The 56,291-nt window shown below is 67.5% G+C and carries 54 protein-coding genes and 1 pseudogene (1 of these 55 cut by a window edge); 36 read left to right on the forward strand and 19 right to left on the reverse strand.

Annotation, left to right across the window (positions count from 1 at the left end; translation table 11 throughout):
- Nucleotides 1-61: 61 nt before the first annotated feature.
- The 4 genes from H3309_RS11790 to H3309_RS11805 form a co-directional block, all read right to left on the reverse strand.
- On the reverse strand, nt 62-691 hold the full coding sequence (locus H3309_RS11790) for a glutathione S-transferase family protein (RefSeq protein ID WP_182294891.1): 630 nt from the start codon (nt 689-691) through the stop codon (nt 62-64).
- A 63-nt stretch (nt 692-754) separates the two neighbouring features.
- The gene (locus H3309_RS11795) at nt 755-1,903 is read right to left on the reverse strand and encodes an RNA polymerase sigma factor (RefSeq protein ID WP_398398289.1); all 1,149 of its coding nucleotides are present in this window, start codon (nt 1,901-1,903) and stop codon (nt 755-757) included.
- Nucleotides 1,904-1,972: 69 nt separating this feature from the next.
- Nucleotides 1,973-2,308: a YciI family protein gene (locus H3309_RS11800; RefSeq protein WP_243453713.1), complete on the reverse strand. Its 336-nt coding sequence runs from the start codon at nt 2,306-2,308 to the stop codon at nt 1,973-1,975.
- A 140-nt stretch (nt 2,309-2,448) separates the two neighbouring features.
- Complete coding sequence (locus tag H3309_RS11805) at nt 2,449-3,333, reverse strand: substrate-binding domain-containing protein (protein ID WP_182294893.1); 885 nt, start codon at nt 3,331-3,333, stop codon at nt 2,449-2,451.
- Nucleotides 3,334-3,455: 122 nt separating this feature from the next.
- Here H3309_RS11805 and H3309_RS11810 point away from each other — a divergent pair, with 122 nt between their 5' ends.
- From H3309_RS11810 to H3309_RS11825, 4 genes are all read left to right on the forward strand, one after another.
- Nucleotides 3,456-4,661, forward strand: coding sequence for an ester cyclase (locus H3309_RS11810; RefSeq protein ID WP_182294894.1), 1,206 nt, complete (start codon nt 3,456-3,458; stop codon nt 4,659-4,661).
- A 42-nt stretch (nt 4,662-4,703) separates the two neighbouring features.
- Entirely contained in the window at nt 4,704-7,073 is a 2,370-nt protein-coding gene (locus H3309_RS11815; RefSeq protein WP_182294895.1) for a TonB-dependent receptor, read from the forward strand.
- Nucleotides 7,074-7,191: 118 nt separating this feature from the next.
- Complete coding sequence (locus H3309_RS11820) at nt 7,192-9,258, forward strand: beta-galactosidase (protein WP_182294896.1); 2,067 nt, start codon at nt 7,192-7,194, stop codon at nt 9,256-9,258.
- Entirely contained in the window at nt 9,255-10,514 is a 1,260-nt protein-coding gene (locus H3309_RS11825) for an MFS transporter (RefSeq protein WP_182294897.1), read from the forward strand. The genes H3309_RS11820 and H3309_RS11825 overlap by 4 nt, the downstream gene beginning before the upstream one ends.
- Nucleotides 10,515-10,548: 34 nt before the next feature.
- On the opposite strand, the gene fabI is transcribed toward H3309_RS11825, so the two are convergent.
- Genes fabI through H3309_RS11840 form a run of 3 tightly spaced genes read right to left on the reverse strand, consistent with a single transcriptional unit; the run spans nt 10,549 to nt 13,101 of the window.
- The gene (fabI, locus tag H3309_RS11830) at nt 10,549-11,352 is read right to left on the reverse strand and encodes an enoyl-ACP reductase FabI (RefSeq protein WP_182294898.1); all 804 of its coding nucleotides are present in this window, start codon (nt 11,350-11,352) and stop codon (nt 10,549-10,551) included.
- Nucleotides 11,300-12,196, reverse strand: a complete 897-nt coding sequence (locus tag H3309_RS11835; protein WP_182294899.1) for a YihY/virulence factor BrkB family protein — start codon at nt 12,194-12,196, stop codon at nt 11,300-11,302. The genes fabI and H3309_RS11835 overlap by 53 nt, the downstream gene beginning before the upstream one ends.
- Entirely contained in the window at nt 12,193-13,101 is a 909-nt protein-coding gene (locus H3309_RS11840) for a DnaJ C-terminal domain-containing protein (RefSeq protein ID WP_182294900.1), read from the reverse strand. The genes H3309_RS11835 and H3309_RS11840 overlap by 4 nt, the downstream gene beginning before the upstream one ends.
- Before the next feature lie 91 nt (nt 13,102-13,192).
- Here H3309_RS11840 and pdxH point away from each other — a divergent pair, with 91 nt between their 5' ends.
- Entirely contained in the window at nt 13,193-13,765 is a 573-nt protein-coding gene (pdxH, locus tag H3309_RS11845) for a pyridoxamine 5'-phosphate oxidase (protein WP_182294901.1), read from the forward strand.
- Here the strand turns inward: pdxH and H3309_RS11850 are convergent.
- The 3 genes from H3309_RS11850 to H3309_RS11860 form a co-directional block, all read right to left on the reverse strand.
- Nucleotides 13,756-16,074, reverse strand: coding sequence for a transketolase family protein (locus H3309_RS11850; RefSeq protein ID WP_182294902.1), 2,319 nt, complete (start codon nt 16,072-16,074; stop codon nt 13,756-13,758). The two genes, pdxH and H3309_RS11850, sit on opposite strands and share 10 nt — an antisense overlap.
- A gap of 120 nt (nt 16,075-16,194) precedes the next feature.
- Complete coding sequence (locus H3309_RS17345; RefSeq protein WP_243453714.1) at nt 16,195-16,953, reverse strand: PEPxxWA-CTERM sorting domain-containing protein; 759 nt, start codon at nt 16,951-16,953, stop codon at nt 16,195-16,197.
- Nucleotides 16,954-17,365: 412 nt separating this feature from the next.
- The gene (locus tag H3309_RS11860; protein ID WP_182294903.1) at nt 17,366-18,838 is read right to left on the reverse strand and encodes an undecaprenyl-phosphate glucose phosphotransferase; all 1,473 of its coding nucleotides are present in this window, start codon (nt 18,836-18,838) and stop codon (nt 17,366-17,368) included.
- Nucleotides 18,839-18,933: 95 nt separating this feature from the next.
- On the opposite strand from H3309_RS11860, the gene H3309_RS11865 reads away from it, so the two are divergent.
- Nucleotides 18,934-19,197 (forward strand): XrtV sorting system accessory protein, encoded by a 264-nt coding sequence (locus H3309_RS11865; protein WP_182294904.1) that lies wholly within the window; start codon nt 18,934-18,936, stop codon nt 19,195-19,197.
- 44 nt (nt 19,198-19,241) lie between these two features.
- Here the strand turns inward: H3309_RS11865 and epsI are convergent, their stop codons facing one another.
- From epsI to H3309_RS11895, 6 genes are read right to left on the reverse strand one after another with little or no spacing between them, the layout of a single operon-like run.
- The gene (epsI, locus tag H3309_RS11870) at nt 19,242-19,940 is read right to left on the reverse strand and encodes an exosortase-associated protein EpsI, V-type (protein ID WP_182294905.1); all 699 of its coding nucleotides are present in this window, start codon (nt 19,938-19,940) and stop codon (nt 19,242-19,244) included.
- Nucleotides 19,937-20,830: an exosortase V gene (gene xrtV / locus H3309_RS11875; RefSeq protein ID WP_182294906.1), complete on the reverse strand. Its 894-nt coding sequence runs from the start codon at nt 20,828-20,830 to the stop codon at nt 19,937-19,939. The genes epsI and xrtV overlap by 4 nt, the downstream gene beginning before the upstream one ends.
- The gene (locus H3309_RS11880; protein WP_182294907.1) at nt 20,830-21,726 is read right to left on the reverse strand and encodes a CpsD/CapB family tyrosine-protein kinase; all 897 of its coding nucleotides are present in this window, start codon (nt 21,724-21,726) and stop codon (nt 20,830-20,832) included. Before H3309_RS11880 ends, xrtV begins: the two co-directional genes overlap by 1 nt.
- Nucleotides 21,726-23,126 (reverse strand): GNVR domain-containing protein, encoded by a 1,401-nt coding sequence (locus H3309_RS11885; RefSeq protein ID WP_182294908.1) that lies wholly within the window; start codon nt 23,124-23,126, stop codon nt 21,726-21,728. Before H3309_RS11885 ends, H3309_RS11880 begins: the two co-directional genes overlap by 1 nt.
- Nucleotides 23,127-23,162: 36 nt before the next feature.
- Nucleotides 23,163-23,960 (reverse strand): SLBB domain-containing protein, encoded by a 798-nt coding sequence (locus H3309_RS11890; RefSeq protein WP_182294909.1) that lies wholly within the window; start codon nt 23,958-23,960, stop codon nt 23,163-23,165.
- Between the two features lie 49 nt (nt 23,961-24,009).
- Nucleotides 24,010-25,395, reverse strand: coding sequence for a porin family protein (locus H3309_RS11895; RefSeq protein WP_182294910.1), 1,386 nt, complete (start codon nt 25,393-25,395; stop codon nt 24,010-24,012).
- A 370-nt stretch (nt 25,396-25,765) separates the two neighbouring features.
- Here H3309_RS11895 and H3309_RS11900 point away from each other — a divergent pair, with 370 nt between their 5' ends.
- The 14 genes from H3309_RS11900 (at nt 25,766) to H3309_RS11965 (ending at nt 40,161) form a co-directional block, all read left to right on the forward strand.
- Nucleotides 25,766-27,079 (forward strand): ATP-binding protein, encoded by a 1,314-nt coding sequence (locus H3309_RS11900; RefSeq protein WP_182294911.1) that lies wholly within the window; start codon nt 25,766-25,768, stop codon nt 27,077-27,079.
- Nucleotides 27,076-28,224 carry a right-handed parallel beta-helix repeat-containing protein gene (locus H3309_RS11905; protein WP_182294912.1) on the forward strand — a complete coding sequence of 383 codons (1,149 nt, stop codon included), beginning with the start codon at nt 27,076-27,078 and terminating at the stop codon, nt 28,222-28,224. The genes H3309_RS11900 and H3309_RS11905 overlap by 4 nt, the downstream gene beginning before the upstream one ends.
- Entirely contained in the window at nt 28,221-28,838 is a 618-nt protein-coding gene (locus H3309_RS17730) for a CatB-related O-acetyltransferase (RefSeq protein ID WP_182294913.1), read from the forward strand. The genes H3309_RS11905 and H3309_RS17730 overlap by 4 nt, the downstream gene beginning before the upstream one ends.
- Nucleotides 28,835-29,758 carry a glycosyltransferase gene (locus tag H3309_RS11915; protein ID WP_182294914.1) on the forward strand — a complete coding sequence of 308 codons (924 nt, stop codon included), beginning with the start codon at nt 28,835-28,837 and terminating at the stop codon, nt 29,756-29,758. Before H3309_RS17730 ends, H3309_RS11915 begins: the two co-directional genes overlap by 4 nt.
- Nucleotides 29,759-29,784: 26 nt before the next feature.
- The gene (locus H3309_RS11920) at nt 29,785-30,780 is read left to right on the forward strand and encodes a glycosyltransferase family 2 protein (RefSeq protein WP_182294915.1); all 996 of its coding nucleotides are present in this window, start codon (nt 29,785-29,787) and stop codon (nt 30,778-30,780) included.
- 65 nt (nt 30,781-30,845) lie between these two features.
- Nucleotides 30,846-31,850 (forward strand): hypothetical protein, encoded by a 1,005-nt coding sequence (locus H3309_RS11925; RefSeq protein WP_182294916.1) that lies wholly within the window; start codon nt 30,846-30,848, stop codon nt 31,848-31,850.
- 11 nt (nt 31,851-31,861) lie between these two features.
- Nucleotides 31,862-33,184 carry a lipopolysaccharide biosynthesis protein gene (locus H3309_RS11930; RefSeq protein ID WP_182294917.1) on the forward strand — a complete coding sequence of 441 codons (1,323 nt, stop codon included), beginning with the start codon at nt 31,862-31,864 and terminating at the stop codon, nt 33,182-33,184.
- Nucleotides 33,181-34,350 (forward strand): polysaccharide pyruvyl transferase family protein, encoded by a 1,170-nt coding sequence (locus tag H3309_RS11935; RefSeq protein WP_182294918.1) that lies wholly within the window; start codon nt 33,181-33,183, stop codon nt 34,348-34,350. The genes H3309_RS11930 and H3309_RS11935 overlap by 4 nt, the downstream gene beginning before the upstream one ends.
- Nucleotides 34,347-35,564, forward strand: coding sequence for a Coenzyme F420 hydrogenase/dehydrogenase, beta subunit C-terminal domain (locus H3309_RS11940; RefSeq protein WP_182294919.1), 1,218 nt, complete (start codon nt 34,347-34,349; stop codon nt 35,562-35,564). The genes H3309_RS11935 and H3309_RS11940 overlap by 4 nt, the downstream gene beginning before the upstream one ends.
- Before the next feature lie 18 nt (nt 35,565-35,582).
- Entirely contained in the window at nt 35,583-36,464 is an 882-nt protein-coding gene (rfbA, locus tag H3309_RS11945) for a glucose-1-phosphate thymidylyltransferase RfbA (protein WP_182294920.1), read from the forward strand.
- Nucleotides 36,461-37,006, forward strand: coding sequence for a dTDP-4-dehydrorhamnose 3,5-epimerase (gene rfbC, locus H3309_RS11950; RefSeq protein ID WP_182294921.1), 546 nt, complete (start codon nt 36,461-36,463; stop codon nt 37,004-37,006). The genes rfbA and rfbC overlap by 4 nt, the downstream gene beginning before the upstream one ends.
- The gene (rfbD, locus tag H3309_RS11955) at nt 37,003-37,863 is read left to right on the forward strand and encodes a dTDP-4-dehydrorhamnose reductase (protein ID WP_182294922.1); all 861 of its coding nucleotides are present in this window, start codon (nt 37,003-37,005) and stop codon (nt 37,861-37,863) included. Before rfbC ends, rfbD begins: the two co-directional genes overlap by 4 nt.
- Nucleotides 37,864-37,962: 99 nt before the next feature.
- Complete coding sequence (gene rfbB / locus H3309_RS11960; RefSeq protein WP_182294923.1) at nt 37,963-39,048, forward strand: dTDP-glucose 4,6-dehydratase; 1,086 nt, start codon at nt 37,963-37,965, stop codon at nt 39,046-39,048.
- A gap of 84 nt (nt 39,049-39,132) precedes the next feature.
- Entirely contained in the window at nt 39,133-40,161 is a 1,029-nt protein-coding gene (locus H3309_RS11965) for a lysylphosphatidylglycerol synthase domain-containing protein (RefSeq protein WP_182294924.1), read from the forward strand.
- Nucleotides 40,162-40,764: 603 nt separating this feature from the next.
- On the opposite strand, the gene H3309_RS11970 is transcribed toward H3309_RS11965, so the two are convergent.
- Nucleotides 40,765-41,250 (reverse strand): Dps family protein, encoded by a 486-nt coding sequence (locus H3309_RS11970; RefSeq protein ID WP_182294925.1) that lies wholly within the window; start codon nt 41,248-41,250, stop codon nt 40,765-40,767.
- 38 nt (nt 41,251-41,288) lie between these two features.
- Nucleotides 41,289-42,503, reverse strand: a complete 1,215-nt coding sequence (locus H3309_RS11975) for a DUF3011 domain-containing protein (protein WP_182294926.1) — start codon at nt 42,501-42,503, stop codon at nt 41,289-41,291.
- Between the two features lie 41 nt (nt 42,504-42,544).
- Between H3309_RS11975 and H3309_RS11980 the strand changes: the two genes are divergently transcribed.
- The 12 genes and pseudogenes from H3309_RS11980 to H3309_RS17880 all read left to right on the forward strand — a co-directional run.
- Nucleotides 42,545-43,099, forward strand: a complete 555-nt coding sequence (locus H3309_RS11980) for a VOC family protein (protein WP_182294927.1) — start codon at nt 42,545-42,547, stop codon at nt 43,097-43,099.
- A 32-nt stretch (nt 43,100-43,131) separates the two neighbouring features.
- Nucleotides 43,132-44,457: a DNA recombination protein RmuC gene (locus H3309_RS11985; protein WP_182294928.1), complete on the forward strand. Its 1,326-nt coding sequence runs from the start codon at nt 43,132-43,134 to the stop codon at nt 44,455-44,457.
- Nucleotides 44,458-44,461: 4 nt separating this feature from the next.
- Complete coding sequence (locus tag H3309_RS11990) at nt 44,462-45,571, forward strand: glycosyltransferase (protein WP_182294929.1); 1,110 nt, start codon at nt 44,462-44,464, stop codon at nt 45,569-45,571.
- Nucleotides 45,572-45,596: 25 nt separating this feature from the next.
- Complete coding sequence (gene hisB, locus H3309_RS11995; RefSeq protein ID WP_182294930.1) at nt 45,597-46,193, forward strand: imidazoleglycerol-phosphate dehydratase HisB; 597 nt, start codon at nt 45,597-45,599, stop codon at nt 46,191-46,193.
- The gene (gene hisH, locus H3309_RS12000) at nt 46,183-46,800 is read left to right on the forward strand and encodes an imidazole glycerol phosphate synthase subunit HisH (RefSeq protein WP_243453715.1); all 618 of its coding nucleotides are present in this window, start codon (nt 46,183-46,185) and stop codon (nt 46,798-46,800) included. Before hisB ends, hisH begins: the two co-directional genes overlap by 11 nt.
- A complete protein-coding gene (hisA, locus tag H3309_RS12005) occupies nt 46,797-47,516 on the forward strand; it encodes a 1-(5-phosphoribosyl)-5-[(5-phosphoribosylamino)methylideneamino]imidazole-4-carboxamide isomerase (RefSeq protein ID WP_182294932.1) in 720 nt (239 codons plus the stop codon). Before hisH ends, hisA begins: the two co-directional genes overlap by 4 nt.
- 157 nt (nt 47,517-47,673) lie before the next feature.
- A complete protein-coding gene (gene hisF / locus H3309_RS12010; protein WP_182294933.1) occupies nt 47,674-48,444 on the forward strand; it encodes an imidazole glycerol phosphate synthase subunit HisF in 771 nt (256 codons plus the stop codon).
- Nucleotides 48,441-48,788 (forward strand): phosphoribosyl-ATP diphosphatase, encoded by a 348-nt coding sequence (locus H3309_RS12015; protein ID WP_182294934.1) that lies wholly within the window; start codon nt 48,441-48,443, stop codon nt 48,786-48,788. The genes hisF and H3309_RS12015 overlap by 4 nt, the downstream gene beginning before the upstream one ends.
- Nucleotides 48,789-48,838: 50 nt before the next feature.
- Nucleotides 48,839-49,069: a hypothetical protein gene (locus tag H3309_RS12020; RefSeq protein ID WP_182294935.1), complete on the forward strand. Its 231-nt coding sequence runs from the start codon at nt 48,839-48,841 to the stop codon at nt 49,067-49,069.
- Nucleotides 49,070-49,072: 3 nt separating this feature from the next.
- Nucleotides 49,073-49,351, forward strand: coding sequence for a hypothetical protein (locus H3309_RS12025; protein WP_182294936.1), 279 nt, complete (start codon nt 49,073-49,075; stop codon nt 49,349-49,351).
- Nucleotides 49,352-49,358: 7 nt separating this feature from the next.
- Nucleotides 49,359-49,739 (forward strand): HIT domain-containing protein, encoded by a 381-nt coding sequence (locus H3309_RS12030; RefSeq protein ID WP_182294937.1) that lies wholly within the window; start codon nt 49,359-49,361, stop codon nt 49,737-49,739.
- Nucleotides 49,740-50,336: 597 nt separating this feature from the next.
- Nucleotides 50,337-50,435: pseudogene (locus H3309_RS17880) on the forward strand (PEPxxWA-CTERM sorting domain-containing protein); the annotation flags it as partial.
- An 85-nt stretch (nt 50,436-50,520) separates the two neighbouring features.
- On the opposite strand, the gene H3309_RS12040 reads toward H3309_RS17880, so the two are convergent.
- Nucleotides 50,521-50,703: a hypothetical protein gene (locus H3309_RS12040; protein ID WP_182294938.1), complete on the reverse strand. Its 183-nt coding sequence runs from the start codon at nt 50,701-50,703 to the stop codon at nt 50,521-50,523.
- Between the two features lie 174 nt (nt 50,704-50,877).
- Here H3309_RS12040 and H3309_RS12045 point away from each other — a divergent pair, with 174 nt between their 5' ends.
- The 4 genes from H3309_RS12045 to H3309_RS12060 all read left to right on the forward strand — a co-directional run.
- A complete protein-coding gene (locus tag H3309_RS12045; RefSeq protein ID WP_182294939.1) occupies nt 50,878-52,338 on the forward strand; it encodes an amino acid permease in 1,461 nt (486 codons plus the stop codon).
- A complete protein-coding gene (locus H3309_RS12050; protein WP_182294940.1) occupies nt 52,304-53,569 on the forward strand; it encodes a S41 family peptidase in 1,266 nt (421 codons plus the stop codon). The genes H3309_RS12045 and H3309_RS12050 overlap by 35 nt, the downstream gene beginning before the upstream one ends.
- 226 nt (nt 53,570-53,795) lie before the next feature.
- A complete protein-coding gene (locus tag H3309_RS17365; protein ID WP_182294941.1) occupies nt 53,796-54,728 on the forward strand; it encodes an ice-binding family protein in 933 nt (310 codons plus the stop codon).
- A 274-nt stretch (nt 54,729-55,002) separates the two neighbouring features.
- On the forward strand, nt 55,003-56,291 hold the 5' portion of the coding sequence (locus tag H3309_RS12060; RefSeq protein ID WP_182294942.1) for a DEAD/DEAH box helicase. Its footprint extends 226 nt past the window's final position; only the first 1,289 of its 1,515 coding nucleotides appear in the window; its start codon is at nt 55,003-55,005; its stop codon lies beyond the right edge, outside the window.

Raw genomic sequence — 56,291 nt, forward strand, 5'->3', positions numbered from 1 at the left:
ATACCCGCCACAGTGCCAAATGCGGAGGTCAGCAACCGCTGTCAACGACCGTTTGGTTCAATCACTGGCCGGGTGGCGGTGGCATTGTCGCCAATATGCTGGACCTTGCAAGGCCGCGATCGACGTAGGAGCTGAGGCGCCGCCTCGCACTGATCATCGCTCCGCCTTCGGGTAAAGTGCGCGCATAAAAGAGGATTGGAAACAGATAAGTGTCGCTGCGCGTAAAGGCTTCACCGCCTAGCTTACCTGCTGCAAAGCTGTCGTCGAGAATGTCAAGCGCCGCCTCAACCTTAGGCAACAAGATGTCAATGGCGGTACGGTCAGGCGCGCCGCCAGCACCCTGCGGAAACATGTAGGCGAACAGATATTGACGGATCAGCAGCGGTTCGATCGTGGTCGCAATGATTGACGTCCATTGCGCATCGTTGAGTGCGGCTTCGCGTGTCGTAGGAACCAGAGGCGGCCCTTCGAATGTCTCATCAATATAATCGATAATGGTGCGGGATTCGCAGAGCGTCACATTGCCGTGGCGGAACACGGGCAATTTCCCGAACGGGTGAATGGCGTTAACCTCGGCACTGTGCGGTGGCGCGACCACCAATTCATGTGCGATGCCTTTTTCGGCGAGTGCGATGCGCACTGCCCAGACAAAATTGCTCTGTGGCAGACCGATGACTTGAACTTGCGACATCTGGCTTCTCCTTGGGTTTCGAAGCCATGACGTTGGAGTAGGCCAGATTGGGACAGGCCGTTTTCAGTTAGCCAGCGCCGCGCGCCGGGCGAGCAACCAACTGCGCACTTCAGGCTGTGAGGCGAGGCCCGCCGCCCGTTGATAGGCATCGGCAGCCTCCGACGCCTCCTCGAGCGCCGCAAGCACATGCGCGCGGGTGGCCCAATAGGGTTGATGAGCGGCAATCCTCTGGTCTTCGATGGCATCAAGAGCGGCAAGCGCAGCAGCGTGATCGCCGGTTTGTGTCAGCGCAGCAGCGCGGGCGACACGCGCGCCGACGGTCGGGGCGAGCGCCAGCAGGCTGTCGTATAGGTGGAGGATTGTGTCCCAGTCGGTTCGCCCGCTGCGGCGGCGATTGGCATGAACCGCCTGGATCGCCGCTTCGAGCTGAAAGCGGCCCGGCTGCGCCATTGCACCGGCGGTATGCAGCCATTGCTCGGCCCTGATCGTCGCTGCCTCATTCCATGTGGTCAAATCCTGTTCACCTAGTGGCACATAATGGCCTTGCGTTGCCATCGATGGCCGCGCCGATACGAACAGCATAAGCGCATAGAGCCCGAGTGCTTCGGGTTCCTCGGGCACAAGATAGACCACCAATTGCCCTAGCCACAGTGCCTCACCTTCCAGATCGGCCTGACGCGAGGCGTCGCGGGCAAGCGTGAAAGCGGCATAAATGGCATCAAGCAAGTGCGCGAGACGTGGCGCCAAGTCTTCGTGACCAGGCACGGCGAAGCCGATGCCGCTCGCCGCCAGCTTGACCTTTGCCCGGACGAGTCGCTTGGTCATCGCAGCGGGCGAAGTGAGAAAAACCGGTGCCATCCGTTCGGCGGTAAGGCCCAGTACGACTTGGAGCATCAACGGGGTCCGCGCCGCCTCTTCGATGGCCGGATGCGCGCAAGCGAGCATCAGTCCCAACCGCTCGTCGGGAAATAACAGATCGGCGTTCATCATCGCTTCCGCCTCTTCGTGCATTCGCATGAGTTCGGCTTGCGCGGCATCGTGCCGCATGCGTCGACGAGAGCGATCGATCGCGCGGCGCCGGGCGACCGTCAGCAGCCAGGCCTGCGGATTGGCGGGAACACCGTCCTGTGGCCACCGCTCAAGTGCTGCGACAAGCGCGTCCGCCAGCATGTCCTCGGCGGTCGCAAGGTCCCCGGAGCGAGCGGCAAGCAATGCAAGTACGCGACCATAGGCCTGCCGCGCTTCTGCCTCGACGCTTGCCCGGACGCTAATCGCCCAAACTCACATCTGCATAACGGGCCGCACCTCGACCGCGCCATAAGATGCCGCCGGATTGCGCGCCGCCCATTGCAGCGCGGTATCGAGATCGGGAACCTCGATGATGTAGTATCCGCCCAATTGCTCCTTGCTGTCCGCATAGGGCCCGTCTTGAATGTCGCGCTGGCCGTCACGGATGCGCAGCGTCGTGGCTTTCGAGCTTGATTCCAGCGCGTTGCCGCCGCGCATCACGCCGGCATCGATCATCGCTTTGGTATAGGCGCCCCATGCCTCCATATCGGCGTGAACTGCAGCGCTGGCGTCCCCCGGCTGTGCCGAAGGAACGATATTGAGGATCATATATTGCATGGGTGTCTCCTTTCTATGCCCATGACGCGCAGCGCAAGCCAATTGGGACAGCTTGGATTTCGATTCCTCTACTCATGTTCGGCAGCTTTCTTCTGGCCAACGCTCAATAGCCGACGTTTCGAAATCCCCGACTAACCCGTCACCCGCGTCGGCACCGGTCGTTCCAGCCTGGCGCTTTTGCCCACAATCAGTTCGCCGGCGAACAGGCGGGTTTCGGGCTGGTGGTCGGGGTGCTCGATGCGGTCGGCGATGGCCGCCGCGGCCGCTTCCGCCATGCGGCGCAGGGGTTGCCGCATCGTCGTCAACTGATAGGCGGGCCAGCGGGCGATGCCGATGCCGTCGAAGCCGACGAAACTGATCTGCCGTGGCACGCGGATGTCGAGCGCGCGTGCGCGTTCCATGGCACCGATCGCCATGGCATCGTTCGCGGCGATGATCGCGGTCGGTCGCCGGGGCACGCGGGCGAAGATGCGGTCAAGCGCATCCTGTCCGGATTCGTAGGAAAAATCGCCGGGTTCGATCAGGATTTCGCGCGCCCGGCGCTGTTCCAGGGCTTCGACCGCGCCTGCCACGCGCTCGCGGCCGACCAGCGAATCGGCGGGGGATGAAATGATCCCGAAGCGGCGATGCCCGGCATCGATCAGCCGCATGGCGATCGACCAGCCGCACTCGCGGTGGTTGCAGCTGACGACATTGGCCCGCACGCTGGGGGTGAAACAGTTGTAGAGCAGTAGCGGCAGGCCGGCCTTCTCCAGCGCGAACACCTCCGTCAGCGAGGGCAGCGCCGCGGCGATGACACCGACGATGCCGACACCCGCCACATGGTGCAGGGCGGAATCGACATCGCCCTCATGCTCCAGGACCGACAGGACCGCGCGATAGCCGCGCCGCTCCAGGCGCCCCGCCAGCTCCGGCAGCAGTTCCGGATAGGCCAGCATGGTGGCGCGCGCGATCAGCAACGCCACCTGGCCCCGGCTGCCGCCACTGTTCGCGCTCTTGTCCCGCACCAATGCCATTCTCCCGATGCCATTGTTTCGGGTCTGGCGAGCCCTGGTCAAGCCTTCGCAACAAATCGGTTGCGTCCGGGCGGCAATGCGTGCACATTTTGTCCGAATCCGGATAAATTGAAGGATGAACGATGGCTTTGGCCGATCATGATCTGGGCAGCAGGACGCAGGGCAACAGCTCGTCGCGGCCGGTGAAGCTGGCGGAACCGCTTGAGAATCCTGTGGCGAATCCGCTGCGCATCGCCCGATCGGCGATGCCGGACGGTTATGACATCGCGCTGCGAAAATCCGTCCGCGGTGGGACGGATTCGCTGCTGCGCCCCGATCAGGGCCAGCGCCGCCAGCCGATGCGGGGCTTCGAGGAGCAGTATGTCGACATCATCGACTACATCGTCCGCATCACCCACCGCATCTGGGAAGAAAAGGACATCGGCTACATCTACGACACCTATCGGCACAATTGCCGGGTGACCGATGACGCCGGGCTGCAATATGGCCGCGACAAGATCGTTGCCGACACCGTCCATACCGTGAACGCCTTTCCCGACATCCGCCTGTACGCGGACGAGATCGTCTGGGCGGGGAATGAGGACAGCGGCTTCTTCACCTCCCACCGCACTGTCATTACCGGCACCAACACCGGCTGGAGCCGTTTCGGCCCGCCGACGGGCAGGAAGATCACCGTCTGGTGCATCGCCAACTGCCTGGCACAGGACAATGAGATTTTCGAGGAATGGGTGATCTACAACCAGTCCTCGATGCTCCAGCAGCTGGGGTTCAACCTGTTTGAAAAGGCGCGCGAATTCGGTGATGCGCGCGTCCGCGATGCCGCGCCGAAGCTGCTGCCGAGCGAGCCGACGCGGCTTGCCGGGCAGGGCAAGCCGATCCATCTGCCCTCAGCGCCCGCGGGCTTCGACATCGAGGACGCGGTGCGGCGTGCGCATCACTACAGCTGGAATTGGCGCAACATGGCGGCGCTCGACCGGCTTTATGATCCGAACCTGGTGTTCCACGGGCCGACCGACCGCGAGCTGCGCGGCCTGGCCGCCTACAAGAGCTTCATCCTGAGCATGATCGCCATGTTCCCGGACATCGCGACCCAGGTCGATGAAATCTACTGGATGGGCAACGACGTGGACGGATACCTGACCTCGGTGCGCTGGTCGGGCGTCGGCACGCACCGCGGCTTCGGCGTCTATGGCCCGCCGACCGGTCGCCAGGTCCGCATCTGGGGCATCCTTCAGCAGCATATCGTCCGCGGCAAGGTCGTGGAGGAATGGATGATGTTCAACGAATTCGACCTGCTTCAGCAGATCATGGCGTCGGAGCCGATCTAGCCGCCGATCACCGAACGAGACCAAAAGCAAAGGGGAATGACGATGAAGAGCAGACTCACGGCCTTGCTGATCGGAACGTCGCTTCTGGCGGTCGCCGCGCCGGCCACCGCCCAGGCCCCCGCCCCCGCCCCGGCGCCGCAGGCATCGGCCGATGGCCTGGACGACATCGTCGTGACCGCGCAGCGCCGCGAGGAGCGGCTGCAGAATGTGCCGATCGCGATCAGCGCCTTCACGCAGGAGGAGCTGACGAAGAATGATGTGCGCGACATCAGCCGCCTGGCGCAGTTCACCCCCGGCTTCAATTTCGGCCAATCCGGTTTCGATACCCGCCCCGCGATCCGCGGCGTCCGTACCGACAGTGTCGACGGCAACGGCGATCCGACGATCGGCTTTTACATCGACGACGTTTATCAAAGCCTGGCGGTGCAGGCGTCCGCGCCGATCGTCGATGTGGCGCGCGTGGAAATCGCCCGCGGTCCGCAGGGCACGCTGTTCGGCCGCAACACCTTCGGCGGCGCGATCTCCATCGTCAGCGCCCTGCCCACCAACGAGCTGGAGGGCGGGTTCGATCTGACCTATGGCAATTATGACCGGATCAAGGCGACCGGCTATATCAGCATCCCGGTCAGCGACAGCTTCGGCATCCGCCTGGCAGGGTCGCGCGAACGGCGCGACGGCTATGTCATCAACGTCAATCCCGTGGCGCGCGGCAACGATCTCTACAGCCGCGATTCCGACTTCATGCGCAGCACCGCGCGCTGGACGCCGACCGACAGCCTGGAGGTGATCGTGCGCGGCACCTACTGGCGCGAGGGCGGCACCGGGGCGGGGGCGTTCGGTTACAAACAGGGCGGTGTCATCGCCAACCCGAACGTCACCCCTGAGACCGCGGGCGTGCGCGGCGGACGCGGCCTTCTGACCGGCACACCGCTCTTCTTTTTCGCCGGCGCGCCCCGAGACGGCATTCCCGACATCAACGGGGTCGACATCGGCAGCCCCGATTCCCCCGACCCCTACAGCTGGGTGGGTGAGTTCCGCCCGTCCGCGGCGTTGAAGCAATATGCCGGATCGGGGCAGATCCGCTGGTCGAACGACAGCATCTTCGTGCGCTCGATCACCAGCTATCAGGATTTCAAATATCAGAGCAATGCCGGTGAAGCACGCGGCTCCCCGCGCACCGAATATGTCGCGATCCGCAATACCCGGACCTTTACTCAGGAGCTGCAGGTCGGCAGCGTCACTTCAAAGCCATTCCAGTGGATCGCCGGTCTATATTATCTCGACGATAAATATTATGACTCCTTCTACATCAACGATCCGGGCTATTTCTTTCAGTCCGGGCAGACCATTTCCACCAAGTCATATGCGGCCTATGGTCAGGCGTCGCTCTATCTCAGCGACATGTTCCGGATCACCGCCGGCGGGCGCTACACGTCGGACGAGAAGAATTTCATCTACAATGAGCTTTATGCCGACACGATCAGCCCGTTTCCCTCGGCATTCACCAACCAGGCCGCCTTTCAGGCCTATCGCTGCCCGGGCGCCAGCCTGAATGCCACCTGCTTCCCGGCGGCCTTTCCCGCCAAGGGAACCTTCAAGAAATTCACCTGGCGGCTGGGGGCAGAGGCGTTCCTGACGCCTGAAAACCTGCTTTATGCCAGCGTTTCGACCGGCTTTCGCTCCGGCGGCTTCAACGGCGCCAGCCTGAACAACCCCAACCTGCCGGCGGCCTTTCAGCCGGAGAATATCACGGCCTATGAAATCGGATCGAAGAACCGGTTCGCGGGCGGAACGATCCAGCTCAACGCCTCGGCCTATTACAACCAGTTCCGGAACCTCCAGTTGCAGAACCAGTTCTCGATCCCGGGATCCACGGTCTCCTCGTCGGGAGTCCTCAACGCCGGTTCCGCGCGCGCCTATGGCCTTGAACTCGAAGCGGTGGTGCGGCCGATGCCGGAATTGACGCTGAATGCAACGGCCGCGCTCGTCAACGCGCGCTTCACCGACTATCGCTTCCGCGGCCGGCCCTCGACCTTCTATCCCCTGCAGGACATCAACCTGTCCGGCAATTCGCTCGGCCACACGCCGGACTATAAGTTCACGGCCGGGGCGAGCTATGACTTCGTGATCCCCGGTTTTGGCACGATCACGCCACGTGCCAGCGCGGTGTTCTCGGGTAAATATTTCAACACCGATTACAATACGGTGATCGATGTGCAGCGCGCCTACACCACGATCGATGCGGGGCTGGGCTGGAAATCGGAAGATCAGCGGTTCGGGCTGGAGGCCTTCGTGACGAACCTCACCGACAAGGCGGTGCTCAACTATGCCGCCTTCGGCTCCCAGACACTGCTGACAAGCTATGAGCCGCCGCGCTTCTATGGCATCCGGTTTAGCTTCAAAAGCCGCTGACGACCAGGCGGAGGGTGGTTTTCCGCCGGAGGGACGCACGACAACAAGGGCCTGAACCCGCATCTCGATTGCCGTCGAAATGCAGTATGGCCCGGGCCGGCGGAAAGGGGAGAGGCGCGTGAGACATGGGTTGGGCCGGGTTCGCGCACTTCTCGCCGGCGTTGCGCTGACCGGTGCGCTGCTCGGTGCGCAGACCGTGGCGGCGGCGCCACCCGCCTCGCAACCGGTCTTTCCCTATGGCGTTTCCTGGTATCCCGAGCTGTGGCCGGAGGACAGCTGGGGCAGCGACCTGGCAGCCATGAAGCGCGCGAATATCAGTTTCGTACGGATGGCCGAATTTTCCTGGAGCAGGCTGGAGCCCGAGGAAGGGCGGTTCGAGTTCGGCTGGCTCGACCACGCGATTGCCCAGGCGAAGGCGGCCGGCATGAAGGTCGTGCTGGGCACGCCGACCGCCGCGCCGCCCGCCTGGCTGACGACAAGATATCCCGATACGCTGCTGGTCGAAGCCGACGGGCAGCGCGCGCGCCATGGCGGTCGACGGCACTTCTCCGTTGCCAGCGGCACCTATCGCGCCAAGGCGGCGGGGATCGCGGCCAGGCTTGCCGAACGCTATGGTCATGATCCTGACGTGCTCGGCTTCCAGATCGACAATGAATATGGCCGCGACACCTTCGACCCCGAAATGCGATCGCGTTTCCAGACCTGGCTTCGGGCGAAATATGGCACGCTCGCCGCGCTGAACCGCGCCTGGTACACCGGCAACTGGAGCGTGAGCTACAGCGACTGGGCGCAGGTCGACCTGCCCCGCCCCTTCGATTTCCCCGGCCATGTCGTCGATGGCAAGCGTTTCAAGAGCGACATGTGGCGCGACTATCAACAGGCGCAGATCGACGCGATGCGGCCGCACCTGTCGCCGGACAAGTTCATCACGCACAATTATGTGTCGAAATACAGCGAGTTCGATTTCAGCGTTCCGGCCCGGCGCCTCGATCTCGTGTCGTGGGATTTCTACAGCGAGGGCGAACGGCTCGACCCGCCTGAAGGCGCGCTGATGAGCGGCCTGTACCGCGGCTTCCTCAACAGGAACCCGTGGGTGATGGAATCGTCAGCCGGCAACATCGTCTTCGTCGACCGCAACTTCACCCAGCAGCGCGGCGAGGTGCGCGCGATGGCGTGGCAATCGATCGCGCACGGGGCGGACGGCTACGCCTATTGGGTGTGGAAATCACCGCTGGGCGGCAACGAACAATTTCACGGCTCGATGGTCGATGCCGGCGGCCGCGACCGCCCGGTGTTCGCCGAAATCGCACAGGCAGGTGCCGAGATCAAACGCGCCTGGCCGGTCCTGCGCGGCTCGAATCCGGTCGCGGAGGTCGCGTTTCTCCACGATTATCCCAGCCGCTGGGCACTCGAACGCCTGCCGATGACCCGCGACTATGATCCCTGGAAGGTGCAGGTCGATCTTTACCGCGCGGTCGCGCCGGCGGTCGGCGGAATCGACGTGCTGGGCACACCCGAGTCCCTTGCCCGCTATCGCCTCGTCGTCGCGCCCACGATGCACATGATCAGCGCGGGCGCGGCAAGGGCCCTCGACAGCTATGTCCGCGCCGGCGGTCACCTGTTGGTGGGGCCGCGTGCGGGGGTGAAGGACGAGTTCAACCTGCTGTGGCAGCCGGGCGCGCCGGGGCCGCTGGGCGCATTGATCGGCGCGCGCGTCGATCATACGCAGGTGCTTGACCGGCCGCTGGCGCTGGCCGGCGCACTGGGTGAGGCGAAGGCGAATGTCTGGGCCGAACGCCTGACCGCCACCGCGCCCGGCTTGGAAACCCTGCTCAGCTACGCGCCGCGCGACGGGTTCCTCGATGGCCAGCCGGCCGTGGTGTCGCGCCGCGTCGGCAAGGGCCGCATCACCTATGTCGGCGCCTGGCTCGACGCGCCGTCGCTCGCACGGGTCGCGGCCTGGGCGGCACAACAGGCGGGCGCGAAACCGCTGATCGCCGGCGTGCCCGGCGGCGTTGAAATCGCCGCGCGCGAAGGGCCACTGGGGCGTACGACGGTGGCGATCAACTGGACCGATGCGGATCAGAGTTTCGCCCTGCCCGCGCCGATGCGCGACATCGTCGACGGCACGACCAAGGCGCGCGTGACGCTGCCCAAACACGGCGTCGCGGTGCTGGTGCGATGACAGCCGCTGCCCCGTTGCGCCGTGCCGATCAGCTGCGGCGCGGCGAACAGGTGGCGATCTATTGCGTCATGCTGATCGCCAGCCTCGGCTATAATTTCAGCTTCATCCTGGTCGACTATATCCGCCCGTTCCTCCGCAACGACGGGGTGATGACCTTCGCGCAAACCGCACAGCTCTACACAGTCCAGGCGTTGGGGGTGATCATCGGCTCGTTCGCCATCCCGCCGCTGGTGGCGCGCCTGGGATCGAAAAACGTGCTGATCGGGTCGAGCCTGCTGCTCGGACTGTGCACCTTTGCCAATGAAGTCGTGACCGGCTTCGCACCCTGGGCGGCCACGCGCTTCATCGTGGGGATCGTGCTGCCGGGCTGTTACATCGCGTCGGTCACGATGCTCGCCAACCTGTTTCCGCCGCGCGCCCGCGGCCGGTTGCTCTCGGTCAACATGGCGATGTTCTCGGTCTCGCTGATGGTGTTCGGGGCGCTGGGATCGGCGATCGGCGGCGAGTGGCGCTGGCTGGTGCGCGTCGCCGCGATCCTGCCGCTGGTGGTTGCCGTGGCAACGCTGGTCTTCCTGCCCGACGACCGCAGGTTCCAGGTCTATGCCAATGACGACCAGTCGGGCGCGGACAATCGCGCGCGCGGAAGCTGGGGCGAAATGTTCGCCTCGGCACGGATCAGGCTGACGGCCGCATGCCTGGTGATCGCCGGCCTCAATTTCAGCGCCTATCAATTCTACAGCGGCTTCATCACTACCTATCTGAAGGATGTGCGCGGTTTCTCGAACGAGCTGACCGGCCTGTTCGTCACCGTGGACGGCATCGGCACGCTGGTGGGGACGGTGATCTGGGGCATCATCGCCGACCGCTACGGCCGCCGCGCGAACCTGTGGGGCTTCGTGCTGGCGGCGGTCGCGATCGGGGCCCTGCTGGCCGCCCCCACGATCGTGCCGCTGCTGCTGGCGATCGAGCTTTGCTATGCCATCGGCCTGTCGTGCACCAACTGCTGGGCCGCCTATTTCGCCGAGCTGTTCCCGGTGCGGCTGCGTTCGATGGGCACGTCGCTCTTCCATGGCGGGCACATCGTCTCCGCCTTCGCGCCCATCCTCGTCACCGTCGTTGCGGCGCAGGCACCGCTGGCATTCGGCATGGCGCTGGCGCCGCTCAGTTTCCTGATCGCGGCCGCAATCTGGTTCGGCCTGCCCGAAACGCTGCGCCGGGCCCGCGGCTATCGGGGGTTCGATCCGGAGACGCCGTGAGGGCGGCCCGCCCGACCCCGCCCGTCAGCCGATGCTATGCTAGCGCAATATCGGGCGCATCCTCGGCCTTCATGCCGATCACATTGTATCCGGCATCGACATAATGCACCTCGCCCGTCACCCCGCTCGACAGGTCGGAGCACAGATAGAGCCCGGCACCGCCCACATCGTCCAGCGTGATGTTGCGGCGCAATGGGCTGTTCAGCTCGTTCCACTTCAGGATGTAGCGGAAATCGCCGATGCCGCTCGCCGCCAGCGTCTTGGCCGGCCCCGCGGAAATCGCGTTGACCCGTACCTTGTCGGGCCCCAGGTCCATGGCAAGGTAACGGACGCTCGCCTCCAGCGCCGCCTTCGCCACCCCCATGACATTGTAGTGCGGCACCACCTTTTCCGCGCCATAATAGCTGAGCGTCAGCAGCGCGCCGCCATCCGGCATCATCGCCAGCGCACGCCGGGCGACCGCGGTGAAGCTGTACACGCTGATGTTCATGCTGGTCAGGAAATTGTCGAGGCTGGTGTCGACATAGCGCCCGCGCAGCTCATTCTTGTCGGAAAAGCCGATGGCGTGCACCAGGAAGTCGATGGTCGGCCAGCGCGCCGCCAGCCGGGCGAAGGCGGCATCGATGCTCGCCATCTCGCCGACGTCGCAGTCGATCAGCAGGTCACTCCCCAGGCTCTCCGCCAGCGGCCGCACCCGTTTCTCCAGCGCTTCGCCCTGATAGCTGAAGGCGACCTCCGCGCCGTGCGCGCTCAGCGCCCGCGCGATGCCCCATGCCAGCGAGCGGTCATTCGCCACCCCCATCACCAGCCCGCGCTTGCCCGCCATCAATCCGCTCATGCGCGCTCCTTTCAACCACCGCCCTTAGCGCAGCATCATGCCGCTGCGCCAGCGCCGCATTCAGTTCCGCGCCCACGACAAAGCCGAACCCCACCACATAGAAAAACAGCAACGCCACCATCACCCCCGACAGCGCGCCATAGGTCAGTGAATAGCCGCCGAAACTCGTCAGCAGCCACGGCATCAGCGCCGTGGCCCCCACCCACACCAGCGTGGTCGCCACGGCGCCCGGCCAACTGGCATGGTGGCGAAACTTCCGCGGTGTCAGCAATTCGAACAGCGCCCACAGCGCCAGGAACAGGATGACCGGCGGCACCAGCCGCGACAGCCCCAGCCAGCCCGCCACGCTGTCCGCCATCGGCAGCAGCCGCAGCACGAACTGCAACGCCGCCGTCAGGATGATCTGGCTGGCAAAGGCCAGCAGCATCAGCAGCACCGCCAGCAACACCGCGCCCATGCTCAAGAGCCGTGTCTGCCAGGGCGGCCGCGCCGGCGGCACGCCCCAGGGCCGCGCCATCAGGTCGCGCAACGTCTCAACAAAGGTACTGACCGTCCACAACGCCACCAGCGCGCCCAGCGTCAGCAGGCCGCCGCTCTTGCCGCCGATCACCCCTTCGATCGCCGGCCCCAGCAGCGTCGCCACATCGGGCGGCACCGCCTGGAAGAACGCCTCCAGCGCCGCCGCGCCGGCCTCCGTCCGGCCAAAGGCGCCTCCCACCGCCGCGAGCAGGATGAACAGCGGAAACAGCGTGACCAAAGAGAGGTAGGCAAGGTTGCCGGCATGGATGAAGCCGTCCCGAAAGCAGTTGCGCGCAACATCCAGCAACAGGCGGGGCAGCTTCATACCCCGCCGAACGCCTCTCCCCGCACGCCGGTTGCCCAGGCCTGCAACGCTTCCAGCGATTTTTCCTCGGCGGGCAGCGCCAGCAGCAGCCGCACGATGGCATCGCCGCGGCTGCCATCCTTGCGCGTCCAGCCCTTGCCGCGCAGGCGCAGCAGCCGCCCGCTGCTGGTGCCTTCCGCCACGTTCAGCATCACCGCGCCATCCAGCAGCTCGGCGCGCACCTTGCCCCCCAGCACGGCATCCGCCAGCGGCACCATCACATCCAGGCGCACATCGTCGCCGGCGCGCTCGAACCGCGCATCCGGACTGATGGCCAGCGTGACGATGGCATCACCCGGACCACCCGGCCCCGGCTCGCCCTTGCCGGCCAGCCGCATCTTCTGTCCGTCCTCCACGCCCTTGGGAATGGCGAGATCGATGGTCTTGCCATCGGCCAGCGTGATCCGCTGCGGCCGCGCCAGCGCCGCGTCGACGAAGGGAACCGCCAGTCGATAGGCCCGATCCGGGCCTTTCGCCGGCGGCTGCCGGAACCCCGCGCCGCCGAACGGGCTGCCCTGCTGCCGGAACAGCTCGGAAAAAATATCGCCGGGATCGCCGGAAAACTCGAAACCGCCCGGCCGCTGCCGGAAGCCGCCGCCACCGAAACCACCGCCGAAACCCCCTCCCGGCGCGAACCCCTTCGGATTGCCCTCGCCATCGATCTCGCCGCGGTCATATTGCGCGCGTTTCCCGGCATCGCTCAACAGTTCATAGGCGCTGCTGACCGCCTTGAACCGCTCCACCGCCTTTGGATTGTCCTTGTTGCGGTCAGGATGCAGTTCCTTCGCCAGCTTGCGATAGGCGCGCTTGATCGCCTCCGCATCCGCCGACTTCGCCACGCCCAAAACGCTATAGGGATCCGCCATCGCACGCCTCATCCGGCAACAACCGTTGCAAATATATCACACATATAGGCCAGCAGTTGCCGCCCGACAAGCCGAACGATAAGCCGTCCCGATGACCGACCCCTTCGCCCGCTTCGCCGACTGGTTCGCTGCTGCCACCGCCGCCGAAGCCAATGATCCCAATGCCTGCGCGCTCGCCACCGTCGATGCCGCCGGTCGCCCCGATGTCCGCATCGTCCTGATGAAGGAATGGGACCGCCAGGGTTTCGTCTTCTACACCAACAGGCAGAGCGCGAAGGGCCGGCAGCTCGCCCATACCCCGTACGCCACGCTCGATTTCCACTGGAAATCGCTGCGCCGCCAGCTGCGCATCAGCGGCGCGGTCACGCCGGTCGACGCGGCACAGTCGGACGCCTATTTCGCCACCCGCCCGCGTGAAAGCCAGCTCTCCGCCTGGGCCTCGCTGCAATCGGAGCCGCTCGCCGACCGCGAGACCTTTGAATCCCGCCTCGCCGAAACCGCCGCCCGCTTTCCCGATGCCGTGCCCCGTCCGCCGCATTGGGGCGGCTACCGCGTCACGCCGGACTGGTTCGAATTCTGGGAAGACCGGCTGGGCCGCCAGCACCACCGCGAACGGTTCGACCGCGCCGGCGATGGCTGGCAGTTGCGCCTGCTTTACCCGTAAAGCTCCGCCGCCGCGTCCAGCACCGCCTCCACGTCAAGCCGATAGGTGCGGTACAGGTCGGGCAGGTCGCCGGTTTGGCCAAACCGGTCCACCCCCAGCGGCGCCACCCGCTGCCCGCGCACCCCGCCCAGCCAGCTGAGCGCCGCCGGCGAGCCATCGATCAGCGTCACCAGCCGCGCGTCCGCCGCCAGCGGGTCCAGCAACGCCTCGACCTGCGCCTGCGGCCGCGTGCCCGCCGTCCAGCGCGCCGCCTGCGCCGCGGACCAGCCGCGGTGCAGCAGGTCGGGCGAGGTGACATTCAGCAGCCCGGTGCCCGGCTCCTCCGTGTTCAACGCCTGCCACGCCGCCAGCGCTTCCGGCATCAGCGCGCCGCTCGCCACCAGGGCCAGCCGCGCGCCCGGCGCCGGCGGCCGCAGCCAATAGCCCCCGGCCAGCGCGCCCTCCCGCCAGCCATCATCCGCCCGCGCCACCTGCGCGACCGCGCGCGTCGACAGGCGCAGATAGACGCTGCCGCCATCGTCGGCCTGCATATGCCCGAATGCCCACGCCATCATCGCCGCCAGCTCGTCGGCGAAGGCCGGCTCGAATGCCGTCAGTCCCGGCTGTCCCATGCCGATCAGCGGCGTGTTGATCGACTGGTGCGCGCCACCCTCCGGCCCCAGGGTCAGGCCGCTGGGCGTTGCCACCAGCAGGAAGCGGGCATCCTGGTAACAGGCATAGTTCAGCACATCGAGGCCACGCGCGATGAACGGGTCATAGACCGTCCCCGCCGGCAGCAGCCGGTGCCCGAACAGCGGCCCGCTCAGCCCCGCCGCCGCCAGCATCAGGAACAGGTTATGCTCGGCGATCCCCAGCTCGATATGCTGCCCGGTGCCGGTCGCCGCCCATTTCTGCGGGCTGGGGATATTGTTGGCGCGGAACACATCCGGATGATCCCGCCGCCGGAACAGGCCGCGCTGGTTCACCCAGGCACCCAGGTTGGTGCTGACCGTCACGTCCGGAGACGTGGTGACGATCCGCTCCGCCAGCGCGCTGCCGCCCTTCGCCAGCTCGAACAGGATCTTGCCGAACGCCGCCTGCGTCGATTGCTCCGCGCCCTCGGGCGTCGGCAGCGCTGGCACCGCCACGGTCGCCGCCGGCCGAGCCGCGCGCGCGCGCGCCAGTGCCGATTGCCCCACGAACGCCCGCAACGCCGCCGCGCTGTTGTCCCCCAGCCCCGCCCAGGGCTCCCACTCCTCGCCCGGCGCAATCCCCAGGCTGGCGCGCAGTCCCTCGATCTGCGTCGGGGTCATCAACCCGGCATGATTGTCCTTGTGCCCGGCAAAGGGCAGGCCCTGCCCCTTGATGGTATAGGCGATGAACAGCGTGTTGCGTTCGTCGGTCACGCCATCGAACGCCGCCATCAGCGTCTCGATGCAGTGCCCACCCAGATTGGTCATCAACGCCTGCAACGCCGCATCGTCACGCCGCGCCAGCAACTCGCGGATGCCCGGCACCCCGCCGAGTTCCGCCGTCAGTCGCGTGCGCCAGGCCGCGCCGCCATTATAGGTCAGCGCGGCATAATCCGCGTTCGGACAGGCATCGATCCACGCCTCCAGCGCCTCGCCCCCCGGCTCCGCGAACGCCGCGCGTTGCAACCGCCCTGATTTCAGCGTCACCACCCGCCAGCCGGTGGTGGCAAAGATATCGTCGAACCGCCGGAACATCCGGTCCGCCGTCGTCGCATCCAGCGATTGCCGGTTGTAGTCGACGATCCACCAGCAGTTGCGGATGTCATGCTTGTAGGCCTCGATCAGGCACTCGTAGATGTTGCCCTCGTCCAGCTCGGCATCGCCCATCAACGCGATCATCCGGCCGGCATCGGTCTCGGCCAGGGCATTGTGGGCGATCAGATAATCCTGCACCAGGCTGGCGAACGCCGTCACCGCCACGCCCAGCCCCACGCTTCCGGTGGAGAAATCCACCGGGATCCGGTCCTTGGTGCGGCTGGGATAGCTTTGTGCCCCGCCGAAACTGCGGAACGCCTGCAACTGCTCGCGGGTCTGCTGCCCCAGCAGATAATGGATGGCGTGCAGCACCGGCCCAGCGTGCGGTTTTACCGCCACCTTGTCCTGCGGCCGCAGGGCATGGAAATAGAGGACAGCCATGATCGCCGTGATCGACGCGCAGCTTGCCTGATGCCCGCCGACCTTCAGCCCGTCGCGGCTGGGCCGCAGGTGATTGGCGTTGTGAATGGTCCAGGCTGACAGCCAGCGCAACCGTTCGTCGAGGGCGGCCAGCGCCGCGGCGCGATCAATTTCCGTTGCCATGCACGCTCCATAACCGTTCGTCGGCGATGGTCCATGATTTCCATGCGGGCGCGGGCCGGACTCACGAAAAAGGGCGCATGGTTTCCCATGCGCCCCGATTTCGGAGGTAATCCGCCAGGATCAGGCGGTGACGCGCGCCGTGTTGGTGCGGCGACGCATCGCCACGCCGACCAGACCGAAGCCCATGATGAGCATCGCCCAGGTGGCGGGCTCAGGCACGAACGACGGCGGCGGGTCGGAAGCGAAGCCACCGCTGGTGTTGGCGCGGAACGCGCGGCCATAGCCACCGTTACCCGGCGACGCGAACGGCGGCAGGATCGAGGTCACGGCCAGCGAGAAGTCGAAGTTCGACGTCGGGCTGAAGGTGATGAAGTCCGAGCTCATCGAGATGGTGCTGCCCGGCGTGGAGCCGAAGAAAGAACCCGACGAACCGCCTTGCAGGGTCGACAGTGTCACATTGCTGAAGGTCACCGTCAGCAGATTGTCGAGACCACCCAGCGGCGTGACCCGCTTGAAGCTGACCGAACCTGAATAACCGGCCTGGTTGCGCGACGTGCCGTTCGAGGTAACGATCTGCGACGTCGAGGCATCGAGCGTCATCAGGGCGTTCTGCAGGCCTTGCAGCGCCGGCGGCACCGAGATCAGATAGAAGAAATTGACCGCCGCGGCACCAGGCGCACCGCCAACGGTCGCCGAGGTGTAGAGACGGTTGCCGGTCGGCGTCGCCACCGGCCCCAGGCGCACATAGTTCAGAAGGCGCGCATTGGTCTTCTGCGTGTAGTTCGCAAACGTCGTGATCGCGGCATCAGCCGGGACCGAAACGGCCATGGAGGCAGCAACCGCTGCACCCGCAAGACCAAGAGACGACCAGAATTTCATTATATACCTCCGAATTCGCTGCCCCCGGGAGGTCCGCGAGAATCGCGGCACCCGATATGCCATTGATTAAAGCCAATCCGCACATGACCGTCAAGGTCTTGGACAAAACCATCTGCCACGCAAACCAGCCAGGCCTTCGCAGCGACAGCTTTTCCACCTCTAAAGGTCGGTGAAACCGCTTCATAAATGGGGATGCAAGGCTCGTGCCAAACTTTAGAAACAAGGCAAGCCATTGAAATGCATAATATCTTGTAGTTCCCCGCTTACAGTGACTGTCAAGAAATCCGACACTCGGCAAGACGTCGTTCTGACGGATTTCCGACATCTGCGCGTACGGCCTGCCGACAGGCCTCATGCTCCCGGCAACACCGCCATCGCGTGACTCCGAAAAAGGCTTATCCCGCCGGCCCGCTCAAAAGGCGTTTCGCGGAACCATCACCGCGAACACCGTTCGCACCAGGATGTAGAGGTCGAAACCGATCGACCAGTTCTCGATGTAGTGAAGGTCATGCTCCAGCCGCTTCACCAGCTTGTCCTCGGTGTCGGTCTCACCGCGCCAGCCGCACACCTGCGCCCAGCCGGTGATCCCCGGCTTCACCTTGTGCCGCGCCGCATAGGTCGCCACGACATCGTTGAACAACCGCCCCCCCGCCCGCGTCGATGCGGCGTGAGGGCGGGGCCCCACCAGCGACATGTCGCCGGTCAGCACGTTGAACAGCTGCGGCAGCTCGTCGATGCTCGTCCGGCGCAGCACCGCCCCCACCCGCGTCACCCGCTTGTCATTGCGCGTCGCCTGCCGGATGCCGTCCACCTCGCATTCGTCATGCGTCATCGAACGGAACTTCCACACCCGGAAGGGCTGGTTGTTGAACCCTTCGCGCGGCTGCCGGAAAAACACCGGCCCCGGGGTGTCCAGCTTGATCGCGATCGCCGCCAGCAGCATGACCGGCCACACGAAGAACAGGATGCCCAGCGTCAGCGCCCAGTCCTCCACGCGCTTCAGCACGGCATCCATGCCGGAAATCGGCCGCTCGAACAGGGTCAGCACCGGCACATCGCCCAGCAGCACCAGCGGCCGGTGCAGGAAGGCAAAGCTCGCCAGGTCGGGCGCCAGCCGGATTCGCACCGGGGTCATGGCGAATTTCGCCACCAGCTGCTGGATGCGCGCCTCCGCGGACCAGGGCAGCGCCACGATCACCTGGTCGACATGCCCCTGCCGGATGCAGGCGATCAGGTCATCGCTGGTGCCCAGCAGCGGCAGCCCGTCCACCACCATCGGCACCCGCCCGTCCTGCCGGTCGTCGAAAAAGCCGACGAGCGAGATCGTCAGCCGCTGGTTTCCGCGGATGTAGCGCGCCATGCGCTCGCCCTGCGCCGCCGCGCCGAAGATGGCGACGCGGCTGTTGAACACCCCCTGTCGCTTCATCCGGCGCATCCACAGCGTCATCGCCGCCCGCGTGCCCAGCAGCATCACCGTCGCCGAGGCAAACCAGGTCAGCGCCCACCCGCGGGAGAAATCCTCCGACGCCTTCAGCAGGAAGCCCATGATGACCATGAAGGCCGCCGCCATGCCCCAGGCCATCATCACCCGCTGCCAGGCCCGGCGCAGGCTGAAATGGGCATCGATGTCATAGCTGCCCAGCATCTCGGCAAACAGCGCGAAGATCAGCCCGCCGCCGATGATCGCGCGGGTATAGGTCTGAAACTCCACCTCCGGGATGCGCTGCGCCCACAGGTACAGCGCGACGCCGCCCGCAAGGACGACGCTCAACCCCTCCACCAGCCGCACGCCCAGCACCAGCAGGTCGATGGGCACGCTGATGCGGCCATCCTTCTGCGGCACGCTGTCCGCCAGCATCGTGCGTTCGGGCGTCATCTTGTTCATGGCGCGCAGTTAACCAACCCCACGCCAACTCGCGTCTGGCGCGCCAAGGAAATGATGCTATATCGCCCCCAATAGTCACGGGGAGGCAACAGACAGTGCAGACGGTTTACGACTGGGTGACGGTTGCCATCTTCGCCGGCATCATCGTGCTCTTCCTGCAACGCTCGGTCGGCCCCGAACGCGATTCGATGTGGCATTATCTGGTTGCCTCGGTTGCTTGCGCCGTGACCAATCAGATCGGCAACAAGGCGATCGAGGACAACAGCATCCTCTGGCACGGCTTCGCCATCGCCGGCCTGGTCGCCACGCTCGCCTTCATCCAGTATTTTCTGCGCCCCTTCGACAATTTCGGGGACTGACCCCCTGCCATCGTCCAGCCGGGCATCGCTCGCCATCGCGCTCATCACGCTCCCGCCAGCTTCGCCGCCAGTGGCCGCCCGATCAGCGCGCTGCGCGAGGCCGGCGCGATCGCCCCGATCATCGCCCGCGCAAAGCGCTGCAGGCCCTGGAACCGCTCCGCCGTCGCCTCGCCCACCGTCGACATGCGGACCAGCACCCCGTCGGAGATATAGCCGTCCAGCTCGCCCCGCAGCTTGACGCTGCGCTGCTCGCTCCCCGTCGTCGGCAGGGAGTCACCGATCCGCGTCCAATAGAGGATCGGCTCGATGCGGCGGTCATTCTCCGCCGTCAGCTCGCGCGCCGGCAACATCGCACGGCCGCCCAGCGGCACCTCCACCTTCGCGGACGCGGAAATCTGGAATCCCACCGCGGTATAGCAGACCTCCGGGCGATGCAGCTGCAATTGGTCGCTCTGCGTGCTGCCATAGGCAATCACCAGCATGACCGGCAGGTCGGTCTCCGAATCGTACAGCCGGCTCACCGTCTGGCTGTACAGCCGGTCGGCCAAGCTGCCGGGCGAGGGCTTGGGCAGCACCAAGGCGTTCGAGGGCACCGTTTTCCAGGCCCCGAAGCGTTCCGGCACCAGCGCCTCCATCTTCTTGTCGCCCAGCAGGTTCAACCGCTCGCGCGGCGTCAGCGCCAGCGCCGCGCCGGCGCCCAGCAACAGGCCGCCGCCCAGCAACAGGTCGCGCCGATCCATCATGCCACGCCTCCCTCGCGCGCGTCGCCGCTCAACCAGCGCCGCAGCGGGCTCAACACCCAGTCCACCGCGAAAATCGTCAGCAGCGCCGACACGAAGGTCACGATGCCGGCGAAATTGTGCAGATAGCCCTGCGCCGCCGCGTCACCGAAATAATAGGTGATCAGCACCAGCCCGATGACCCGGATGACATTCGCCACCACCGCCACCGGAATCACGAACAGCAGCAGCAGCAGCGCATAGCGGGCCGAGGCGTTGTACAGCAGATAGATATAGAACAGCCCGATCGCCGTCAGGCTGATGATCGAGTTGAGCCCGGCGCAGGCATCCTCCACCAGCAGCTGATATTGCGCGATGTACAGCGTCACACCGATCCGGGCGATCGGATAGCCGGCGGTGGCCAGCAGCCACGTCACCCATTCCGACACCAGGATTTTCAGCGGCTGCGTGATCCCGTCCACGAACCAGCCCGGCAGCGGCACCACGAACCCCATGTAGAGGATGGGAAACCACAGCTTCAGCAGCAGCCGGTGGCCGACGAAGACATAGGCGATCGCCAGCAGCGCCAGCAGCATCGCCCCGACCTCGACGCTCAGGAAATTGAAGGCGCGGCCAAAGGCATAGATGCCCGCCGCCGCCAGCAACACCGCCAGGCCCAGCCACAGGTTGCCCGGCCGGGCCTCCGCCACGATCTCGTCCCAGCGGCGCCAGATCAGCCACAGCGCCGTCGCCAGCACCAGCGGCCCGTGCACGCCCGCTTCCGTCGACCAGCTCTGCGTGGCGATCGCCAGCAGCGTCGGGATCACCACCGCCAGCAGCGCCAGCGTCAGCAGCGGGAAGCGCCGCGCATGCGCCAGCGCACTCGACCCCTTGATGCGCGCCAGGCCCGCCATCAGCGATAATCGTTCAGGACGGCGCCGATGACCGAGCTGCGCGACGCCGCCAGCTGCTTCGACAGCGTCGCCACGTCATTGGTATAGCCATGGTCCCGCCGTGCCACGATCAGGGCATAGCCCACCACGCCGGCGACCGTCAGCGCATCGGCATTCTCGTTCGCCGACGGCGTGTCGAAAATCGCCACGTCATATTCCCGCAACAGGATGTCGGTGCCCGCCTTGAACCGCGCGCTGGACAGCAGCTCCTGCGGCCGCGCCACCGGCGGCCCCGCCGGAATGATGCTCAGATTGGGCAGCACATTGGCATAGACCACCCGTTCCGGCCGGTTGGCGCCCAGCGACAGATAGGTGGTCAGCCCCGGCCCGTTGGGGTCCAGCCCGAACATCGCATCGATGCGCGGCGAGCGCAGGTTGGCGTCCACCAGCAGCGTCTTGATCCCGACCTGGCTCAGCGCCGCCGCCAGATTGGCCGCGATATAGCTCGCCCCCGATCCATCGACCGCACCGGTCACCGCGAAGGCGCGCCGGCCGGCCCCCAGATGCTGCGCGATCACCTGCGTGCGCAGCAGCCGGATCGCCTCCGCCCGCGGCGAGGCGGGATCGCTCAACACCACCACCTCTTCCGAGATCACCAGGTTCGGCGCCACCGTCATCGCCAGCGTGCCCGCCAGCAGGTCGTTGGCCCGCTCCACATCCGCCAGGCTGGCAAAGCCCAGCTCCACCGCGGCCGCGTCAAAGCTGGCGCCGGTCTCGGCCTGCCGCGCCTGCACCCGGCCGGCCTGCTCGTCGGTCAGCAACCCCGTCCGCAACAGCGCATCGCCCGCCAGCAGGTCCGGCCCGCTGTCATCCACAAACGCCACTGCAGGCGCGCTCGTCGTCACCTCTGTCATCATCAGATCGCCTGCAAATCGCCGGTTTCGTCCTTGCCGCCGCGTGTCAGCAACCGCTTGATCCGGTCACGTATCGGCGAGCTGCTGCCATCGTTCACCACCGCCAGCACCGGCGCCCCCGCGGCAAAGGCCAGGTCCTCCGCGCCGCGCACCCGCCGTGCGAACAGCTCGGTGATCAGCGCCGTCAACACCCCCAGCGCCAGGCCGAAGAACAGCGACAGGGCCATGATCAGCGGGACCTTCGGCCAGGAAGGATTGGTGTCCGCCACCGCATCCCCCAGCACCACCAGGCCAGTCTCCGCCACATCCGCCTCCAGCCGCAGTTCCGCCGCCCGCGCAGCCGCCTTCTGATACTGGTCGCGCCGCAGGTCCACCTCGCGCTGCATCTGGTCCAGCTGGTCGAGCACCGTCTTCATGCCCAGCACCTTGGTACGCTGCGCCTCGTAATCGGCTTCCAGCTCGCCGATCGACTTGCGCCCGACATTCATCGAGCTCGCCACGCTCTTGCGGGTCTGGGTCTCGGCCTGCGCCAGTTGCGTCCGCAACAGGTTCCGCCGCGCCAGCAGCGCCTGATAGGTCGGGTGCTGCGTCCCCAGCTTCTCGCTCGACTGCACCAGCTGATCCTCGATGGTCGACAGCTGCAGGCGCAGCTGGTCCGCCACGGGATCGTTGGTCAGCCGCGCCGTCGCCGTCGCCTCCTGTGTGCCGCTGTTGCCGCGCGCCGCCACCAGCGTCGCCGCCAAGTTCGCCAGCTTCTGCTGCTCCAGCTCCACGCCGCCCTGCATGACGATGTTGTTCGCCCGCATGAATTCGGTCTTCGCGGTCTCCGCCGTCACCAGCAGCCGCTGCGCCTTGGTCGCCTGCTCCCGATACCAGTCCCCGGTGCGCCCAGCCGAATCGGTCCGGAACCGCAGGCTCGATTCGATGTAGGCGTCGCGGATCACATCCACGATCCGCTTCGCCAGTTCGGGGTTCTGGCCTTCATACCTGATTTCCAGGATGTTCGACGCCTCGATCAGGTTGGCGCTGGTGTTGTCGATGATCCGCTGCGCGATCCAGCGCCGCACACCGCCGTCCGCTTCCGCCGCGCCGCTGGACTGGAAAGCCGCGATCGTCCCGGGGTCATTCGCCAGCCCCAGCCGGTCGACGACCGCGCCCGCCACGCGCATGTCGGTGATCAGCTCGATCTGCGTCCGGGTATAGCCGCGCATGAACTGCGTGCCGATGATCTGCCCCGTCACCGGATCGGGCTTGATCACGTCCAGGATGACCCGCGCCGTTGCCGGATAGCGTTTGGGCAAGACCATCGCGATGCCCGTCGCCACCACGAAACAGCCCAGTGTCGCCACCAGGATGATCATCCGCCGCGCCATCAGGATGCGCAGAAACTGGATCAGACTCATATCAAACCCCTTCGGCCGTCGTCACCCTAGCAGGCTTTAGAACAGCCGTTCCTTAACAATGATGACATCATTTTTCTGCAACAATGTCGATTGGTCGGCATCCGTCTCTCGCGCGTTGCCGCGCGTCAGGCCCACCTTGTTCGCCGAGCCCGTCGCCGTCACGCCGCCCGCCATCGCCAGCAGCTGCCGCACCGTCATCCCTGGCTTCAGCGCGAACGCGCCCGGACGGTTCACCTGCCCGGTCAGATAGACCAGGTCCGCGTCCGGCACGAAGATCGTGTCGCCCGCCTCCAGCAGAATGTCGGTTTCCGGATTGCCGCGCGCCAGGTCGGCCACCTGGATCGTCTGCTCCCGCCCGTCGGCACCGCGCCGCACCTGCACGTAGGTCGCCCCGGACTCCTGGATCCAGCCCACGCGCAGCAGCGCATCCAGCAGCGTGTAGTTGCGGTCCAGCTGCACCAGCCCGGGCTGCCCGACCTTGCCGGAAATCCGCACCCAGCGGCTGGCCGGTGCGGTCAGTTCGACGTTGACGATCGGATCCTTCAGGAAATTGGCGCCCACCAGCTTCTTGTTGATGTCGTCCGCCAGTGTCACCACCGTCCGGCCGGACGCCATGACCTTCCCCACCAGTGGCAGCACCACCGTGCCGTCGGGCTTCACCCGCGTCGCCACGTTGAATTCCTGCTGGCCATACACGATCACGCTGATCGAATCGTTCGGCCCCAGCACATAGCCGCGCTCGGTCAGCGCCTGTCGGCCCTGCGCCATCGCCGGCACGGCCAGCAGCAGCATCAACAACGCGGCGATCAGCCGGCGGAAACCTGTGTTGTCCATCTCGTCCTCTCGCTTTCAACCCCAGTTACGGTCAACAACCGCAAACGGATTAGAAATTTGCCCGCAGACTGATCTGCGCATTCGTGGTGCTGTAGTTATAAATCGAGGGGTCCGACCGCCGTCGCACGTGCGAACCCTCGATACCGATCGTGAACAGCCGGCCGACATCGGTCGATGCGCCGACAAAGAAACGGTCACTCCGCTCCGACCGGCGGATCAACGGCTCCTGCGGATTGGCGCTGCCCCGGAACTCGCGCTTCCGGTGCGACCAGCCGGCATAAAGGTCGATCGAACTGCCCAGCTGATAGCCCAGATTGGCCGACAGCCCGTCGGTCACATAAACCGATGCCTCGCCTCCCGGCGCCGGCTGCACCGCCCGGTCCGCATTCAGCGACGCGCTGATCCGCGGCCCGGTATAGCTGACACCCGCTGAATAGACGGTGTCGGTGATCTGCTTGGAGGGCGGCAGGATTTCCTTGCTGATGTTCAGACCCACACTGCCGTTGACCTTCAGCGAAGGGCCAATCGCGTAGGTCGCGTTGACCGTGGCGCTGTAGAAATCCAGCGTGTTGACGCCAAGCAGCACCGGCGGGCCAACCGGTGGCAGCGCAAACACCAACAGGTTGGACCGCCGCAGGTTGGTGTAGCTGCCGTTCAGCCCCAGTTGCAGCCGCGGCGTCACCGCATAGCCCAAGGCGCCGTTCAGGTTGAAGGTGTCGGTGTCGAACCGGTCGCGCCCCGGCGCCTTGTTGCGGATCTTGTTCCATGACGCGCTCAGCGACGGCGCCAGCCGCGCCCCGATCGGGCAGGAGCCCGACACCAGCAGCGTGCTGCGCTCCTGCGGGTTGTCGATCACGTCATTGTCCAGCTCAAACTGCGCCTGCCGTCGGGTGTAACTGCCCTGCGCACGCCCGGTACAGCGCGCCAGCTCCCAGGCAAGGCCGGCGTCCGCCCCATAGCGGTTCTTGTTCAGGATGGTGTTGCGCGCATAGAAATCCCGGCCCAGCGTGCCGTTCACGAACAGCAGCTGCCGCCCCAGCGGCTGGCCGAAGCGCACGTTGACCGCGGGCCGGAAGCGGAAGTCCGACCGGCTGACCAGCCCGTTCGACAGCGCGATGCCGTCGCCCAGCCGGATCAGGTTCGATCCATATTCGCTTACGAACGAGACACCGACGTCAAAGCCGCGCTGCGCATTGACAACGACACCACCGGTCGGCGCGGCGTCGTCATCCGCGCCGCGATCGGGCGCCACCGTGCCGCCCCCCGGCACGCCGGCCACTCTCGCCGGGCCCGCGGCCGGACCGCCCACCGGCCCCACGGGCCCGCCGATCGGGCCGCCCACCTGCGCCTGTGCCGCCGATGCCAGCAGCAGGGGCGCCAGCACCAACCATGGCCTGGCGGCTTTGCCGATCTTCCGCACCCAGAACCCGTCCATCAAAACCCCGCCCTCATGAACGCTGACCGCGCAGGTGCCACAGCAGCCACCTGTCGTGCAACCCCGCCCATCGCGCAACCCGTTGCAAAAGCCCCCGGCTGCGCCTTGCGGGCAACAGTCGAGCGGGCAAAGTCACCCCGTTTGGCAACGACTTAACAAAGGCAAAGCAATTTTACAATCTTGTAACGGTTAATGGATTATGGCTTTAGCCGTCCAGACGCACTATGGCAGCGCCTTCCGCTGTTGGCGCGGTGTCGGGGCGAAGGCCATGCGGCTGACAGCCGTTGCCGCATCCGCGACGCGGCCTTGAACGTAACAACGGCGCGTGGCGGCCCGGTACCCGTCACTCGCCCCAGCAAGCAGGACGGGCATGATCTTCAAGCGCGGCAAAGATGGCGAGACACGCGGTGTCAGTTTCCTCGAACGGATGCGCGGGGCGGACACGGCCACCACCGTCCCCGACCTTCCCGGCTTCGCCACCAACGCCACCGACGATTTCGCCGACGGCCAGGGCGTCCGCTCGCTGTCCCGCGCCCGCCTCGCCATTTCGGAGACGCTCGGCGCCTCGCAGCCCGTCACGCAGCGCGACCGTTTCGCCGGCCGCCGCGATACCCTTGCCGAGCTCATCGCCGCCATCGAGCAACAACGCGCCCACGTCGTCATCTACGGCGAGCGCGGCATCGGCAAGACCAGCCTGGTCCATGTCTTCGCCGAAACCGCGCGCGATGCCCGCTACCTTGTCCTCTACGGCAGCTGCGGCGTCGAGGCCCGCTTCGACGAGATGTTCCGCAGCTTCGCCGCCCGCATCCCGCTGCTCTATCACCGCAACGTGTCGCCCACCGCGGACGAGGCCGAGCACAACCGCAGTTTCGAAACCCTGCTGCCCGAAGGCCCGGCCGGCCCGCGCGAATTCGCCGACATCTTCGTCGACCTGGTGGGCACCCGCGTCGTCCTCATCCTCGACGAATATGACCGCGTCGCCGACGCGAGCTTCCGCCGCGACATCGCCGAGCTCATCAAGAACCTCTCCGACCGCGCCGCCCGTGTCCAGCTCATCCTCACCGGCGTCGCCTCCAACCTCGACGAGCTGATCGGCTTCACCCCGTCGATCCGCCGCAATATCATCGGCCTGCCGGTCGCCCCGATGGCCGCCGGCGAAATGACCGACCTGCTCGCCATGGGCGAAAAGGCCACCGGCCTTGCCTATGCCGACAGCGCCCGCGCCATGATCGTCACCATGGCCGGCGGCTCCCCCTACATCACCCGCCTGCTCGGCAGCCGCGCCGCCCACGCCGCGCTGGATGCCCGCGTCGCCACCGTTACCGACGCCCACGTCCGCGCCGCCACCGAATCGACCCTCAACGAATGGAACGCCGGCCTGCCGCGCCGTGTCCAGGCGATGCTCACCCGGCCGGAGGTGCGCGCGGCCTGGCCCACCCTGATCGCCGCCGCCCGCGCCTCCGGCTCCCCGGACGGCTGGTTCGGCGCCGACGAGGTCGCCGCCGAGGCCGGCGACATCGACACCGCCCCCGCGGTCGAACGCACGCTCGCCGGCTTCCTCAGCCCGCTCGACCTGTTCGAGACCCGCCAGGACGCGCAGAGCGGCGCCCGCTTCCGCTTCCGCTACCAGGGCGTGGCGCAGTTGCTCAACCTGTCCGCCGCGATGGCACGGCTGTCGGCGTGAAACCCGCCACCGTCGTCCTCCTGCCCCTGCTGCTGGCGGCCGGCTGCCATGCCGCGCCACGCGGCCCGGTGGCGGATGCCGACGGTCTCGCCGCCGCCCTTGCCGCCGCCGGCCCCGGCGACACCATCATCCTGCAACCGGGCGACTATGGCCGGCTCCAGCTCCGCGACAAGAGCTGGGACCGCCCCGTCACGCTCCGCGCCGCGCAGCCCGGCACCGCCCGCTTCGCCCGCATCGCACTCGAAAACGTGCGCGGCCTCATCTTCGATGGCACCGGCCTCGACCTCGTCCTCGGCGCCGGCGAGGGCGAGCGCACCCGCGGCGCCGACATCCGCGGTGGCGGAGCGCTGACCTTTCGCAACTGCGCCTTTTCCGGCACCGACGACGGCAACCCCGACAATGACGGTTTCGGCCTGAACGCCCGCGGCGTCGATGGCCTGACGGTCGAGAACTGCACCTTCCGCAACCTGTTCCGCGGCGCGGTCTTCGCACAGAGCCGCAACCTGCGCATCACCGGCAACCAGGTCGACACCCTCCGCTCGGACGGTTTCGATTTCGCCGAGGTCGACACCGCGCTGATCGCCGGCAACCGGTTCCGCGACTTCTTCTTCTCCGCCGAAAAAGGCGACCACGCCGACTTCATCCAGTTCTGGACCAACCAGGCCGGCCCCTCGGCCAACATCACCATCCGCGACAACATCATGCTTCAGGGGAAGGGCCGCTACGCCCAGGGTATCTTCATCCGCAGCGAAAGCGGCGCGCGCTACGGAAAATTCGTCATCCAGAACAACCTCTACCAGGGCATCAGCCTGCATGGCATCACCATCGACGCCGCCGATGCCCCGGAAATCCGCGACAACACCATCCTCAACCTCGGTGGCCAGAAACAGCAGAGCGGCATCAACACCCAGCGCACCAGCAACGCCATCGTCGAACGCAACATCGCCTGCACCTTCAACAGCCGCGAGGACAGCGGCCTCATCCAGCGCGACAATCTCCTGCTCGCCTGCCGCGGCCCCCACTTCGGCGCCCGCGACGCCGGCCGCGCCCCCGGCGAGGTCTTCAGCGGCAGCATCGAGCCCGCGGCCCGGCCCGAAGCGTTTGTCCCGCGCGACGCGCAAGCCCCTGGCTGGCGCCCGCGATGAGCCTCATCGACAGCCTCGCCTATCAGCTCAAGCTGCGCCGCCTGCGCCGCAACGAGTATGAGAGCATGCCGCTGCGCCGCTGGTTCGCGCGCGATTTCGGGGTCGAGGTCGGCCTCTACAGCTATGGCTGCTTCGACCGCTGGCGCGTTCCGGCCCGCACCCGCATCGGCCGCTGGTGTTCCTTCGCCCCGACCGCCCGCGTGGTCGATGCCAACCACCTGCTCGGCGCGCTCTCCACCCACCCCTTCCTGTACGATCCGGCCTTCGGCGTCGCCACCACCTCGCACATCGATCCCCCCTGGCTGGTGATCGAGGATGATGTCTGGCTCGGCCACAACGTCACCGTCACGCCGGGCTGCAAGTTCATCGGCCGCGGCGCCGTCATCGGCGCCGGCGCCGTCGTCACGCAGGATGTGCCCGCCTACAGCATCGTCGCCGGCCTTCCGGCAAAACCGCTGCGCATGCGCTTCGACCCCGGGGTGATCGCCGCCATCGAGGCCAGCCGCTGGTGGCTGCTCGACCGCGCCGGGCTCGCCGCGCTGGTCCGGCGGGACCCCGATCTCGTCTATCACCCCAGCGCCGCGGCGCTCGCCCGGCTCAAGGTGGCGGCATGACCCCCCCCACGGCCCCCCGGGTTTCCATCATCATTCCGCATCTCAACCAGCTCGAGCAGCTCGTGCGCTGCCTGGCCTCGATCGACCGTCAGGACTATCCCCGCAGCCATATCCAGATCATCGTCGTCGACAATGGATCGCGCATCTCGCTTGCCCCGGTCCAGATCGCCCGGCCGGAGATCCTGTTTCTCCGCGAACCCACGCCCGGCCCCGGTCCGGCGCGCAACGCCGGCGTGGCGGCCGCCACGGGGGACATCCTGTTGTTCATCGATGCCGATTGCCGCGCCGCGCCGGGCTGGGTCAGCGCCGCCGTGGCGGCTCTGCGGGAACGCCCGGACGACGGGCTGGTCGGCGGCGATGTCCGCATCGATTTCGTCGATCCCAGGATCCTGACGGGGCTGGAAGCCTATGAGGCCGTGTTCGCCTACCGCCAGAAAATGTACATCCGGAAACAGAATTTCTCCGGCACCGGCAATCTGGGCATGTGGCGCCCGGTCCACGCCAGGGTCGGCCCGTTCAAGGGCATCGCCTTTGCCGAGGACCGCGACTGGGGCCAGCGCGCCACTACCATGGGCCTGCGTTTCTGCTATGCTCCCGACATGGTTGTCTATCACCCGGCACGCACGGACTTCCAGGGACTTGTCGCCAAATGGCGTCGCCACATCTCCCATGACTGGATGAAAAACAGCGGCAATCGCGTGCCCGCGCTGCGCTGGCTCGCGCTGGCGGCGGCGGTGTGGATGTCTGCATGGGTTGACAGTTGGCGCCTGCTGGTGTCACCCCGCCTGCACGGCTTGTCAAACCGCATCCGCGGCCTGTCGATTCTGTGGCGCATCAGGGCGTTTCGGGCACGGGAAATGCTCCGCGTCCTGAAAACCGGTGCGGGGGGTGCTTCGCTGGAATGGAACCGAATCGCGTGACTGTTGCAACTCGACCGCGCCTCGCGGTGGTCATCATCAATTGGAACAGTGCTGAAAACAGCATCGAATGTCTCGAATCGCTGCTGCGATCGGATGCGCCCGCGCGGATCATCCTGGTGGACAACGCCTCAGAGGATGGTTCCATCGAAACCATCCTGCAATGGGCATCGGGCGAGCTGCCCTACCAGCCGCCCACGGGGCCGCTCGGTCGCCTGACCACGCCGCCGCTCCCCAAACCCATCGCCATCACCCGCCTGTCCGCGCAGGAGGCCGAGGCGGCAACCACGGTGGCCGACGGGATCACCATCATCGATGCCGGCAGCAACCGCGGCTTTGCCGGCGGCAACAATCTGGGCCTCCGCCACGCGCTCATCGATCCGGCCATCGCCTACTGCTGGTGTCTCAACAACGATACGGTGGTCGAAAAAAGCGCCGTCCGGGCGGTCGTCTCGCGCATGGATGCCACCCACCGCATCGGCATGTGCGGAACGGTCGTGCGCTATTATCACCGCCCCGGCACCTTCCAGGCGCTCAACGGCTCCCGCTTCCGGATGCTCACCGGCTCCAGCAACGGGATCGGTCGCGGCCAGCCGGTCAACCGGCCCTTCGATCCCCAGCGCGTCGCGCGCGAAACCGATTTCGTCCTCGGCGCCAGCCTGGTCGTCAGCCGCGCCTTCCTCGAAACCGTCGGCTTCATGGAGGAAAGCTATTTCCTCTATTTCGAGGAGATGGACTGGTCCGTGCGCAACCGCGGCCGCTTCGCCATCGGCTTCGCCCATGGCGCCATCGTCTATCACAAGGAAGGCGGTTCGATCGGCTCCTCCGGCAAGAAGGGCAACCGGTCCGACCTGTCCGAATATTATCTCATGCGCTCGCGCGTGAAATTCTACCGCCGCAATTTTCCGCTGCTCTGGCCGCTTCAATATCCTGTCGGCCTGATGCAGATCGCCCGGCGGGTGCTGCGCCGCCAGCCGAAGAAAGCCTGGATCATGACCCGCGCGCTGTTCGGTCTCGGCCGATAGGCAGGCGCGGCATTTACAACAGCGGCCGGCTGCCTATGCTGCCGGCAAAAGGGAGGACAGCACAGATGCTCGCAGGAACCAGACTTCGCACCCTCATGCTGATCGGCGTCGCGTCGATCGCGCTCGCCGCCTGCGGCGACAAGAAGGGCGACGGCGACAAGCCCGCTGGTCAGGTCGTCGCGTCGGTCAACGGCGAGGAAATCACCATCCACGAGCTGAACGCCGAAATCGCCGGCTCGCCCTTCCCGCCCAACACGCCGCGCAAGGCAGCCGAGCAGCAGGCGCTGCAATCCATCATCACCCGCCGCCTGCTGATGGATGTCGCCAAGGAAAAGAAGCTCGACCAGAACCCCGATTTCCTGATGCAGCAGCGCCGCGCCAACGAGCAGCTGCTGGTGCAGAGCTACCTCAGGACCATCACCCAGGGCATCCCGCCGGTAACGCGCGAGGAAGCCGAGAAGTTCATGCGCGATTATCCGAACCTGTTCTCGGAACGGAAATTCTTCATCCTCGACCAGATCCAGTTCCTGCGTCCCAAGAACATCGACCAGCTGCCGCTCGCCGGCGCCAAGACCATGGCCGATGTCGAGCGCGTGCTGATCAACGCCAATGTCGAGTATCGCCGCCAGCCCGCCTCGCTCGACGCGCTGTCGGCGAACCCGGATTTCATCAATGAAGTGGTGAAGGTGGTTCAGAAGAACCCGGACGAGGTCTTCATGTTCGCCAACCAGCCGCAGGGCGCGCCCGCGCCGGTGGTGCTGATCAACAAGGTCACCGAACTGCGCACCATCCCCTTCACCGGCGAGCGCGCCATGGCGTTCGCGCAGAATTTCCTGATGCAGATCAAGGTCAACGGCACCCTGCAACAGCAGGTCGGCCAGCTGCGCGACAAGGCCAAGGACAAGATCACCTACCAGGCCGGCTATGCGCCGCCCGCCGCCGCCAAGCCGGCCGGCCCGGCGCAGCGTCCGAAACCCAGCGAGGTCGCCGATGAAGCCGCCAAGGATGGCCAGGACCGGCTGGCGACGCCCACCGAAAAGGCCTCGCAGAACATCGTTCCCAAAAGCTGACGCCTGATCCCATGACCCGCCTCCCCGCCCGGCTTCGGGCCATGCTCTCGCTCGACCGGCTGGGGGGCCAGGCCATCGCGGTCTTCGCGCTGAAGGGCATCGGCGCCGTCGCCAGCTTCGCCATCAGCTGGCTGATCGCCCATCATTTCGGCGCGCGCGGATCGGGGCTGTTCGGCATCGCCGTCACCACCACCACCTTCCTCGCCATGCTGCTGCTGTTCGGCCTCGATACCCAGCTGCTGCGGCTGGTCGCCGGCGACCTCAAGGTCGGCGACCGCCGCGCCGCCGACGCCGCCGTCCGCACCGTCACCCGCCTGCTGCTGGTCGCCGCGCCGCTGGTGGTGCTGCTGCTCTGGCTGCTGCGCACGCCGCTCGCCACCCGGCTGCTGGACCAGCCCGACGTCGCGCCCCTTCTCGCCATCATGCTCTGGGCCGCCCTCCCGCTCACCCTCGTCAAGCTCGCCTCGGTGGTGCTGCGCGCCCATGGCCATGTCTTCGCCTCGCAACTGGTGGACGGACCGCTCGGCACCGGGCTCGCCGCGGTCGCGCTCGCGGCCGCGCTGACACTCGGCCTGATCGCCGGCCTCACCCAGGTCGGCTGGTTCTATCTCGCGGCGCTCACCGTCGGCGCCGTCACCGGCTGGCTGCTGCTGCGCCGCCGCGCACCGCGCGCCGCGCCGGCGCTGCCGCTGCTGCCGCTCGCCCCGCTGCTGCTCGCCGGCCTGCCCGTGCTGATGTCGGCGCTCGCCAACATCTTCACCGAATGGTTCACCACCGTGTCGCTCGGCGCCCACTGGCCGGCCGGAGAGGTCGGCATCTATCGGGTCGCCTGGCAGTTCGTCGCCGTTGCCGGCCTGGTGCAGGTTGCGATGGACGCCATCCTCGGCCCGCGCATCGCCGCCGCGGCGCGGGTCGGCGATATGGCGGAGATCGCCGCCACCGCGCGCAAGGGCTCGCTCGCCATGCTGCTGCTGTCGGCACCGCTGTTCCTCGCCTTCTTCGCCGCCCCCGGCCTCCTCATGCGTCTGTTCGGTCCGGAGTTCGTCGCCGGCGCCACCGCGCTCCAGGTGCTGGCGCTGGGCCAGCTCGTCCGCCTCGCCGCCGGGCCGCTCGGCACCATCATCATCATGACCGGCAACCAGCGCTGGATCATCGCCTACGCCGCGCTCGGCGTGGCGCTCTGCATCGGCACTTGCGCGCTGCTCATCCCGGGCTATGGCGCTGTCGGCGCGGCCTGGGCTGCAACCATCACCGTCGTCGTCCGTCATCTTGGTGCCTTCCTGATCGTGGAAAGGGTGATCGGCGTGAAACTGTTCAGAAAAGGCCCCGCGTGACCGTCCCGCCCTCAGATCCCATCGACATCGGCCTTGCCTGGCACAGCGACTGCAACGGCAATCTGGGCGTCGGCGCGCTCACCGTCGGCAATATGGAACTTGCCCGCCGCGCCGCCGCGCGCGTCGGCCGCACGCCCCGCTTCCACCTGTTCCAACCCCTGGACCAGCGCGCGCCCTACATCCACCAGGACATCGTCCGCCGGCACGGCGTCAATTTCGCCTTCCTCGCCACCGCCGCCTTCGGCGCCATCCGCGATCTCGACGTCATGCTCGACATCGGCGCCGGCGACAGCTTCACCGACATCTACCCGGCAAAACGCTACGCCATGCTGCTCGCCAGCAAATATCTGTGCTTCGCGGCGAACCGACCGCTCATCCTCTCGCCGCAGACCATCGGCCCGTTCAGCAGGCAGCCGCAGACCGCGCTCGCCGCCACCGCGGTCCGCCGCAGCCGCGCCGTCTTCGCGCGCGACCCGCTGTCGATGGCCGAACTCGCCCGCATCGCCCCCGGCACGCCGGCAACGCAGGTGGTGGACGTCGCCTTCGCCCTGCCGTTCGACCGCGCGCCAAAGGCCGCAACCCCGCGCGTCGGCCTCAACATTTCCGGCCTGCTCTATGCCGGCGGCTACAGCGGCACCAACCAGTTCGGCACCCAGATCGACTACAAGGCCTTCACCCATGCGCTCATCGAGGCGTTCCTCGCCCGCCCCGGCCTCAGCGTCGAGCTGATCGCCCACGTCAACGCGCCCGAAATCCCGCGCGACGATGACGGCGCCGCCTGCGATGCACTGCACGCCCGCTATCCGGCCACCGTCCGCGTCCCCGATTTCGCCTCGCCATCGGCCGCCAAATCCCACATCTCCGGCCTCGATTTCCTCGCCGGCGCGCGCATGCATGCCACCATCGCCGCCTATTCCGCCGGCGTGCCCGTCGTCCCCATCAGCTACAGCCGAAAGTTCGAGGGGCTGTTCGGCGGCCTCGATTATCCCTGGCTCGTGCCCGTCAAGGGCCTCACCACCGACGCCGCCGTCGCCTATGTCATGAACGCGTTCGACAATCGCGCCCAGCTCGCCGCCGACATCATGCGCGGCACGGACATCGTGGAGCGCGGCCTCGAAACCTATACCGCCACCCTTGTCGACATCTTCGCCACCCTGCCGCGATGACCCATCCGCTTCCCCCCAGCCTCGCCCGCGTGATGCGCGGCCATGCCTGCAGCGGTTGCGGCGCCTGCGCCGGCCTCGAACCGGCCATCCACCTCGCCCGCGACGCGAAGGGCTGGTGGCGCCCGTACGCCAGCGCCCCCGTCTCCCCCGAAAGCGATGCCCGCCTCGCCGCCGTCTGTCCCGGCGCCACCGTCGCCCCCTGGGCAACCGCCCCGCACAGCGATCCGATCTGGGGCCCTTATCACCGCTGCCTCACCGGCCATTCGACCGATGCCGAACTGCGCCACGCCGCCTCCTCGGGCGGTGTCCTCTCCGCCCTTGCCCTCCACGCGCTGCAATCGGGCCTGGTGGACCGCATCCTTCATGTCGCCATGGACCCGGACGCGCCGCTCCTCACCCACATCGTCCGCTCGACGGGCCGCGCCGACGTGCTGCGCGCCGCCGGCTCCCGCTACGCCCCCGCCGCCCCGCTCGCCGAACTCAGCGCGGAGCTGGAAACCCCCGGCCGCATCCTGTTCATCGGCAAGCCGTGCGACGTCGGCGCCATGCGGCAACTCACCCGCCTCGACCCGACAATCGCCGCGCGCGTCCCCCTCATGCTCAGCTTCTTCTGCGCCGGCACACCCAGCCAGGACGGCACCGACCGCCTGATCGACCGCATGGGCGCCGGCGAGCAACCGATCACCCATTTCCGCTATCGCGGCGACGGCTGGCCCGGTTTCGCCACCGCCCGCCACCCGGACGGCACCGCCCACTGCCTCAGCTACGCCCAAAGCTGGGGCGATGTGCTGTCGAAAGAGGTGCAGTTCCGCTGCAAGATCTGCCCCGACGCGATCGGCGGCGTCGCCGATGTCGCCGCGGCCGACGCCTGGTATGGCGGCGAAACCGGCTATCCGGCGTTCGACGAGGCCGACGGCCGCAGCCTCATCCTCACCCGCACCCCGCTCGGCGACCGCCTCATCACCGATGCCGTCGCCGCCGGTCTCCTGGAAACCGCGCCGCTCGCCATCGGCGAGATCGTCAAGATGCAGCCGGCGCAAGCCACCCGCCGCCGCCTCCTCGTCTCCCGCCTCGCCGCCATGGCCGTCACCGCCCAGCCCCGCCCGCGCATGAACGGCCTCGCGCTGGCGCCGGCGGCCGCCACCGCCACCCTCAGGGCACAGGCGAAATCCTTCCTGGGCACCGCCCGCCGCATCTTGCAGAACCGCCGTTAGACCGTCAGGAACCCGATCATGACCAACCGCAAAGGCATCATCCTCGCCGGCGGCAGCGGCACCCGCCTCTACCCGCTCACCAAACCCGTCTCCAAACAGCTGATGCCGGTCTATGACAAGCCGATGATCTACTACCCGCTGTCGGTGCTCATGCTCGCCGGCATCCGCGACATCCTGATCATCACCACGCCGCACGACAGCGCCGCCTTCCAGGGCCTGTTCGGCGACGGCAGCGATTGGGGCCTGTCGATCCAATACGCCGTGCAGCCCCACCCCGGCGGCCTGGCGCAGGCCTATCACATCGGCGCGGATTTCGTGGCCGGCCACCCCAGCACGCTGATCCTGGGCGACAATATCTTCTACGGCCACGGCCTCCCCGAACTGCTGGCCAGCGCCGACGCGCGAACCACCGGCGCCACCGTCTTCGGCTATTGGGTGAAGGATCCGCAGGCCTATGGCGTCGTCAGCTTCGGCGCCGACGGGCGCGCCGAGACCATCGAGGAAAAACCGGCGCAGCCGAAATCCAACTACGCCGTCACCGGCCTCTATTTCTATGATGAGCGCGCCGTTGACTACGCCCACGCCATCAAGCCGTCCCCCCGCGGTGAACTCGAAATCACCGACCTCAACCGGATGTATCTCGAGGCGGGCAGCCTCAACGTCGAAATGATGGGCCGCGGCTTCGCCTGGCTCGACACCGGCACGCACGCCAGCCTGCTCGATGCCGCCCTCTACGTCCGCATCGTCGAGGAACGGCAGGGCCTGAAAATCTCCTGCCCCGAGGAAATCGCCTGGCGCAAGGGCTTCATCAGCGCCGACCAGCTCGCCCGCATCGCCGAGCCCCTGCGCAAATCCGGCTACGGCGACTATCTGCTGCAACAGCTGGCGACCGCGCGATGATCGTCGAACCCCTCGCCCTGCCCGAGGTCAAGCTGATCACGCCGCGCGTGTTCGGCGACGAGCGCGGCTTCTTCCTGGAAAGCTTCAACAGCGCCGCCTTCGCCATCCACGGCCTGCCGACCGAGTGGCAACAGGACAACCACAGCCGCTCGCGCCGGGGCGTGCTGCGCGGCCTCCACTATCAGCTCACCAACCCGCAGGGAAAGCTGGTGCGCGTCACCAGCGGCGCCGTGTTCGACGTCGCCGTCGACATCCGCCGGTCCTCCCCCACCTATGCCCGCTGGTGCGGCGCGCTCCTCAGCGCCGAAAACCACCAGATGCTCTACGTCCCCCCCGGCTTCGCCCACGGCTTCCTGGTGGTCACCGACAGCGCCGACTTCCTCTACAAATGCACCACGCTCTGGCACGCCCCCTCCGACCGCGCGATCCGCTGGGACGATCCGGCGCTCGCCATCGACTGGCCGTTCGAGGGCCTCCCCCCCGAACTCAGCGCCAAGGACGCCGCCGCCCCCCTGCTCGCCGACGCGGAGACCTTCGCATGATCGCCCTCATCGCCGGTGCCGCCGGCCAGCTCGGCCGCGCGCTGCAGGCCACCGCCCCCGCCGGCGCCACCGTCATCGCCCCCGATGAAGCCCGCTTCGACATCCTCGACGCCGCCGCCGTCGATGCGATCATCGCCGAAACCCGCCCCACCCACCTGTTCAACGCCGCGGCGTACACGGCGGTGGACAAGGCCGAAACCGACGCCGACACCGCCCACCGCGTCAACGCCACCGCCGTCGCCACGCTGGCCACCGCTGCCCGAGCGCACGGCGCCAAACTGGTCCACATCAGCACGGACTTCGTATTCGACGGCACCGCCTCCACCCCCTACCCGCCCGATGCCACCCCCAACCCCCTCGGTCTCTACGGCGCCACCAAACGCGCCGGCGAAACCGCGGCGCTGGCCAACCCCGACGCCCTCATCGTCCGCACCGCCTGGGTCTATGCCGCGAAGGGCAACAACTTCGTCCACACCATGCTGCGTCTGATGCGCGAACGCCCCGAATTGCGCGTCGTCGCCGATCAGGTCGGCACCCCCACCCACGCCACCGGCCTCGCCCGCGCGCTCTGGGCCCTCGCCGCCGCCAACGCGCGCGGCATCTTCCACTGGACGGACGCCGGCGTCTGCAGCTGGTATGATTTCGCCGTCGCCATCCAGGAAGAAGCCCTCGCCCTCGGCCTCCTCGCCACGGCCATCCCCATCCTTCCCATCCGCACCACCGACTACCCCACCCCCGCCCGCCGCCCTGCCTACAGCGTCCTCGACAAGACCGATACCTGGGCCCTCACCGGCCCCGCCCTCCCCTGGCGCGCCGAACTCCGCCTCTGCCTGCAAGACATCCGCGATGCCGCATAAACCGCCCCAAAGCCCCTCCCCCGCTTGTGGGGGAGGCGACCCGCGCCCGCGAGCGGGAGGGGGGTTCGCCGCACCGCACCTGCTCCGAAAGACAATCCCATGACCCTTCTCGTCACCGGCGGCGCCGGCTTCATCGGCAGCAACTTCGTCCATTTCCACGAAGCCCGGCACCCCGAAACCCCCATCGTTGTGCTCGACGCGCTCACCTACGCCGGCAACCGCGCCAACCTCGCCGGCAGCAACGCGCACTTCGTCCACGGCGACATCCGCGACCAGGCGCTGGTCGAAACCCTGCTGCGCGACCACGCCGTCACCACCCTCGTCCACTTCGCCGCCGAATCGCATGTCGACCGCTCGATCCTCGGCCCCGACGCCTTCATCGACACCAACATCATCGGCACCCACAGCCTGCTGAAAGCCGCCCGCGCCGTCTGGCTCGCCGGCAGCGGCCAGCCCCACCGCTTCCACCATGTCTCCACAGACGAAGTCTATGGCAGCCTGGGGCCGCAAGACCCCGCCTTCAGCGAAACCACCCCCTACGCCCCCAACTCCCCTTACAGCGCGTCGAAAGCCGCCTCCGACCATCTCGTCCGCGCTTATCACCACACCTATGGGCTTCAGGTGACGACGTCGAACTGCTCGAACAACTACGGTCCCTTCCATTTCCCGGAAAAACTGATCCCGCTGTTCATCCTGAACGCCCTCCACGGCCGCAACCTCCCCATCTACGGCGACGGCCAACAGGTGCGGGACTGGCTGCACGTCGCCGACCATGCGCTCGGCATCAGCCTCTGCCTGGAAAAGGGCACCCCCGGCGAGGTCTACAACATCGGCGGCGGGGCGGAGATGGCCAACCTCGCCGTCATCGACACGCTCTGCTCTGCGGTCGACGCCGCCTTCGCCGCCGACCCGGCGCTGGCGCAGCGCTTCCCCGATGCCCCCGCCGCCAGCGGCAAACCCACCGCCAGCCTGAAGACCTTCGTCACCGACCGTCCCGGCCACGACCGCCGCTACGCCATCGACTGCACGAAAATCGAAAATGCGCTGGGCTACCGCGCCACCCACAGCTTCGAAACCGGCTTCGCCGCCACGCTGGCCTGGTATCTCGCCAACGAACCCTGGTGGCGCGCCGTCATGGACGGCAGCTACCGGGACTGGGTCGAAGCCAACTATGCCACCCGCTAACCCCCCTCCCCTTCAGGGGAGGGGCGACCCGGCGCAGCCGAGCGGGGGTGGGGGCAATCCGCCCCACGCTGCGGGCACAACGCCGTGACCCTAGACCCCCGCCTCCAGCGTCTCCTCGCCTTCCTCGCCGCGCACAAGAACAAGCTCAGCGCCGGCCTGATGGTCTTCGTCCTCACCATCGCCGGCTTCGCGCTCTACGAGCTGCTGAAAAACCTCCACCCCGCCGACATCCTCGCCGCGCTGCGCCGCATCACCCCCGCGCAGCTTCTCGCCAGCGTCGGCCTCACCATCCTCAGCTACCTGATACTCACCGGCTACGACGTGCTCGCGCTGCGCTCCATCGGCAAGCCCCAACCCTATTGGCGCGCCGCGCTGGGCAGCTTCAGCAGCTACACCTTCAGCCACAATTTCGGCTTCGCTCCCATCACCGGCGCCGCCGCCCGCTGGCGCGCCTATCGCGGCACCAACCTCGACGCCGCCGACATCGCCCGCATCGTCGTCATCGCCGGCGTCACCTTCTGGCTCGGCATCTTCCTGCTGCTCGGCGTCATCCTGGCGCTGCAACCCGGCGCGCTGCGCATCCATCATTATGAACTCGCCTACCCGGCGCAGGCCGCGATCGGCGTCGTGATTCTCACAACGATCGCCCTCTACCTCTGGCTCTGCCACCGCCGCCACGTCACCGGCAACAGCGCGCCCTTGAACATCCTTGGCTGGACGCTGCCCGTCCCCACGCTGCGCCAGGCGCTCATCCAGTTCACCCTCGCCGCGCTGGACATCTCGGTCGCCGCCGCCGCCCTGCTGGTCCTCGTGCCCCAGGCGATGCTCGCCCATTTCCCGCTCTTCCTCGCCGCCTATGTGGTCGCCATCGTCGTTGCCCTCATCACCCATGCACCGGGCGGCCTCGGCGTGTTCGAGGCGGTGATGCTCGTCGCCCTCCCCCAGGTCGACCGCGCCACGCTGGTGTCGGCGCTGATCGCCTATCGCCTCATCTATTATTGGGCGCCGCTGCTCCTCGCCATGCTCCTCCTCGCCCTCCACGAACTCGCCCGGGCGTTCAGCTTCGCGAAAGCCTCCCACCGCAAAACTCATCCCCAGTCCTCTGAGTCCTGACCCTCCAACGCCCGGTGCAAACCGGGCGTTGCTTTGTCTGATACCCCTCCTGCCCCGCGCAGCGGAGAGCGGGGAGTCAAAGACGACGCAAAGCGTCAGCGGCGACTCGGCGACAGCCGTGCGGGGGTGGGCGCCTCCCCTCCCTCCCGCGCAGCGGAGAAGGGAGGGGTTGGGGGTGGGTGCGGGTGCGAGCCTCGGGCGAGCTCGATGCGCGCAGGCAACGCACCGAATCGCTTGCCTTGAACGCATCAATATGATAACCATATTGGCATTAATCGAGTCGCTCTCCAACAGTATGAAAGCCGCGCACGACCCGCCCAAAACCCCGAAAACCGCTAACTCCTTGATTCAGGCTGTCACTTTTTGCGCAAAACCTTCCATATTTCCTGCTTGCAACAAAAGAGCAGCCCCTGCGCGGCCAAGCCGCGCGAAACGAACAGCAGTCGGGCTGCAGAGTGCGGAAGGAGAAAGGAACGAAAAAAAGCACGGCAAAGCCGTGCTGTCGGACGTGTCGGTTGGTCACCGGCAAACCGCACGCCGGCCAAGCTTGCGCGAGTCTGAAAATAGCGGGCTTCGCACCGCTATTTTCAGCCGCGCTGCGCCCTACGCCACCATCGCCCGCAGCATCCACGCCGTCTTCTCATGCACCTGCATCCGCTGCGTCAGCAGGTCCGCCGTCGGCTCGTCATGCGCCGCATCCGCCAGCGGAAACACCGCCCGCGCCGTCCGCACCACCGCCAGTTGGTCCGCCGCCAGCTCCCGGATCATCGCCTCCGCCGTCGGCACCCCATCGGCCTCCTTCACGCTCGACAGCTTGGCGAACGCCGAATAGCTCCCCGGCGCAAACTCATCCAGCGCGCGTATCCGCTCCGCGATCAGGTCCACCGCCAGCGCCAGCTCATTATACTGCGTCTCGAACATCAGGTGCAGCGTGTTGAACTGCGGCCCGGTCACGTTCCAGTGATAGTTGTGCGTTTTCAGATAGAGCGTGTAGGTATCCGCCAGCAGCGTCGAAAGCCCGGCGGCGATCGCCTTCCGCTGCTTCTCGTCGATCCCCAGGTCCACGCCCGCCGTCTTCTTCTTCGCCATGGTCAACTCCTCGCTTCCATGCCGGTGAAGATAGTCATTCATCGCTTCACATCAAACGCAGAAACCCGATTACCCTCAGCGGTGCAGTGCATCGTCACAGTTTGCGCCCGCCCATCGTACGTCGCCGCCAATTGCGCCTCGATCCGGTATCCCCGGCCGCTGCGCACCACACCATCCACCCGGTTCAGCGCCACACGGCTGCCGCCTGTCGCGCCGATCTGCCGCCCGGCCTCCGCCATGCAGGCCCGCGCCTCCTCCCGTGCGTCCGACGGGAACCGGTCATAATCCGCGCTTACCGACGCCGGCGCACCACCGCCGCCGCCGCTTTTCTTTCCCGATGCCGCCAGCAAAGCGATCAGCCCCGCCGCGATCGCCACGCCGGCGATCACCCCGCCGGCGTTCGAACCGCCGTCATCCGGCCGCCCACCGGGATAGCCGCCGCCCTGATAGCGATAGCCGAACCGCGCCCGGCAGCCATTGTCCACCCAGATCGAGCGGTCGTCATAACCCCAGTCGCGCCGCTCCCGGCACTGCCCGGCATAGACCCGCACGATGCCCACCCGGTTGCCGGTATTCACGTTGCAGCGCTGGTAGGTGCCGTTCCAGCTCTGGCAATCCGTCTCGGCGGCAAAACTCCCGCCCCCCGGATAGCCCCCGCCCCAATTGCCGCCGCCTCCCCCCGCATAACCATAGGCAAAGGTCGCCTGGCAGCCATTGTCCACCCAGATCGAGCGCGCGTCATAGCCCCAGTCGCGCCCCTCGGCGCAGCGCCCGCCGCGCACCTGCATCAACGCCACGCGATTGTCCGTCCGCGCCTCGCACCGCCGCGGCCGGCTGCCATAGCTGTCGCAGGTCAGCTGCGCCGCATAGCCGCCCTGACCCCCGCCCCAGCCCGGGTTGCCACCGCCGCCCCAACCGCCGCCGGCCCCCACCAGCGCGAACCGCCCGCGGCAGCCCTCATCCACCCACAGCACCGGGCCGCCGAAATTCGCCCGCGTGCCCCAGCTGCGCCCCTCCACGCAGGCGCTGCTGCTCAGTTGCCGCACCAGTTCCACCCGCTGCACCCCGCGCGGCAGCGCGCATTCCGCCCGATCGCGCCCGCGGCTGGCGCATTCGATCTCCTGCCACTGCTGCGCCGCCGCCGGCGCCGCCAGCGCCAAGGAGCCGACCGCCACCGGCAGCGCCACCGACCCCAGCTGCCCCGTCACCATCGCCAGCGCCGTCGCCACGCTCACCACCGGTCGGCCCATCATTCCTCTCCCCATTGCCATGCAGACAGATTATCAACCCGCCCATGGACAACAAGTTGCAATCTGCCGACACGCCCCCTGCCAGCAACGTCAGCGCGCTTGTGCGAGCGGCCCTGTTCGTGTCCGACATCGAGGCCTCCACCACCTTCTACCGCGACATCCTCGGTCTCACCGTCAGCTATTGGGACGGCCCGCTCGACCACCCCGCCGTCCCCGCGCTGATCGGCGTCGGCGCGACGGACAGCACCCGCGCGCGCATCCTCCAGGTGCCCGGTCCCAGCTTCGGCATGATCGGCCTGTTCGAGGTCACCCCCCGCCCCGCCCGCGTCCGCAAGCGCGCCGAAGGGGTCAATGTCGGCGAGGCCGTCCTCGTCTTCTACTGCGCCGACCTCGACCCCCTCGTCGCCCGCCTCACCGCCGCCGGCCACCGCATCCTCTGCCCGCCCACCTTCCTCCAGGTCAGCCCCACGCGCGGCCAGCGCGAGATGACCTGCGCCGACCCGGACGGCATCCTCGTCAACGTCATCGAACGGGACGATCGTCTTTCCGCCTCGCGGGACGATCGTCTTCCTGTCTCGCGGGACAATCGGCTGGCTTGACCCTGCGCCTGCTTTCGTTCACCTCCTGTTCCATGTTGGATCCCGTCGCCCTCGCCATCGCTGTCGCCGCCCTGCTGATCGCCGCGGGCCTTGCCTGGGTGCTGCGCGGCCGCGACCTCGCCACGCTCCGTACCGAACGCGACGCCGCGCGCACCGAGTCCGCCCGCTGGCAGGCCGAGGCCGCCACCCATGCCACCGCGCTGGCCGCGCTTCAGGCCACCCAGGCGGAGCGCGACGCCGCCCACGCCCGCCAGCTCCTGGCCATGAAGACCGAGTTCCAGCAGCTCGCCGGCGACGCCCTCGCCGCGGCGCAGACGCGCTTCAACGCCCAGGCCGAGGAAACGCTGAAACGCCACCGCGAGGAAACCGGTCAGAATATCGCCAGCAGCCGCGCCGAGCTGGCAAAGCTGCTCACCCCCGTCAGCGAAACCCTCACCCGCTACCAGACCGAGCTCAAGAGCATCGAGGAAGCCCGCGTCCACGCCTATGGCGGCCTCCGCCAGCAGCTCGCCGACGTGGCGCAAGGCCAGGCCGCCGTCCGCGACGAAGCCGCCCGTCTCGCCACGGCATTGCGCAGCAGCGGCAAGACCGCCGGCCGCTGGGGCGAGGAGCAGCTGCAACGCACGCTCGAACTGGGCGGGCTGCGGCTGGGCATCGATTTCACCCTGCAAACCAGCCAGGCCGGCGACGACGGCCGGCAGAGACGCCCCGACGCCATCATCAACCTCCCCGGCGGTCGCGAGCTGGTGATCGACAGCAAATGCAGCCTCAATGACTATCTCACCGCCGCCGGCGCCACCAGTGACGAGGAGCGTCGCGCTGCCCTCGCCCGTCACGCCGCCGCGTTTCGCGCCCATGCCCAGGGCCTGGCGCTCAAATCCTACTGGTCCGAATTCGCCGCCAGCGCGGACTTCGTCATCATGTTCATCCCTGGCGAGAATTTCCTCTCCGCCGCGCTCGAAACCGACCTCGACCTGCTCGGCTGGGCGATGGACCGCCGCGTCATCCTCACCGGCCCCACCAACCTCCTGGCGCTCGCCCGCACCGTCTCGATGGTCTGGAAACAGGAAACGCTGGCCCGCCAGGCGGCAGAGATCGGCGAGGAAGCCGGCCGGCTCTACGCCGCCATCAGCACCATGGCCGAGCATGTCCAGAAACTGGGGCGGAACCTCACCCAAAGCGTCGGCAACTACAACGACTTCGTCGCCTCGCTCGAACGCAACGTCCTGCCCAAGGCGCGCCGCCTCCCCGACATGGGCGTCGAAACCGGCAAGAAGGACCTCCCCGAAACCAAGCTCATCGAAGCCACCCTCCGCCCCCCCACCGCCCCCGAACTCCTCCCTCCGCCGGCAGAATAGGGGCGTGGCGCGCCTCCTCCTCTACCTCCACGACCTCTCCGCCACCGGCGTCACCCGCAACGCCCTGGCGCTTGCTGCCGCCCTTGCCAGCGACCACGACATCACGCTGGCCACCGGCCGCGCCACCGGCACGCTTGCTGCCGAAGCCGCCGGCGCCATCGATCTCGGCGGCCACGGCCCCCGCGCCGCCCACCGCTTGCGCACCCTCGCCCGCGCCCTCAGCCCCGCCCTCGCCCTCTCCGCCGGCAATCGCGGCCATCCCTTCTTCTTCGCCGCCCTCGCCGGCCTGCCCCACCTCCGCCGCCTCTACCGCTTCTCCAACGACATCGACCACCGCGATTCCCGGGGCCGCCGCCGCTGGTGGAAACCGCTGGCCGACAGCGCGCAACTCGCCCTGCTGCGCCACAGCGCCGACCACCTGATCGCCGTCAGCCAGCCATTGGCCGCCGACCCGCGCCTCGCCGCCATCCCCCTCACTCTCATCCCGAACAGCATCGACATCGCCGCCACTCGCGGCGCCGCCGCCCTGCCCTGCCCACACCCCTGGGCCACCGACCAGGGTCCACCCTTCATCATCGGCATCGGCCGCCTGACGCCGCAAAAGGATTTCGCCACCCTCATCGCCGCCTTTGCGCTCCTCCGCCGGCAGCGTGCGCTCCGCCTCCTCATCCTCGGTGACGGCCCGCAACGCCCCGCCCTCGACGCCCAGGTCGCCGCTCTCGGCCTCACCGGCTGGGTCAGCCTCCCCGGAAGCCTCCCCAACCCCATGCCGCTCCTCGCCCGCGCCGCGGTCTTCGGCCTCCCCAGCCTGTGGGAAGGTGCCTCCAACGCCCTGCTCGAAGCCCTCGCGCTCAACACGCCCATCGTCGCCAGCCGCACCGCCGGCAATGCCGTCACCGTCCTCGACCATGGCGCCCACGGCCTGCTGGTCCCGCCCGGTGATCCCGCGGCGCTGGCGCAGGCGCTCCTCCTGCAAACGGGCGCCGAAGCCATCCGCCCCGGCACCCGCGCGTCGCATTTCAGCCGCGAAACCGCGCTCGACCAATGGCGCCGCCTCCTGGCGAACGAAGCCGCGCGCCTCCCGCCGCTTGCACCCCCCGCCCGCTTCCCCTAACCCGCGGCCCAGGAAAGGGTCAGCCATGCGCACCGCCACCGTCACCCGTGCCACCTCCGAAACCAGTATCAGCGTCACCGTCAACCTCGACGGCACGGGCCTCTACACGGTCAGCACCGGCATCGGCTTCCTCGATCACATGCTCGAACAACTCAGCCGCCACAGCCTCATCGACCTCGACCTGCAGGCAACGGGCGACCTCCATATCGATGGCCACCACACCACAGAGGATTGCGGCATCGCCATCGGCGAGGCGATCGCCCGCGCCCTCGGCAGCCGCGCCGGCATCACCCGCTATGGCGACGCCCTGATCCCGATGGACGAAACCCTCACGCGCGTCGCGCTCGACATCTCCGGCCGCCCCTACCTCGTCTGGAAGGTCGCCTTCACCCAGCCCAAACTGGGCACGCTCGACAGCGAGCTGGTGAAGGAGTTCTTCCACGCGCTCGCCGGCAGCGCCGGCATCACGCTGCACATCGAGAACCTCTACGGCGTCAACAACCACCACATCGTCGAAAGCAGCTTCAAGGGCGTCGCCCGGGCGCTCCGCACCGCCGTCAGCATCGATGCGCGCAAGGCCGACGCCATCCCCAGCACCAAGGGCAGTCTCGGTGGTGTCTGACACCGTCCTCGTCGACTACGGCGCCGGCAACCTGCGCTCGGTCGAAAAAGCCCTCCTCGCCGCCGGTGCCCCGCGCGTCACCGTCACCGCCGATCCCGATATCGTCGCCCGCGCCGACCGTATCGTGCTCCCCGGCGTCGGCGCCTTCGGCGCCTGCGCCGGGGCCCTGCGCGCCGTCCCCGGCCTCGAACCCGCCCTCACTCATGCCGTCATCGCCAACGCCCGTCCCTTCCTCGGCATCTGCGTCGGCATGCAGCTGATGGCGGACGAAGGCCGCGAATATGGCGCGCACGCGGGGCTGGGCTGGATACCCGGCCATGTCGAGCGGCTCACCCCTGCCGACCCCGCGCTCAAAATCCCCCATATGGGCTGGAACATGGTCACGGCCACTGGCCCGAACCTGGTCGAAACAGGCGGTGCCTATTTCGTTCACAGCTATGTTGTCCGCACGGCCGACCCCGCGCACATCCTCGCCACCACCACCCATGGCGAGGCAATCGTCGCCGCCATCGGCCGCGCCAACCTGCTGGGCGTCCAATTCCACCCGGAAAAGTCGCAAGCCTATGGCCTTGCCCTCCTCACCCGTTGGCTGAACTGGCGCCCATGACCCTCACCATCTACCCCGCCATCGACCTCAAGGCCGGCCAGGTCGTCCGTCTTGCCGAAGGCGACATGGCGCGCGCCACCGTCTATGGCGATGACCCCGCCGCCCAGGCCGCCGCCTTCCGCGCCGCCGGCGCCCGCTGGCTCCATGTCGTCGATCTCGATGGCGCCTTCGCCGGCGAAAGCCGCAACGGCGCCGCGGTCGAGGCCATCCTGAAGGCGACCACCGCCCAGGTCCAGGTCGGCGGCGGCATCCGCAGCCTCGCCATCATCGAGCATTGGCTGGCGCTCGGCGTCGCCCGCGTCGTCATCGGCACCGCCGCGCTCGACAACCCCCAGCTCGTCCGCGCCGCCGCCCGCGCCCACCCCGGCCGGATCGTCGTCGCCGTTGATGCCGTCGGCGGCATGGTCGCCACCCGCGGCTGGGCCAGCGTCTCCACCCTCACCGCCGCAGACGTCGCGAACCGTTTCCAGGATGCCGGTGTCGCCGCCCTCCTGTTCACCGACGTCGCCCGCGACGGCCTGCTGAAAGGCGTCAATGTGGAGGCGACCGCCGCGCTCGCCGCCACCGTCGCCATTCCCGTCATCGCCAGCGGCGGCGTCGCCGGCCTCGACGACATCCACGCGCTGAAAGCCCACCCCAACATCGAAGGTGTCATCACCGGCCGCGCCCTCTACGACGGCCGCCTCACCCTCGCAGCCGCGCTGGCGGCCGCATGACCGGTGTAATCATCATCGCGCCTCCCCTCCCTCCCGCCCCACCCCACGAACAAAGTTCGTGGGGACCCCGGGTGACGCGGAGAAGGGAGGGGTCGGGGGTGGGTGCGAGCAAAGCGAGCGACAATCTCACCGCCAACCCGCCATCGGCCCGCCACCCATGACCCTCGCCACCCGCATCATTCCCTGCCTCGACGTGAAGGACGGTCGCGTCGTGAAAGGCGTCAACTTCGAGGGCCTGCGCGACGCCGGCGACCCCGTCGAGGCCGCCATCCGCTACCAAGCGCAAGGCGCCGACGAACTCACCTTCCTCGACATCAGCGCCAGCCACGAGGGCCGTGGCACCCTCCTCGACATCGTCGCCCGCACCGCGGACCATTGCTTCATGCCGCTGACCGTCGGCGGCGGCGTCCGCACAGCCGAGGACGTCCGCGCGCTTCTCCTCGCCGGCGCGGACAAGGTCAGCATCAACAGCGCCGCCGTCGCCAATCCTCGGCTGGTGGCGGAACTGGCCGAACGCTTCGGCCAGCAATGCATCACGGTCGCCATCGACGCGAAAGCCGTCGCCCCCGGCCGCTGGCACATCTTCACCCACGGCGGCCGGCGCGCCACCGGCATCGACGCCGTCGCCTTCGCGCAACAGGTCGCCAGCCTCGGCGCCGGCGAAATCCTGCTGACCAGCATGGACCGGGACGGCACCCGCGACGGCTATGACCTCGCCCTCACCCGCGCCGTCGCCGATGCCGTCCCTGTCCCCGTCGTCGCCTCGGGCGGCGTCGGCACCCTCGACGACCTCGTGCGAGGTGTCACCCAGGGCCACGCGTCGGCCGTCCTCGCCGCCAGCCTGTTCCACTTTGGCGAAGCCAGCATCGCCCAGGCCCGCGCAGCCCTTGCCGCCGCCGGCGTCCCCGTGCGAAACCTGGCCGCATGACCGACCTCGGCCCGCTCGCTCGTCTGGACGACACCATCCGCGCCCGTCGCACCGCCGACCCCGCCACCAGCTACGTCGCCCGCCTGCTGCATGAGGGCCGCGCCAAGATCGCCAAGAAACTGGGCGAGGAGGCCACCGAAACCGTCATCGCCGCCCTCAGCGAGAACGACACCGCCCTCACCGCCGAAGCCGCTGACCTCCTCTTCCACCTGCTGCTCGTGCTCGCTGAACGCGACATTCCACTGGCATCGGTCATGGCCGAACTCGCCCGCCGCGAAGGCACCTCCGGCCTCACCGAAAAAGCTGCCCGCCCCAACGCCCTTCCCCGCCGCGACACGCCTTGACCTCTCACCCCCCAGTTCCTATTCTCCAGCCTGTCGCCAAGGAGTATCGCATGACCGGCCGCCTCGCCGTTCCCGTTCCGTCCCTCCATCCGGCAAAATCCAAAGCGGCGCGGGGTGTCGCTCCGGCAGCCGCAGCGGCGCTCGACGATCTCATGCTCGTTCGCGCCCTGTCGGATGCACTGGCCGCCGAAGCCCGCGCGACCCGCCACTTGCGAACCCGGCTGGAAGCAAGCGTGGCCAAGGGCGACCGCATGCTGGCAGACTTCGGCCTGACCGCCTGACCGGTGCCGCTCGACCCCGTTTCAGGCGGGCTCATCAAGTTCGTCATCGACCGGATCGCTAAATGGGCCGCCACTCCGGAGATCGAGAAGGAACTCCGCTCAATCAAGCGCGCGCTGCGCGAAGCCCAGGAGCGGGCCGACGAACTGGAAGCCGTCAACCAGCTGTTCGAGCGAATGGAGGCCCAGCGCGACGCCTTTCAGGCCGAGGCGATCCGCCTTCGCTTGCGGGTCGCCGAACTCGAATCCGAACTGTCCCTTCTTCGACGCGCGACAGGAAGTTGAGCACCCCATGCCCGTCAACACCCGCGACCCCTATGACCCCACCAACATCTTCGCCCGCATCCTGCGCGGCGAAATCCCCTGCCGCGAAATCTATCAGGACGCGCACGCCCTCGCCTTCCACGACATCAATCCGCAGGCCCCGGTGCACGCGCTGGTGATCCCGCGCGGCGCCTATGTCAGCCTGGCCGACTTCACCGTCCACGCCAGCGATGCCGAGATCGCCGGCCTGTGGCGCGCCGTCGGCATCACCGCCGACCTGCTCGCCCTCACCGACCCCGGCTATCGCATCCTCTCCAACATCGGCGGCCACGGCCATCAGGAAGTGCCGCACCTGCACGTCCATCTCTTTGGCGGCCGGCAACTGGGCGCCATGCTGCCGCGTACCTGAATGTCGCTCCGCACGATAATTCACACTGTTAACCACGCAACCGATTGCAATTGACCGTCACCATGTCATAAATCCGTCACGCGATCGGGGGAAGCCGGCCGCACAACAGGGTCGAAAGGGTCACTCATGAAATCATTCGCCATCATCGGCGCGGCCTTTGCCGCGGCCATGGTCGCCGCGCCCGCCAGTGCCGCGGTCAGCGTCGTCGCCGCCAACTGCATCAGCGTCACGCACCCGAAGGGCTGCCTGTTCAACGGCAACATTGCCGTCAACAGCGTCGGCGACACGCAAACGGCCTACAATAATTTCAACAACAGCCACCCGGCCGCCAATCCGGACATCACGCTGAACTATCTCTTCGACACCAACGCCGGCCTGCCCAGCGGTGTCAGCTTCACCGGCGCCAACACGGCATCCGGCACCTGGTCCACGCCCGGCTACAAGATCGATTTCATCGGCGTGAAGGCCAGCAACCAGTTCGTGCTGTATAAGCTGGCGCAGATTTCCAGTTCCGGCCTCTGGAACACCCTCGACATCCCCTTCCGCCGCAACGCGCACGCCCTGTCGCACATCGCCTTCTTCGGCACCGCGGACAATGGCGGCGCCGTGCCGGAACCCGCCACCTGGGCCATGCTGATTGCCGGCTTCGGCCTCGTGGGCATCGCTGCACGCCGCAGGGTCCGTGCAGCGCAATAAGGCTACGCTCCGCCGGCGCAACGTCGCGCGCGGCTGATCCCGTCCACAGAAGGGGCGTCGGGGCAACCCGGCGCCCCTTCGCGCGTCAATCCTCCCGCGCCGCCTGACCGCGCCGCATCGACAGCGCCACCAGCACCGCGCCGGCGATCGCCGTCGCCCACATCCGCATGTCCGCGGATGGCGCCGTCGCATCCTGCGCCATTGCCGGCGCACCCGCCAACAGCATCATCGCCGTCACGCTCAACCGTTGCAGCATCAACCGGGGCATGGCCATCTCCTCAGAAGGTTCCAAGCCAGGTAACGGCCAACCGGTCCATCGCTTGCGCGACAAAGTTTCATCCCCGCAAAACCGCTTGACCACGCCTGCCCAAGCGGCCAACGCTCGAACCATGGGATCAGCCCCGCGCGACACGTATCGCCCGGGCACACAAGGGAGAGTTTCATGCTGTTCTGGCGCGTCAAGCCACTGGACGACATCCTTGCCACCGCCGAGAAGAAATCGCTCACCCGTACCCTCGGCGCGGCGCAGCTCACCATGCTCGGCATCGGCGCCATCATCGGCACCGGCATCTTCGTGCTGACGGCGGAGGCCGCCACCAAGGCCGGCCCCGCGATGATGATCAGCTTCGTCATCGCCGCCGCGGTCTGCGCCGTCGCCGCGCTCTGCTACGCCGAAATGGCCTCGATGGTCCCGGTCTCCGGCTCCGCCTACACCTACAGCTACGCCACCATGGGGGAATTGGTGGCCTGGATCGTCGGCTGGGCGCTCGTCCTCGAATATGCCATCGCCGCCTCGGCGGTCAGCGTCGGCTGGTCCGGCTACATGGTCCGCCTGGTCGAGGAAATCTTCAACGTCAGCGTCTCGCCGATGTGGACCAACGGACCGTTCGACAAGACGCCCGGCATCCTCAATGTCCCCGCGCTCGGCATCGCCCTCCTCGTCACCGCGCTGCTGGTGCGCGGCACCAAGGAAAGCGCCCGCTTCAACGCGGTGCTGGTGGCCGTCAAGCTGGTCGCGCTCGGCCTGTTCATCATCCTTGCCGTCCCCGCCATCAACAGCGCCAATTTCGAACCCTTCATGCCGAACGGCTTCTTCGCGAAGAACGTCACCGACCCGCTCACCGGCAGCATGATCACCGTCGGCGTCTCGGCCGCCGCCGCCTCAATCTTCTTCGCCTATGTCGGGTTCGACGCGGTCAGCACCGCGGCCGAGGAAACCATCAACCCCAACCGCAACATCCCCATCGGCCTCATCGGCAGCCTCGCCATCTGCACCGTCATCTATCTACTGGTCGCCGCCGGCGCCATCGGCAGCGTCGGCGCGCAGCCCGACGGGCCGCTCGCTGCGTCGAAGGAAGCACTCGCCTTCGTGCTGCGCGAAACCGGCCACGGCTGGGCCGGGGACCTCGTCGCCATCGCCGCGGGCCTGGCGCTCCCCTCCGTCGTCCTGATGATGATGTTCGGCCAGACCCGCATCTTCTTCGTCATGGCGCGTGATGGCCTGCTCCCCAGCGTGTTCAGCAAGCTCCACCCCAAATATGGCACCCCGCACGTGGTCACCATGTGCACCGGCGCCTTCGTCGCGGTTTTCGCCGCGCTGTTCCCGGTCGGCAAGCTTGCCGACATCTCCAACTCCGGCACATTGTTCGCCTTCTTCACCGTCGCCGTCGGCATCCTCATCCTGCGCCGCACCGAACCGAACCGCCACCGCTCCTTCCGCACCCCCGCGGTCTGGGTGGTCGCGCCACTCGCCATCGTCGGCTGCGTCTTCCTCTTCTTCCAGCTCTCCGGCTACACCGAGCTGATGTTCGCCGGCTGGGCGGTCATCGGCCTGTTCGTCTACGCCCTCTACGGCTACCGGAAGAGCCATGTCGCAAAGGCGATCGCCGCCCCTGCCGAGTGAGGTCACGGCCAGCCGCCGGGCCCTGCTTCGTGCAGGGCTCGGCGCTGGCCTCTCGCTTGCCGCCGTCGCCGCATTACCCGCCGCCGAACCCCCGCGCGACGTCGCCCGCGCCCAGGATTTCGACGAGCTCTGGACCACCCTCGATCGCCGCTACTGCTATTTCGGCGCCAAACCGGTGGACTGGCGCGCCGCCGCTGCCCATTACCGCCGCGACGCCCTCGCCGCGCCTGACGACATGACCTTCCAACTCATCCTGCAACGCCTGCTGGACGAGCTCTACGACCCCCACACCCGCCTGTCCGACGCCCCGGACGGCGCCCGCCGCAGCGCCTTCAACGACATCGTCGCCGTTGCCGATGGCGAAGCCGCCCGCGTCCTCGCACGCCGTGGCCAGGCAGAAGCCGCCGGCCTGCAACCCGGCGACCGCATCCGCGCCATCGACGGCATTGCCCTGCCCCGCGCCACCGCCGCCGTCGCCCCCCGCTTCCTCACCCGCCCCGATCCTCATGCCGACCACATCGCCCTCAACCTGGCGCTCGCCGGCGCGCGCGGCCTCCCCCGCACCCTCGACATCCTGCGCGACGGCACGCCACAAACCCTCACGCTGCGCCCCAACCCCAACGCCCCCGCCGATCCGCAGGCCGTCACCGGGCGCCGCCTCCCCGGCGGCATCGGCCTGATCCGCATCCCCTCTTTCGCCGAAGACAGCGCCATCGCCGCCTTCGACGACCTCATCGCCGGCTTCGGGCCGATAAAGGCGCTCCTCATCGACGTGCGCGGCAACGGCGGCGGCGACACCGCGGTCGCCCGCCCCATCATGGGCCGTTTCGTGGCCACCCCCACCCCCTACGCCCGCATGCGCCGGCGCGAGGGCAAGGGCCTCTCCGCCCCCTGGACCGAAACCGTCGACCCGCGCGGCCCCCGCATCACCGCGCCGGTCGCCGTCCTCATCGACCATTTCAGCGCCAGCATGGCCGAAGGATTCCCGATGGGCATGAAGGCAATCGCCAACGCCACCCTCATCGGCACGCCGATGATGCAGCTCGGCGCCGCCGTCTTCCCACTCACCCTCGACCGCAGCGGCATTCGCGCCCAATACAGCGCCGAACCCGTGTACGACATCCACGACCGCCCCCGCGACCTGCTGCGCCCCGACATCGAAACACCCCCGGGCGCCGATATCGAGGCGGCCGCCATCGCCGCCTTGGCCCCTCTCATCGACCGCGGATGACCGGATGACGTCGTGGCCCCAGCCCCGATGTGCATCGGCCGAAACACCATGCCAGCGCTAACGCATGCTGATTTCAGCCATTTTTATATTCCTTGCAATTCAAAGGATGTTCGTTAATATTTCATTTGGGTCGTCAAAACATGAAACGGGAAATATTTCTGAATAATTTATATCAATCAGGATTATTTTTGATTTCAAGTTGCATGCGTTCTTGACTGGAAACGGCATGATCCGCCTTGCTCTAAAGCCCGCAAATTTCTCCCCTTATTACCCGAAAACGCAACATTTCCGGCTCATCGCTGATGCGCGACGTATATGGTCGCTCTCACGGCTGATCGCGCCGATTGCGCTGCTTGGGCTCCCCCTGTCCGCCCACGCCGTATCCGTCCTTCAATCCGCGCAGGCGTTCGCCGTGCTGGGCGCCTCGACGGTCACCAACACCGGACCCACCACGATCAACGGCGATCTGGGCCTCAGCCCGGGCACCTCGATCACCGGCAGCGGCAGCATCACCCTCAACGGCACGCTGCACCAGACCGACGCCGTGGCAATGCTGGCACAGCGCGATCTGGTCATCGCCAGGGCGGCCCTCGCCGCGCTGCCGATGACGACGGACCTGACCGGGCAGGTGCTGGGTACCGGCGGCACGCTCTCCCGCCTCACGCCGGGCACCTATGCCTTTTCCAGCGGGGCCCTGCTCGACGGCGTCCTCACGCTCGATGCCGCCGGAGACCCCAACGCCGCCTTCCTGTTCCAGGTCGGCTCCACCCTCACGACCGCCAGCGCCTCCTCCATCGTGGTGCTGAACGGCAATGCCAACACTACGGTTTACTGGAATGTCGGCAGTTCGGCGACACTGGGAACGTCCACCCGCTTCGCCGGCAACATCCTCGCCGCGCAGAGCATCACGCTGACGACAGGGGCGCAGATCCTCTGCGGGCGCGCGCTGGCGGCGGTGGCGGCGGTGGCGGCGATCACGCTGGACAGCAACATCGTCACCGCCAATTGTACCACCGGCGATTTCGGCAGCTACGGCTTCAGCGGCGGTCCAACGCCGGCCACCGCCGTGCCGGAGCCGCACAGCTGGGCGTTGATGCTGCTCGGTTTCGGCATGATCGGGGTGGCCTCCCGGCGCGGCCGCCGGCCCCAACCGGCCTGATGCCACCCCGCCCCGGCGCCGGTTCCGACAGGCGCAAACCGGCGCGTCTTGCCATTTGTGATGCGACATGCCATATGCCGCACCGCAGCGAAGGCGTCTTGCCCCGAACGCCATCTGGCGAAGACGGGTGTGCGAAGGGCGCGTGATGCGGGGTGCGTGACCCAGGCCCTACCGGCCACCGGCCCCGATTTTTGTCCGCCGCACCCGGCCTGCCCCTTCACGCGTGGCGGCTTTTCCCCCGGCAGACCGTCGGGGACCGCATTGAAAGACCATCATGACCAGCTTCAACAGCCTCGGCCTCGCCGAACCCCTCGTGCGTGCGCTCGCCGCCGAAGGCTATGAAAACCCCACCCCCATCCAGCTCCAGGCCATCCCGCCGGCGCTCGAGGGCAACGACCTGTGCGGCATCGCGCAGACCGGCACCGGCAAGACCGCGGCCTTCGCGCTGCCCATCCTGCACCGCCTCGGCGCCAACCCGGCGCACCGCCGCAAATATTCCACCCGCGTGCTCGTCCTCGCCCCCACCCGCGAGCTGGCGAGCCAGATCGCCGAATCCTTCGCGACCTATGGCCGCAACATGAAGCTGTCGATCGTCACCATCTTCGGCGGCGTCCCCATCCCGCGGCAGGAACGCGCCATGCAGCCCGGCGTCGACATTGTCGTCGCCACCCCCGGCCGCCTCTTGGACCTCGTCGACCGCAACTCGATGCTGCTCGACAGCGTCGAGGTGCTGGTGCTCGACGAAGCCGACCAGATGCTCGACCTGGGCTTCATCCACGCGCTCCGCCGCGTCGCGCAGCTCGTCCCGCGCAAACGCCAGACCCTGTTCTTCTCCGCCACCATGCCGAAAACCATCGCCGAACTGGCGGGGCGCTTCCTCGTGAATCCGGTGCAGATCGCCGTCACGCCGGTCGCCACCACCGCCGAGCGCGTCGAACAGCAGGTGACCTTCGTCAACCAGAAGGAAAAACAGGCGCTGCTCACGCTGACGCTGAAAAAGCCGGAGTTTGCGAAGACGCTGGTGTTCACCCGCACCAAGCATGGCGCCGACCGCGTCGTCCGCCACCTGGAGGCCGCCGGCATCCGCGCCGCCGCCATCCACGGCAACAAGTCGCAACCGCACCGCGAACGGGCGCTCGCCTCCTTCAAGAAGGGCGACATCGGCGTGCTGGTGGCGACCGACATCGCCGCGCGCGGCATCGACATCGACGCCGTCAGCCACGTCATCAACTTCGAACTGCCCAACGTGCCCGAACAATATGTCCACCGCATCGGCCGCACGGCGCGCGCCGGCATGGCCGGCATCGCGCTCAGCTTCTGCGCCGACGATGAACGCGCCTACCTGCGCGACATCGAAAAGCTCACCCGGCAGAAGGTCACGCCGATGCCGCTGCCCCCCGGTTTCGTCGCCGCCGCGGCGGCACTCGCCAAAATCCCCGTCGCCGCGGCACCCCGCGACGAGGAACGCGAATGGTCCGGCCACAGCCGCGCGCCCCGCAAGCCGCAGGCGACGCACCGCAACGCCCCCCGCCCCTTCGCCGCCGAGGGCGACCGCTTCGGCGC

This window comes from Sandaracinobacteroides saxicola (assembly GCF_014117445.1).
Taxonomy (GTDB): domain Bacteria; phylum Pseudomonadota; class Alphaproteobacteria; order Sphingomonadales; family Sphingomonadaceae; genus Sandaracinobacteroides_A; species Sandaracinobacteroides_A saxicola.

Excerpts from the sequence above, each read along its gene's own strand:
- H3309_RS11790 (WP_182294891.1), bottom strand. The coding sequence starts at position 691 with ATGTCGCAAGTTCAAGTCATCGGTCTGCCACAGAGCAATTTTGTCTGG.
- H3309_RS11800 (WP_243453713.1), bottom strand. The coding sequence starts at position 2,308 with ATGATCCTCAATATCGTTCCTTCGGCACAGCCGGGGGACGCCAGCGCT.
- H3309_RS11805 (WP_182294893.1), bottom strand. The coding sequence starts at position 3,333 with ATGGCATTGGTGCGGGACAAGAGCGCGAACAGTGGCGGCAGCCGGGGC.
- H3309_RS11810 (WP_182294894.1), top strand. The coding sequence starts at position 3,456 with ATGGCTTTGGCCGATCATGATCTGGGCAGCAGGACGCAGGGCAACAGC.
- H3309_RS11815 (WP_182294895.1), top strand. The coding sequence starts at position 4,704 with ATGAAGAGCAGACTCACGGCCTTGCTGATCGGAACGTCGCTTCTGGCG.
- H3309_RS11825 (WP_182294897.1), top strand. The coding sequence starts at position 9,255 with ATGACAGCCGCTGCCCCGTTGCGCCGTGCCGATCAGCTGCGGCGCGGC.
- fabI (WP_182294898.1), bottom strand. The coding sequence starts at position 11,352 with ATGAGCGGATTGATGGCGGGCAAGCGCGGGCTGGTGATGGGGGTGGCG.
- H3309_RS11835 (WP_182294899.1), bottom strand. The coding sequence starts at position 12,196 with ATGAAGCTGCCCCGCCTGTTGCTGGATGTTGCGCGCAACTGCTTTCGG.
- H3309_RS11840 (WP_182294900.1), bottom strand. The coding sequence starts at position 13,101 with ATGGCGGATCCCTATAGCGTTTTGGGCGTGGCGAAGTCGGCGGATGCG.
- pdxH (WP_182294901.1), top strand. The coding sequence starts at position 13,193 with ATGACCGACCCCTTCGCCCGCTTCGCCGACTGGTTCGCTGCTGCCACC.
- H3309_RS11850 (WP_182294902.1), bottom strand. The coding sequence starts at position 16,074 with ATGGCAACGGAAATTGATCGCGCCGCGGCGCTGGCCGCCCTCGACGAA.
- H3309_RS17345 (WP_243453714.1), bottom strand. The coding sequence starts at position 16,953 with ATGAAATTCTGGTCGTCTCTTGGTCTTGCGGGTGCAGCGGTTGCTGCC.
- H3309_RS11860 (WP_182294903.1), bottom strand. The coding sequence starts at position 18,838 with ATGAACAAGATGACGCCCGAACGCACGATGCTGGCGGACAGCGTGCCG.
- epsI (WP_182294905.1), bottom strand. The coding sequence starts at position 19,940 with ATGATGGATCGGCGCGACCTGTTGCTGGGCGGCGGCCTGTTGCTGGGC.
- xrtV (WP_182294906.1), bottom strand. The coding sequence starts at position 20,830 with ATGGCGGGCCTGGCGCGCATCAAGGGGTCGAGTGCGCTGGCGCATGCG.
- H3309_RS11880 (WP_182294907.1), bottom strand. The coding sequence starts at position 21,726 with ATGATGACAGAGGTGACGACGAGCGCGCCTGCAGTGGCGTTTGTGGAT.
- H3309_RS11885 (WP_182294908.1), bottom strand. The coding sequence starts at position 23,126 with ATGAGTCTGATCCAGTTTCTGCGCATCCTGATGGCGCGGCGGATGATC.
- H3309_RS11890 (WP_182294909.1), bottom strand. The coding sequence starts at position 23,960 with ATGGACAACACAGGTTTCCGCCGGCTGATCGCCGCGTTGTTGATGCTG.
- H3309_RS11895 (WP_182294910.1), bottom strand. The coding sequence starts at position 25,395 with ATGGACGGGTTCTGGGTGCGGAAGATCGGCAAAGCCGCCAGGCCATGG.
- H3309_RS11900 (WP_182294911.1), top strand. The coding sequence starts at position 25,766 with ATGATCTTCAAGCGCGGCAAAGATGGCGAGACACGCGGTGTCAGTTTC.
- H3309_RS17730 (WP_182294913.1), top strand. The coding sequence starts at position 28,221 with ATGAGCCTCATCGACAGCCTCGCCTATCAGCTCAAGCTGCGCCGCCTG.
- H3309_RS11915 (WP_182294914.1), top strand. The coding sequence starts at position 28,835 with ATGACCCCCCCCACGGCCCCCCGGGTTTCCATCATCATTCCGCATCTC.
- H3309_RS11925 (WP_182294916.1), top strand. The coding sequence starts at position 30,846 with ATGCTCGCAGGAACCAGACTTCGCACCCTCATGCTGATCGGCGTCGCG.
- H3309_RS11930 (WP_182294917.1), top strand. The coding sequence starts at position 31,862 with ATGACCCGCCTCCCCGCCCGGCTTCGGGCCATGCTCTCGCTCGACCGG.
- H3309_RS11940 (WP_182294919.1), top strand. The coding sequence starts at position 34,347 with ATGACCCATCCGCTTCCCCCCAGCCTCGCCCGCGTGATGCGCGGCCAT.
- rfbA (WP_182294920.1), top strand. The coding sequence starts at position 35,583 with ATGACCAACCGCAAAGGCATCATCCTCGCCGGCGGCAGCGGCACCCGC.
- rfbC (WP_182294921.1), top strand. The coding sequence starts at position 36,461 with ATGATCGTCGAACCCCTCGCCCTGCCCGAGGTCAAGCTGATCACGCCG.
- rfbD (WP_182294922.1), top strand. The coding sequence starts at position 37,003 with ATGATCGCCCTCATCGCCGGTGCCGCCGGCCAGCTCGGCCGCGCGCTG.
- rfbB (WP_182294923.1), top strand. The coding sequence starts at position 37,963 with ATGACCCTTCTCGTCACCGGCGGCGCCGGCTTCATCGGCAGCAACTTC.
- H3309_RS11970 (WP_182294925.1), bottom strand. The coding sequence starts at position 41,250 with ATGGCGAAGAAGAAGACGGCGGGCGTGGACCTGGGGATCGACGAGAAG.
- H3309_RS11975 (WP_182294926.1), bottom strand. The coding sequence starts at position 42,503 with ATGATGGGCCGACCGGTGGTGAGCGTGGCGACGGCGCTGGCGATGGTG.
- H3309_RS11980 (WP_182294927.1), top strand. The coding sequence starts at position 42,545 with ATGGACAACAAGTTGCAATCTGCCGACACGCCCCCTGCCAGCAACGTC.
- H3309_RS11985 (WP_182294928.1), top strand. The coding sequence starts at position 43,132 with ATGTTGGATCCCGTCGCCCTCGCCATCGCTGTCGCCGCCCTGCTGATC.
- hisB (WP_182294930.1), top strand. The coding sequence starts at position 45,597 with ATGCGCACCGCCACCGTCACCCGTGCCACCTCCGAAACCAGTATCAGC.
- hisA (WP_182294932.1), top strand. The coding sequence starts at position 46,797 with ATGACCCTCACCATCTACCCCGCCATCGACCTCAAGGCCGGCCAGGTC.
- hisF (WP_182294933.1), top strand. The coding sequence starts at position 47,674 with ATGACCCTCGCCACCCGCATCATTCCCTGCCTCGACGTGAAGGACGGT.
- H3309_RS12015 (WP_182294934.1), top strand. The coding sequence starts at position 48,441 with ATGACCGACCTCGGCCCGCTCGCTCGTCTGGACGACACCATCCGCGCC.
- H3309_RS12020 (WP_182294935.1), top strand. The coding sequence starts at position 48,839 with ATGACCGGCCGCCTCGCCGTTCCCGTTCCGTCCCTCCATCCGGCAAAA.
- H3309_RS12030 (WP_182294937.1), top strand. The coding sequence starts at position 49,359 with ATGCCCGTCAACACCCGCGACCCCTATGACCCCACCAACATCTTCGCC.
- H3309_RS12040 (WP_182294938.1), bottom strand. The coding sequence starts at position 50,703 with ATGCCCCGGTTGATGCTGCAACGGTTGAGCGTGACGGCGATGATGCTG.
- H3309_RS12045 (WP_182294939.1), top strand. The coding sequence starts at position 50,878 with ATGCTGTTCTGGCGCGTCAAGCCACTGGACGACATCCTTGCCACCGCC.
- H3309_RS12050 (WP_182294940.1), top strand. The coding sequence starts at position 52,304 with ATGTCGCAAAGGCGATCGCCGCCCCTGCCGAGTGAGGTCACGGCCAGC.
- H3309_RS17365 (WP_182294941.1), top strand. The coding sequence starts at position 53,796 with ATGATCCGCCTTGCTCTAAAGCCCGCAAATTTCTCCCCTTATTACCCG.